General features: G+C 65.1%; 51 protein-coding genes and 1 riboswitch (1 of these 52 only partly in view). Of the genes, 11 read left to right on the forward strand and 40 right to left on the reverse strand.

Annotation, left to right across the window (positions count from 1 at the left end):
- The 21 genes from ACTJKX_RS27660 to ACTJKX_RS27760 form a co-directional block, all read right to left on the reverse strand.
- A partial coding sequence (locus ACTJKX_RS27660) for a caspase family protein (protein ID WP_440727205.1) occupies positions 1-2,415 on the reverse strand: 2,415 nt, incomplete at its 3' end.
- A gap of 296 nt (positions 2,416-2,711) precedes the next feature.
- A complete protein-coding gene (locus ACTJKX_RS27665) occupies positions 2,712-4,103 on the reverse strand; it encodes a hypothetical protein (protein ID WP_440727206.1) in 1,392 nt (463 codons plus the stop codon).
- A 69-nt stretch (positions 4,104-4,172) separates the two neighbouring features.
- A complete protein-coding gene (recD2, locus tag ACTJKX_RS27670) occupies positions 4,173-6,401 on the reverse strand; it encodes an SF1B family DNA helicase RecD2 (protein WP_367623808.1) in 2,229 nt (742 codons plus the stop codon).
- Between the two features lie 89 nt (positions 6,402-6,490).
- Entirely contained in the window at positions 6,491-7,720 is a 1,230-nt protein-coding gene (locus ACTJKX_RS27675) for an MFS transporter (protein WP_440727207.1), read from the reverse strand.
- A gap of 204 nt (positions 7,721-7,924) precedes the next feature.
- A complete protein-coding gene (locus ACTJKX_RS27680) occupies positions 7,925-8,578 on the reverse strand; it encodes an outer membrane protein (protein WP_367623810.1) in 654 nt (217 codons plus the stop codon).
- Between the two features lie 657 nt (positions 8,579-9,235).
- Positions 9,236-9,889 (reverse strand): outer membrane protein, encoded by a 654-nt coding sequence (locus ACTJKX_RS27685; protein WP_367623811.1) that lies wholly within the window; start codon positions 9,887-9,889, stop codon positions 9,236-9,238.
- A 503-nt stretch (positions 9,890-10,392) separates the two neighbouring features.
- The gene (thiD, locus tag ACTJKX_RS27690) at positions 10,393-11,175 is read right to left on the reverse strand and encodes a bifunctional hydroxymethylpyrimidine kinase/phosphomethylpyrimidine kinase (RefSeq protein WP_440727208.1); all 783 of its coding nucleotides are present in this window, start codon (positions 11,173-11,175) and stop codon (positions 10,393-10,395) included.
- Positions 11,172-11,807: a thiamine phosphate synthase gene (locus tag ACTJKX_RS27695; protein WP_440727209.1), complete on the reverse strand. Its 636-nt coding sequence runs from the start codon at positions 11,805-11,807 to the stop codon at positions 11,172-11,174. The genes thiD and ACTJKX_RS27695 overlap by 4 nt, the downstream gene beginning before the upstream one ends.
- Positions 11,804-12,601, reverse strand: a complete 798-nt coding sequence (locus tag ACTJKX_RS27700) for a thiazole synthase (protein ID WP_440727210.1) — start codon at positions 12,599-12,601, stop codon at positions 11,804-11,806. The genes ACTJKX_RS27695 and ACTJKX_RS27700 overlap by 4 nt, the downstream gene beginning before the upstream one ends.
- Positions 12,602-12,603: 2 nt before the next feature.
- A complete protein-coding gene (gene thiS / locus ACTJKX_RS27705) occupies positions 12,604-12,801 on the reverse strand; it encodes a sulfur carrier protein ThiS (RefSeq protein ID WP_149253287.1) in 198 nt (65 codons plus the stop codon).
- Positions 12,798-13,805 (reverse strand): glycine oxidase ThiO, encoded by a 1,008-nt coding sequence (thiO, locus tag ACTJKX_RS27710; protein WP_440727211.1) that lies wholly within the window; start codon positions 13,803-13,805, stop codon positions 12,798-12,800. Before thiO ends, thiS begins: the two co-directional genes overlap by 4 nt.
- Positions 13,789-15,630 (reverse strand): phosphomethylpyrimidine synthase ThiC, encoded by a 1,842-nt coding sequence (gene thiC / locus ACTJKX_RS27715; protein WP_440727212.1) that lies wholly within the window; start codon positions 15,628-15,630, stop codon positions 13,789-13,791. The genes thiO and thiC overlap by 17 nt, the downstream gene beginning before the upstream one ends.
- A gap of 101 nt (positions 15,631-15,731) precedes the next feature.
- A riboswitch (TPP riboswitch) is annotated at positions 15,732-15,839 on the reverse strand.
- 341 nt (positions 15,840-16,180) lie between these two features.
- A complete protein-coding gene (locus ACTJKX_RS27720; RefSeq protein WP_440727213.1) occupies positions 16,181-17,812 on the reverse strand; it encodes a GMC family oxidoreductase in 1,632 nt (543 codons plus the stop codon).
- On the reverse strand, positions 17,809-19,305 hold the full coding sequence (locus ACTJKX_RS27725) for an FGGY-family carbohydrate kinase (RefSeq protein ID WP_440727214.1): 1,497 nt from the start codon (positions 19,303-19,305) through the stop codon (positions 17,809-17,811). The genes ACTJKX_RS27720 and ACTJKX_RS27725 overlap by 4 nt, the downstream gene beginning before the upstream one ends.
- A complete protein-coding gene (locus tag ACTJKX_RS27730; RefSeq protein WP_440727215.1) occupies positions 19,302-20,147 on the reverse strand; it encodes a class I fructose-bisphosphate aldolase in 846 nt (281 codons plus the stop codon). Before ACTJKX_RS27730 ends, ACTJKX_RS27725 begins: the two co-directional genes overlap by 4 nt.
- Positions 20,148-20,262: 115 nt before the next feature.
- Positions 20,263-22,152 carry a glycerol-3-phosphate dehydrogenase/oxidase gene (locus tag ACTJKX_RS27735; protein ID WP_440727216.1) on the reverse strand — a complete coding sequence of 630 codons (1,890 nt, stop codon included), beginning with the start codon at positions 22,150-22,152 and terminating at the stop codon, positions 20,263-20,265.
- A gap of 18 nt (positions 22,153-22,170) precedes the next feature.
- Positions 22,171-23,166 (reverse strand): aldo/keto reductase, encoded by a 996-nt coding sequence (locus ACTJKX_RS27740; protein WP_440727217.1) that lies wholly within the window; start codon positions 23,164-23,166, stop codon positions 22,171-22,173.
- Positions 23,163-24,134, reverse strand: a complete 972-nt coding sequence (locus tag ACTJKX_RS27745) for a sugar-binding transcriptional regulator (protein ID WP_440727218.1) — start codon at positions 24,132-24,134, stop codon at positions 23,163-23,165. Before ACTJKX_RS27745 ends, ACTJKX_RS27740 begins: the two co-directional genes overlap by 4 nt.
- Before the next feature lie 10 nt (positions 24,135-24,144).
- Positions 24,145-25,086, reverse strand: a complete 942-nt coding sequence (locus ACTJKX_RS27750) for an ABC transporter permease (protein WP_440727280.1) — start codon at positions 25,084-25,086, stop codon at positions 24,145-24,147.
- A gap of 86 nt (positions 25,087-25,172) precedes the next feature.
- On the reverse strand, positions 25,173-26,693 hold the full coding sequence (locus ACTJKX_RS27755; RefSeq protein ID WP_440727219.1) for a sugar ABC transporter ATP-binding protein: 1,521 nt from the start codon (positions 26,691-26,693) through the stop codon (positions 25,173-25,175).
- Between the two features lie 246 nt (positions 26,694-26,939).
- Complete coding sequence (locus ACTJKX_RS27760; protein WP_394312734.1) at positions 26,940-27,851, reverse strand: substrate-binding domain-containing protein; 912 nt, start codon at positions 27,849-27,851, stop codon at positions 26,940-26,942.
- A 376-nt stretch (positions 27,852-28,227) separates the two neighbouring features.
- On the opposite strand from ACTJKX_RS27760, the gene ACTJKX_RS27765 reads away from it, so the two are divergent.
- Entirely contained in the window at positions 28,228-29,571 is a 1,344-nt protein-coding gene (locus ACTJKX_RS27765) for an acetyl-CoA hydrolase/transferase family protein (RefSeq protein ID WP_311937771.1), read from the forward strand.
- 167 nt (positions 29,572-29,738) lie between these two features.
- Positions 29,739-30,203, forward strand: a complete 465-nt coding sequence (locus ACTJKX_RS27770) for a YbaK/EbsC family protein (RefSeq protein ID WP_440727220.1) — start codon at positions 29,739-29,741, stop codon at positions 30,201-30,203.
- A gap of 224 nt (positions 30,204-30,427) precedes the next feature.
- Here the strand turns inward: ACTJKX_RS27770 and ACTJKX_RS27775 are convergent, their stop codons facing one another.
- The gene (locus tag ACTJKX_RS27775) at positions 30,428-30,835 is read right to left on the reverse strand and encodes a DUF2000 family protein (protein WP_415082539.1); all 408 of its coding nucleotides are present in this window, start codon (positions 30,833-30,835) and stop codon (positions 30,428-30,430) included.
- A gap of 53 nt (positions 30,836-30,888) precedes the next feature.
- Here ACTJKX_RS27775 and ACTJKX_RS27780 point away from each other — a divergent pair, with 53 nt between their 5' ends.
- Positions 30,889-31,764 carry a helix-turn-helix domain-containing protein gene (locus ACTJKX_RS27780; RefSeq protein WP_440727281.1) on the forward strand — a complete coding sequence of 292 codons (876 nt, stop codon included), beginning with the start codon at positions 30,889-30,891 and terminating at the stop codon, positions 31,762-31,764.
- Positions 31,765-31,792: 28 nt separating this feature from the next.
- Here the strand turns inward: ACTJKX_RS27780 and ACTJKX_RS27785 are convergent, their stop codons facing one another.
- The 9 genes from ACTJKX_RS27785 to ACTJKX_RS27825 form a co-directional block, all read right to left on the reverse strand.
- A complete protein-coding gene (locus tag ACTJKX_RS27785) occupies positions 31,793-33,301 on the reverse strand; it encodes an amidohydrolase family protein (RefSeq protein ID WP_440727221.1) in 1,509 nt (502 codons plus the stop codon).
- Complete coding sequence (locus ACTJKX_RS27790) at positions 33,298-33,726, reverse strand: VOC family protein (protein WP_440727222.1); 429 nt, start codon at positions 33,724-33,726, stop codon at positions 33,298-33,300. Before ACTJKX_RS27790 ends, ACTJKX_RS27785 begins: the two co-directional genes overlap by 4 nt.
- 1 nt (position 33,727) lies before the next feature.
- Positions 33,728-34,621 (reverse strand): ABC transporter permease, encoded by an 894-nt coding sequence (locus tag ACTJKX_RS27795; RefSeq protein WP_440727223.1) that lies wholly within the window; start codon positions 34,619-34,621, stop codon positions 33,728-33,730.
- A complete protein-coding gene (locus ACTJKX_RS27800; RefSeq protein ID WP_440727224.1) occupies positions 34,618-35,667 on the reverse strand; it encodes an ABC transporter permease in 1,050 nt (349 codons plus the stop codon). Before ACTJKX_RS27800 ends, ACTJKX_RS27795 begins: the two co-directional genes overlap by 4 nt.
- Positions 35,664-37,229 carry an ABC transporter ATP-binding protein gene (locus ACTJKX_RS27805; RefSeq protein WP_440727225.1) on the reverse strand — a complete coding sequence of 522 codons (1,566 nt, stop codon included), beginning with the start codon at positions 37,227-37,229 and terminating at the stop codon, positions 35,664-35,666. The genes ACTJKX_RS27800 and ACTJKX_RS27805 overlap by 4 nt, the downstream gene beginning before the upstream one ends.
- Positions 37,230-37,341: 112 nt before the next feature.
- A complete protein-coding gene (locus ACTJKX_RS27810; protein ID WP_440727226.1) occupies positions 37,342-38,394 on the reverse strand; it encodes a BMP family ABC transporter substrate-binding protein in 1,053 nt (350 codons plus the stop codon).
- 87 nt (positions 38,395-38,481) lie between these two features.
- Positions 38,482-38,811, reverse strand: coding sequence for an NIPSNAP family protein (locus ACTJKX_RS27815; RefSeq protein ID WP_440727227.1), 330 nt, complete (start codon positions 38,809-38,811; stop codon positions 38,482-38,484).
- Between the two features lie 16 nt (positions 38,812-38,827).
- Entirely contained in the window at positions 38,828-40,456 is a 1,629-nt protein-coding gene (locus ACTJKX_RS27820; RefSeq protein ID WP_440727228.1) for a GMC family oxidoreductase, read from the reverse strand.
- A 4-nt stretch (positions 40,457-40,460) separates the two neighbouring features.
- Positions 40,461-41,300 carry a uracil-DNA glycosylase gene (locus tag ACTJKX_RS27825; protein WP_394312606.1) on the reverse strand — a complete coding sequence of 280 codons (840 nt, stop codon included), beginning with the start codon at positions 41,298-41,300 and terminating at the stop codon, positions 40,461-40,463.
- A 161-nt stretch (positions 41,301-41,461) separates the two neighbouring features.
- Between ACTJKX_RS27825 and ACTJKX_RS27830 the strand changes: the two genes are divergently transcribed.
- Positions 41,462-42,127, forward strand: a complete 666-nt coding sequence (locus ACTJKX_RS27830; protein WP_311937794.1) for a TetR/AcrR family transcriptional regulator — start codon at positions 41,462-41,464, stop codon at positions 42,125-42,127.
- An 86-nt stretch (positions 42,128-42,213) separates the two neighbouring features.
- Here ACTJKX_RS27830 and ACTJKX_RS27835 read toward each other — a convergent pair whose 3' ends face one another.
- The gene (locus tag ACTJKX_RS27835) at positions 42,214-42,495 is read right to left on the reverse strand and encodes an HU family DNA-binding protein (protein ID WP_068297566.1); all 282 of its coding nucleotides are present in this window, start codon (positions 42,493-42,495) and stop codon (positions 42,214-42,216) included.
- 326 nt (positions 42,496-42,821) lie between these two features.
- On the opposite strand from ACTJKX_RS27835, the gene ACTJKX_RS27840 reads away from it, so the two are divergent.
- Positions 42,822-43,370, forward strand: a complete 549-nt coding sequence (locus ACTJKX_RS27840) for a methylated-DNA--[protein]-cysteine S-methyltransferase (RefSeq protein ID WP_394312603.1) — start codon at positions 42,822-42,824, stop codon at positions 43,368-43,370.
- 63 nt (positions 43,371-43,433) lie between these two features.
- On the opposite strand, the gene ACTJKX_RS27845 is transcribed toward ACTJKX_RS27840, so the two are convergent.
- A complete protein-coding gene (locus tag ACTJKX_RS27845) occupies positions 43,434-43,985 on the reverse strand; it encodes a TetR/AcrR family transcriptional regulator (protein WP_440727229.1) in 552 nt (183 codons plus the stop codon).
- A gap of 94 nt (positions 43,986-44,079) precedes the next feature.
- Between ACTJKX_RS27845 and ACTJKX_RS27850 the strand changes: the two genes are divergently transcribed.
- Positions 44,080-44,868, forward strand: a complete 789-nt coding sequence (locus tag ACTJKX_RS27850) for an SDR family NAD(P)-dependent oxidoreductase (protein WP_440727230.1) — start codon at positions 44,080-44,082, stop codon at positions 44,866-44,868.
- Between the two features lie 8 nt (positions 44,869-44,876).
- Here ACTJKX_RS27850 and ACTJKX_RS27855 read toward each other — a convergent pair whose 3' ends face one another.
- The 5 genes from ACTJKX_RS27855 to ACTJKX_RS27875 form a co-directional block, all read right to left on the reverse strand.
- Positions 44,877-46,097 (reverse strand): enolase C-terminal domain-like protein, encoded by a 1,221-nt coding sequence (locus ACTJKX_RS27855; RefSeq protein ID WP_367623834.1) that lies wholly within the window; start codon positions 46,095-46,097, stop codon positions 44,877-44,879.
- A gap of 43 nt (positions 46,098-46,140) precedes the next feature.
- Entirely contained in the window at positions 46,141-46,986 is an 846-nt protein-coding gene (locus ACTJKX_RS27860; protein WP_394312598.1) for a carbohydrate ABC transporter permease, read from the reverse strand.
- 2 nt (positions 46,987-46,988) lie between these two features.
- Complete coding sequence (locus tag ACTJKX_RS27865) at positions 46,989-47,867, reverse strand: carbohydrate ABC transporter permease (protein ID WP_394312596.1); 879 nt, start codon at positions 47,865-47,867, stop codon at positions 46,989-46,991.
- 263 nt (positions 47,868-48,130) lie between these two features.
- Positions 48,131-49,399 carry an ABC transporter substrate-binding protein gene (locus ACTJKX_RS27870; RefSeq protein WP_440727231.1) on the reverse strand — a complete coding sequence of 423 codons (1,269 nt, stop codon included), beginning with the start codon at positions 49,397-49,399 and terminating at the stop codon, positions 48,131-48,133.
- 78 nt (positions 49,400-49,477) lie between these two features.
- Positions 49,478-50,152, reverse strand: coding sequence for a GntR family transcriptional regulator (locus ACTJKX_RS27875; protein WP_440727232.1), 675 nt, complete (start codon positions 50,150-50,152; stop codon positions 49,478-49,480).
- A gap of 250 nt (positions 50,153-50,402) precedes the next feature.
- Between ACTJKX_RS27875 and ACTJKX_RS27880 the strand changes: the two genes are divergently transcribed.
- On the forward strand, positions 50,403-51,503 hold the full coding sequence (locus tag ACTJKX_RS27880) for a hypothetical protein (RefSeq protein WP_440727233.1): 1,101 nt from the start codon (positions 50,403-50,405) through the stop codon (positions 51,501-51,503).
- 148 nt (positions 51,504-51,651) lie between these two features.
- On the opposite strand, the gene ACTJKX_RS27885 is transcribed toward ACTJKX_RS27880, so the two are convergent.
- A complete protein-coding gene (locus tag ACTJKX_RS27885; protein ID WP_311937816.1) occupies positions 51,652-51,900 on the reverse strand; it encodes a GlsB/YeaQ/YmgE family stress response membrane protein in 249 nt (82 codons plus the stop codon).
- 231 nt (positions 51,901-52,131) lie between these two features.
- On the opposite strand from ACTJKX_RS27885, the gene ACTJKX_RS27890 reads away from it, so the two are divergent.
- Both ACTJKX_RS27890 and ahcY read left to right on the forward strand, forming a co-directional pair.
- Entirely contained in the window at positions 52,132-52,614 is a 483-nt protein-coding gene (locus tag ACTJKX_RS27890) for a YidB family protein (RefSeq protein WP_394312590.1), read from the forward strand.
- Between the two features lie 192 nt (positions 52,615-52,806).
- Positions 52,807-54,207, forward strand: a complete 1,401-nt coding sequence (gene ahcY / locus ACTJKX_RS27895) for an adenosylhomocysteinase (RefSeq protein WP_311937820.1) — start codon at positions 52,807-52,809, stop codon at positions 54,205-54,207.
- A gap of 87 nt (positions 54,208-54,294) precedes the next feature.
- Here ahcY and ACTJKX_RS27900 read toward each other — a convergent pair whose 3' ends face one another.
- On the reverse strand, positions 54,295-55,029 hold the full coding sequence (locus tag ACTJKX_RS27900) for a superoxide dismutase (RefSeq protein ID WP_440727282.1): 735 nt from the start codon (positions 55,027-55,029) through the stop codon (positions 54,295-54,297).
- A 228-nt stretch (positions 55,030-55,257) separates the two neighbouring features.
- On the opposite strand from ACTJKX_RS27900, the gene ACTJKX_RS27905 reads away from it, so the two are divergent.
- The gene (locus ACTJKX_RS27905; RefSeq protein WP_440727234.1) at positions 55,258-55,668 is read left to right on the forward strand and encodes an OsmC family protein; all 411 of its coding nucleotides are present in this window, start codon (positions 55,258-55,260) and stop codon (positions 55,666-55,668) included.
- A gap of 134 nt (positions 55,669-55,802) precedes the next feature.
- Positions 55,803-56,640: the 5' portion of a lysozyme inhibitor LprI family protein gene (locus ACTJKX_RS27910; RefSeq protein WP_440727235.1), read on the forward strand. It continues 311 nt past the right edge of the window; only the first 838 of its 1,149 coding nucleotides appear in the window; it begins with the start codon at positions 55,803-55,805; its stop codon lies beyond the right edge, outside the window.

A 56,640-nucleotide genomic window follows, 5' to 3' on the forward strand; every position in this document is an offset into this window, starting at 1 on the left:
GCTGAGGCCGCGCGAGACGGCGCGTGTTGCCGTCTTGCGGGTCATGTTGGCCAGGAAGGGATTGTTGCGGCAGGCATCGAGGATGACCAGGCGCATGCCCTTGGCGCCTTCGCTGGCGGCCATCACCCGGTCGAGCGGCACGGCCTCGAAGGTGACGTCGCGATCCGAGGCGAGCTTGGCATCGACCGGCACCAGATAATTGGTGTTGGTGATCTCGATGCCATGGCCGGCATAGTAGATCACCGCCCAGTCGGCCCCGTCGGCCTGGCTGGCGAAATCCTGCAGGGCGCGGTTGAGGCTGCGGAAATCGGTGTCTTCAGCCAGTGTCACCTCGGCAAAGCCGATCTTGCGCAGGGTGTCGGCAACCTTGGCGGCGTCGTTCTTCGGGTTCGGCAGGGCGGCGACATTGGCATAGTTGGAATTGCCGATCACCAGGGCCACCCGGCGACCAAGCTCGGCTTTGGCCGGAGGTTGCAGGGCGGCCAGTGCAGCCACCTGCGGTGAACCGGCCGTGGCTGGTGCATCGTTGCCCTGCGGGGTACCTGCGGTTGCCAGGAGTTTGGCAGCCATCGCCTGCCTGGCCTTTTCGAGGCCGACCATGGCGAGGGCGTTGCCGGGTGTAAGATTGAGTTGGGCCTGGTAATCTGCGATCGCCTGTTCGGGCTGGCCGGTCGTCAAATAGACATCACCGCGCTGGCGCTGGATGAACAAACGCTTGCGCCCCATGCTGATGGCCTGGGAGAAATCGGCGAGCGCCTTGGTGAAATCTTGCTTGGCGACATTGCCCAGTGCGCGCGCATGAAGGGCTTCGCTGGCCTTAGGGTCGATGGATAGATATTTGTCTGCATCGGCAATGGCTCCCTCGGCATTGCCAGTGAAGGCACGAACGAAGGCACGATAGACGAAATTGTAATTGTCAGTCTCGATCTTCGCGGTGGCGATGGCTTCTGCCTTGGCGAAATCGGGCCTGCCTTCTTCGGCGCGGCCAAGCTCGGCCAGCGCCTCTCCGCGATTCTTGTAGTCGCCGGCGCCGACCTTGTCGCCACCCCGCTCGATAGTGAAGTTCAGATCGGTCATGGCTTCTGCCGGCCGGCTCAGCCTCAGCAGCGCAGAGCCGCGAAGGGCGTGAGTGTCGATATCGTTCGGATCCAGGCGCAGCGATGCGTCATAGTCGGCGACGGCTTTCTGGTAATCCTCCAGGCCATAATAGCTGTTGCCGCGATTGGTATAGTCGGCCGCCGCCGGCGTTTTCTTGGCAAGGGCCTGGCTATAATCTGCCACCGCGGCGTCATATTTCGACTGGCCGTAGCGGACATGCCCGCGCTGCGTGTAATAACTCGCCTGGTCCGGATCGAGGGCGATGGCCTGGTCGAGATCGGCGAGAGCCAGATCGGCCTTGTTCTGCCTGTTGTATCCGACGGAGCGATTGTAGAGGACGGTCGGCCGGTTGGCCGCCAGCAGCGTGCTGGCCGACAGTGCCGCCGTGCAGGCGGTGACGATCTCGGCAGCGTCCTTCGCTTTGGCGCAGATGTCGAGTTGCCGGTTCAGCTCGGCAGTGGGCATCGCGATGGTGCCCTTCGGGTTCTGTCCCGCCGCTGCGGCGGTATAGGGATTGGCAACGGTCTTCGACCGGATCGAGAGGCCCATGACGATGGCGCTGTTGCGAAAATCCGGCCGTTTCTTGCGGTCCCAGCTGGCGATGAAGCCGACGATCGCATCATCCTTCTGTGCGATACTCGTATAGATGGTGAATTTGGCGTCGCCGCCGACGATCACGAAACGGGTAGGCTGTCCTTCGCCCTGATCATCGAGCATGACGGAATATTTGACCTTGCCGGCGGCCTTCTTCATGTCGGCGAACATCTGGTCGAGCCGTTCGCGCGATCCCGTCATATTGATCAATTGGACCAGCGCGTCGCCCGAGGGCGTCGTGTAGCGCGTCTCTCCTTTGACCGTCTGCTGTTTGGTCAGCACGCCGGCTGGATAGCTGATCTTCAGGACGCCATTTTCCAAGGTTTTGAGGTTGGCCGTTCGCCGGATCGAAGCAACGCGGCCGTCCAGTTCGCTGACCAGGGCCGCACTGGGCGCCCCCGTTTCAGGCAGGTTGTTGCTGCGTTGATATTGGCGGATGGCCTGGTAGGTGGCGTTGTAGAAAATCCCCGAAACCGGCGGAGAGTTCTCTTCCGAAAACATGCCGGCCCAGGCCAGGTCTTCCTGCAGATTGGCGATCTGCTGGGCGCTCAGCTGATTGGCCGCCGCCTGGGCGGAGGGGAAGGTGGCTTCCTGGCTTTGGGCAGCATGGGGCGCGGCCAAGGCAAGGACCACAGCCAGGCAGAGTTTCCTGCCGAGCCCCCCCGATGGGCCACGCCGGGAAACTCTTCCGAGGGAAGCGGCGATCGCTTTCAGTCGAAACATTTTAGGTTTTACCTCAGCCCGAACAGCAAGCCGGCCGTTTCCCTCGAGACCCTTGCCCGCCGAGATCCGCCTGCAGGGACCTTCGTCGACAGGTTTGGAGGCGAGGCCGAACTCTGGATCATTTGTTACAATGGATTGGCGTTTGGCAATAATGAAAAGTGCAAGTGACGATGCACCGGGACCTGTCGTAGCGAAGTGCCGAAATTTGCCAAGAAGGGCGGCGGTCTTTTCTTACCATCGGGGCGCGGAGGGCGAGATACGCAAGTAATGCACCGGCCTGTAGGCACCCCCTTGCTCTATGGCTTCGGCGTGCAGGTCAGCGTGACGGTGGCTTTGCTCGGGTCGCCGCCGCGCTCGGGAGGCGTGACACCGCTGGCGCGCAGGAAGGCGGTGACGAACAGGCCCTTCAAGGCTGTCGGATCGCCATTGGCGGCTGCAAGGCCTGCCAAGGCGCCATCCTTGTCGATCAAGGAGCCGGGGGCGCCCGTTGCGAGCGATACGCGGCGACTGTCGTCATTGCTGCCAACCAGTGCCGTGATGGTGGTGGCGACCGGGGCGGAGCCGGACAGCAGGGCGACAGCATCACCTTGCGCCAGCGCCGGCTGCCGCCAGGCGAGCGGTGCCGGGCCTGGAGGTGGGTTGGCCCGGACCAGCGCGACGTCATTGCCGAGATCGCCGGCGACCACCTTGGCCGGGGCGCCGCCCGGCAGCGTCACCGTTTCGCATCCCGCCACCAGGCCGGCATAGGTCAGGATATCGCCGTTCGGCGACACCAGCGTGCCCGGGCCGGTCTTGGCCGCCGTCGAGGCGCCGGATGGCAAGGGCACAGGCGGACCGATCGGCTTCGGCGGTTCGGGTGGGGGAGCCGGCTTGTCGGCGGGCTTGAAGATCGGCGGAGCCACTGCAGCCGGCTTGCCGCCATCGGCCAATTTCATCGAAGAGGCCATTGCAATGGAAACCCGATCGAAGCCGGGGGAAAGCGCCGGGTCCCAGCCGAGGGCGAAGCCGCGTGAATCGGTGTCGGTCTTGACGAAACGCAGATAGAAGCTCTTGCCGTCATTGCTGCCGGCGACCACCAGGAAATCCGGGCGCAGCAGCGAATAGGTCACCTTGCGCCCGGGCCGCTCCGTCTTGAGGCGGGTGAACAGGGCCTCGAAGCTCTCCTTCTCGGCCGGGATGGCGAGGATGTCGAGGGTGACGTCGTTCCCCTTGGTGTCGTTCTTGGGGGTGGCGAAATGCGGGCCGTTCTTGCCTTCCGTGCGCTCGGTGGTGAGCTTGGCCGGATAGCCCAGGGTGATGCCGCGTTCGGTGATTGTCGTAAAGCCATAGCGCGCCGTGAATTTGGCGGCGTGCTGGGCGAGGGTGATGCGCTGGGGCGGCGTGAATATGCCGGTTTCCTTGGCCTTGATGCGCTTCTGGAAGGCGCGGATCGCCTCATAGCTGCGCTTGCCCATCTCACCCGATGGCAGGGAGTTGAGATCGCCGGTCCAGATCAGGTCCTGCTGGATGGAGGCGAAATCTTCCGCTCCCATCGCTGCAGCCGCCGCCTTGGCAGCTTCGAAAGCGGCATCGAGGGGAGCGGCCGGTGCCGGCGCGGCGGGCGCCGGTTTCGTCTGGGCGGAAGCCGAACCGATCGGAACGGCCGAAGCCGCCAGCACCCAGGCGCCAATCATGGCTCGCCGCAACATTCCCGCCCCCATCTTTGCCGATCTCTGCAAGATGTTTGTATAGCGCCGTACCATGACGGCAAGGGTTCTTCAGGAAACATCCGGCGCGGGCGCAGCCAATTTTTCGCGGAGCCGGGTCCAGCGCCGACGCCCCATGGCATTTTCCGCCGCCAGCCTCAGGGCGCGTCTTTCGGCGACCACCACCACCAGCCGCTTGCCGCGGGTAATCGCCGTATAGAGGAGGTTGCGCGCCAGCATCGGATAATGGGCGTTGGAGATCACCACCACCACGGCCGGATATTCCGAGCCCTGGGCCTTGTGGATGGTGGTGGCATAGGCCGGCACCAGGCTGTCGAGCTGCGCGGTGGTGTAGTGGACGTCGCGTCCGTCGAAGGTGACGGTGAGCTGCCCCGCCTTCACATCCGTGCGGGTGACGAAGCCGATATCGCCGTTGAAGATTTCACGATCATAGTCATTGTCGATCTGCATGACCTTGTCATGCGGGGCGAAGGTACCGAATTCGCGCACGATCGCGCCTTCGCGGGCCGGATTGAGGACCTCGCGCAGCGCTTGCGTCAGCGTCTGCGAACCCAGTGGCCCCTTGTTCATCGGTGTCAGCACATGGATGTCCCTGACAGGATCGAGGCCAAAGCGGCGCGGCAGGCGGTTGGTGACGATGTCGATCACCTTGTTGGCGCCATCCTCGGCCGTCGCCATGTCGACGACGAAGAAATCGCCGTCATCGGGACTTTTGGCGCCTTCCGGCACCTCGCCGTGATTGACGGCATGGGCCGCGGCAATGATGCGGCTGGTTTCGGCCTGGCGGAACACTTCGGTGAGCCGCACCACGGGAATGACTTGGGAGGCGATGATATCGGCCAGAACCTGGCCGGGGCCGACCGAGGGCAACTGGTCGGCATCGCCCACCAGAACCAGCGCGGCACGCGGTGACAGGGCATCGAGCAAGGCGCGCATCAGCTCGATGTCGATCATGCTAGCCTCGTCCGCGATGACGAGGTCGGCATCGAGCGGATAGGCCCGCTGCCGGCGGAACGTGCCCGAGACCGGATCGATTTCCAGCAGGCGATGGATGGTCTTGGCCTCCTGGCCGGTGCTTTCGGCCATACGCTTGGCGGCGCGGCCGGTCGGCGCGCACAGGGCGATCGTCACATCCTTGCGCTCGAGCGCCTTGATGATGGTGTCGATGATGGTGGTCTTGCCGACGCCCGGGCCACCAGTGATCACCAACAGCTTGGAAGCGAGGGCCGTCTCCACCGCGAGCGCCTGGGCGGGGGCGAGACGCTTGCGGGTGCGAGCTTCGGTATCCAGCACCGCCTGGTGCAGGCCCTCCTGACGCCAGGGCGGGCTGCCGCCGGCCATCTGCTTCAGCCTGGTGGCAACGGCCTCCTCCGCGTTCCACAGCGCCGGCAGGAAGTAGGACGGGGCTCCCTCGATGGTGTCGCCGATGATCAAGCGGGTCTGCAGCAGGCGGGTGGCGGCATCGTTGAAGAGATAGTCGTCCACCTCCAGCACACGGCCGGCTCGTTCGAACAGGGCTTCGCGCGGTACGCCGCAATGGCCGTTGGTGGCGCCCTCGCCCAGCGCCCAGAGCAGGCCGGCGGTGAGGCGCGAGGGATCCTCGCGTTCATGCCCGAGACTGAGGGCAAACTGGTCGGCGGTGCGGAAGTCGAACCCCTTGACTTCGCGTGACAGCCGGTAGGGATCGGCCTTGATCAGTTCGACCGCATTGGTGCCGAGCGCCTTCTGCACGCTGGCGGCACGCGTCGCCCCGAGTCCGTGCTCGGTAAGAAAGACCAGGACGTCACGGAACTCCTGCTGGGCGCTCCAGCCTTCTCGGATCAGGCGGATGCGCTGGGGCGACAGGCCCGCCACCTCGCTCAGCCGGTCCGGTTCGCTGTCGAGGACCTTGAGCGTGTCCTTGCCGAAGGCTGCCACCAGCTTCTTGGCGGTTTCCTGGCCGATGCCGCGGACCAGGCCGGAGGCAAGGTAGCGCTCGATACCGGATGCGGAGCCGGGCGGCGTGGTGCGGATGGCATCGGCACGGAACTGCAGGCCTCGCTCGGGATCGACGCTCCAGCGCCCTTCCGCCTCGAGTTTTTCGCCGGGAGCGATGGCCGCGGTGCGGCCGATCACGGTGGCCAGGTCCTTGCGCCCCTTCACCTTGACGCGGAGCACGGCGAAGCCGTTTTCGGCATTGTGATAGGTCACCCGGTCGATAATGCCGGAGATCGTCAGATCCGTAGGCACTTCACCGGGAGGAGTCGGCTTCGAATCGCGTTTGAAGGAGGACGTGCGCATGCCAGCACCATGGGCAGGCCGGGGCGACTTGTCGAGGCATGTCGTGTGAGGTGCTTGCGCCGATCGTGGAGGAGGGGAGAGCCTCCCCTTCACGCGCTCCTGCTTGGGAAACGATCGGCATCGCGCAGCGACTTGAACAGGCGCGACCAGGCCAGGGCAACGAGGATCGTGCCCAGGCCGCCGAGCACCACGGCCTCTACCGGGCCGAACAGGGCAGCGGTAAGGCCCGATTCGAACTCTCCCAACTGGTTGGAGGTGCCGACGAACATGGCATTGACGGCACTGACCCGCCCCCGCATCGCGTCGGGCGTGCCGAGCTGGACCAGGGTTGAACGCACCACCACGCTGACGACGTCGGCGGCGCCCATCACCACCAGCGCCGGCAGCGAAAGTGCAAACCAGGACGACAGGCCGAAGACGATGGTGGCGAGGCCGAACACCGCGACGGCCCCGAACATCTTCAGGCCAACCCGCCGCTCCAGCGGCCAACGCGCCAGGATCAGGGACATGGACAGGGCGCCGAGGGCCGGGGATGCCCTGAGCACGCCGAGGCCGAAGGCATTGGTGTGGAGAATGTCGCGGGCATAGATCGGCAGCAGGGCCGTGGCGCCACCGAGCAGCACCGCCACCATGTCGAGCGAGATCGCTCCAAGGATGATCGGCCGGCTCCTGATGAAGGAGAAGCCCGAAAACACCGATTTGAGGGTCGCCGGTTCGCGTGCGGCGGGCGGCACGAGGATCCGGAGCCGTGAAACCAGGATCGAGGCCAGGCCGTAGAAGCACGCGACGAAAAGATAGGCTGGGCCGGGGCCGACGATGTAGAGCAGGCCTCCCAAAGCGGGACCGATGATGGTGGCGGTCTGAATGGCCGAGGCCGACAGGGCCAGCGCGCGCGGCAATTGGCGGGGGCTGACGATCATCGGGAGCAGGGCGGCCGTCGTCGGCATCTCGAAAGTGCGACAGGCGCCGATCACGACGGCGGCGGCGAAAATGATCGCTGGGCTGATCATGCCTTGCCAGGAAGCAAAAGCGAGTCCTGCCCCCGTCGATCCCGCCGCCATCTGGCAGCAACGCACGACGGTACGACGGTCGAAGCGGTCTGCGATATGACCGGCCGGAATGAACAGCACCAGCATTGGCAGGAATTGGCAGAGGCCGACGAGGCCGAGATGAAGGGCAGAACGGGTGAGGTCATAGATCTGCCAGCCGATCACCACGGAGATGATCTGGAAACAGCCGGTGGAAAACACGCGGGCTGTCCAGAACAGTCCGAAGTCGCTATGGCGAAGAAGGGAGGGCGTGTCCTGAACGGCGGACATGAAGGGCTTTCAATATGACTTGATGAGACGAAGAAAATAATGACTGCAGGACCATGCATCGAAGCGAGGTCGCCGCAGGAGATGTCCTTGCCAATATTCCCGCCAGCTGTACCCAGACATGTGGCGATATTCGGTTCATGGTCCGGAAAAGAAAAAGCCCGGCTTTCGCCGGGCTTTTCCTGCACATTGATCCAGATACGCGGATCAGAACTTGTAGCTCACGCCGAGATTCAGGTCGACGGCGTCGAACTTCACCTTCGTGCGGTCGCCGGCAATGGTGACGCTCTTGTCGCCGAGGTCGATATAGCGGGCTTCGCCACGAACGATCCAGTTCGGGTCGATGGCGTATTCGACGCCGGCGCCAGCGGTCCAACCCACGCGGGTGTCGGTCTTGGAACCCACGCCGGCAATGCTGGTCTTGACGTTGCCGTAAGCAACACCGCCCGTCACGTAGGGCAGGATGTTGTCGAAGGCATAGCCGAAGCGAGCGCGGGTCGAGCCCATCCACTCGTTCTTGAGGGTACCGCGGGCAACGACTTCGCCATCGGTGATCGACTTCGACTTCTTGAAGCTCGAATAGTCGATGTCGGTCTCGAGACCAACGACCCAGCCGCCGTCGAACTGGGCATTGTAGCCGGCATGCACGCCGCCGAGGAAGCCTGCACCGTCGAACTTGGCACGGTCAACCTTGCCCTGGCCGATCAGTGCACCGGCGTGGACACCAGCGTAGAAGCCGGTCCAGTTGTAGACGGGAGCGACGACCGGAGCGACCGGCTCGACAGCCTGGGGAGCCAGGTCGGCGGCGAAAGCCGAGGTCGAGGTGAGGAGGAGAGCCGCGAGGGCCAAACGCATTTTCATTACTAGGACTCCAGGGCCGGAAATTCAGTGTGGGAGCATATAAACAGAAACCGTCCTGGGAGTCTGTAGCATTCCGGTCACAGTGCTAGACAAACGAACGAAGCTGGAGTCGTGCTTGTTTCGAAAATCCAAAAACGGACTCATTGAGATAAGGTTAAAATTTTATTAGATTTATGAATGTAATAATTAAATTCGAAGAAATTTGAAATTAAATTCAGATGTACGACCGCGTTGCAATGGGGTGGCGCCGAGCTGGGACAATTGTGCCATCTTCAAGCTAAGTATAGTGTCGAGTTGTGCTTTACATCGGCCGTTGCGCGACAGGGGCCGGTCTTGCCGAAGGTTGGCTCGGCACCAGTACACCCCGGCGCAGGGGCGAGAGGGAACTGGAACGTCCCACGGTCGGAACGGAACGAATCGCCGGGAATCGCAAAATGTTCTGGTGAGCGGCGAGCGCAGCCGAAGGAATGGCTCGGTCAGAACGCATTTTGTCCTGGAGCTTGCTTCGAGCCGCCCTGGGAGCTGACCGTGGCGTGCGGCGCCGTGCCATAACGATAGCCAGCGTTTCGGCGTGGCCGTTTTGCAACCCGACACCGGCAAAAGAAAAAGCCCGGCTTCCGCCGGGCTCTTCCTTACGCAATGATCCAGATACGCGGATCAGAACTTGTAGCTCACGCCGAGGGTCAGGTCGGTGGAGTTGAACTTCACCTTGTGGCGAGTGCCGCCGAAGGTGCTGCTCTTGTCTCCGAGGTCGACATAGCGGGCTTCGCCGCGAACGATCCAGTTCTGGTCGATGGCGTATTCGACGCCAGCGCCAGCGGTCCAACCCACGCGGGTGTCGGTCTTGGAACCAACGCCGGCAATGCTGGTCTTGACGTTGCCGTAAGCAACACCGCCCGTCACGTAGGGCAGGATGTTGTCGAAGGCATAGCCGAAGCGAGCGCGGGTCGAGCCCTGCCACTCGTTCTTGAGGGTGGCGCGAGTGACGATGTCGCCATCGGTGACAGCCTTGGACTTCTTGACGCTCGAATAGTCGATGTCGGTCTCGAGACCAACGACCCAGCCGCCGTCGAACTGGGCATTGTAGCCGGCATGCACGCCGCCGAGGAAACCGGTGCCATTGAGCTTGGCGTGGTCAATCTTGCCCTGGCCGATGGCAGCGCCAGCATGGATACCAGCGTAGAAGCCGGTCCAGTTGTAGACGGGAGCGACGACCGGAGCGACCGGCTCGACAGCCTGGGGAGCCAGGTCGGCAGCGAAAGCCGAGGTCGAGGTGAGGAGGAGAGCCGCGAGGGCCAAACGCATTTTCATAGTTCGATACTCCAAAAACCGGAAAATCACAGTGGCTGGATATAAGCAGAAAGCGTTGACGGAGTCTGTAGCGTTTTCGCCACACCGGCCTTCGAACTGGTGACAGGCCCGCGCAGATTTCAAGGCAAAAATAAGACAGATGCGATGGCATCATACAGTTAAAATGCAATTAAATGACTTTCGCGGTCGCAAAAATTTTCCCAATAGAATTTGAGTTTCGGGGTAATTAATAAAAATTCTAAGAACTATACGTGTTGTTTGAATTGAACGTCAGCGAATTAGCCGTAGGGTATCACCGCTATCGGTGGCGATGAGGGGGGATCTATGCTTGCGAGACGCTTCATGCTGCTCTGCAGCACGGTCCGGACCAAGTCGAGCCGCTTGGCAATTGTGCAAAGAACATGCCCCATTTGCGCCACATTGTGGGGCGGAATGTGGCGCGGGATTGCTTTGCTGCAATGAGGGGCAGGACTGCATCTTTTGCATGGCTGCTCGATTTTCTCTCAAAAAGGCACGGCCGGGCCACAGCCACACCCGATTTGGAGCTTGATTCCGGCTTTCAGGCAATCCGCCAGCCATTCCTTGGCGCGTCCAACCGAGGCGGCGAGTGCGCGGCCGCCTGTGAGGTTGGCGGCAATGGCCGAAGAGAGCGCGCAGCCCGTCCCATGCAGGTTTGGGGTTCTGACCCAGGCTCCGGCAAAGCGCCGGGTATCATCGCGGGTAGCGAGAATGTCGACCGCCTCGCCGAGATGGCCATGCCCCCCCTTCAGCAGGACTGCCCGCGGACCGAACTCGAGAAGGGCCTGGGCTTGCTCGATCATTTGCGCTTCGGTCTCCGCCAATGCCTCGTTCAACAGGATTGCCGCTTCCGGCAGATTTGGCGTCAGGCAGGTGGCGAGCGGCAGGAGATCGGCCTTGAGGGCCGCCAGCGTCCCCGTCTCGCCCAGCAGTCGGCCGGTGCTCGCCGACATCACCGGATCGAGCACGATGGGCAATCCCAAGCCTGTCAGCCTTTCGGCGATGGCGCGCGCGTGCCCGGCGCTCGGCACCATGCCGATCTTGATGGCTCTGACCTCGAAATCGTTGAGCACGGCATCGAGCTGTGCAGCGAGCACGTCCGGCGGGACTGCATGGATGGCGCTGATGCCGCGGGTGTTCTGCGCCGTCACGGCGGTGATAACAGTGGTGCCGAACACGCCGAAGGCGCGAAAGGCGGCAAGGTCGGCCTGGATACCGGCTCCGCCGCCCGAATCGGAACCGGCAATGCTGAGCGCGATTGCCGTCATATCCTGACCGAAGCCGGCCGGGTCGCGGCCAACCAGGCTTGGGTACGAGCGTCCGGATCGGGATGCCTGACAACGTCGCTGACCATGGCGATGACGTCGGCCCCGGCTGCGAGGCAGGCCGGCGCCCGTTCGAGGGTGATGCCGCCGATGGCGACCAGCGGCAGGTCGCCGATCAGCTTTTTCCATTCGCCGATGCGCTCTAGCCCCTGCGGAGCGAAAGGCATCACCTTGAGCGTGGTGGGATAGATCGGCCCCAGCGCCACATAGTCAGGATCGCACGCAAGCGCGCGCGCGAGCTCGGCGTGGTCATGCGTCGAGATGCCGAGCTTCAGCCCTGCAGCGCGGATGGCGGCGAGGTCGGCGGTGTCGAGGTCGCCCTGGCCGAGATGGAGGAAATCGGCACCGGCCGTGATGGCCGCCCGCCAATAATCGTTGACCACCAGATCGGCGCCATAGGCGCGGCAGACCGTCAAGGCTGCGCGGATCTCGGGCATAACAGTCTCGTCGTCGCGATCCTTGATGCGCAGCTGCACCAGTTTCGTGCCCTGCTTTACCAGTCGCTCGACCCAGTCGACGCTGTCGACCACGGGATAGAAGGGATCGAGCCGCCAGATAGTGTCGATGATGCTCATGCCAGCACCGCCGAATCCAGATTTGCCCGGCCGAAGACCGGCGTCGAGGGGGCCGCCATGTCGCGTGGCGCCATGGGGTCGGCAAGGAAGGCGAGGCGCCCGGCCTCGATACACAGCGCAAAGGCTCGCGCCATGGCGGCAGGATCGCCCGCCTTGGCGACGGCGGTGTTGAGAAGCACCGCGTCATAGCCGAGCTCCATGGCATGCGCCGCATGCGACGGCGTGCCGATGCCGGCGTCGACTACCAGGGGAATGCCGGGGAAATGCGCCCGCATGCTGCGCAGGCCATAGACGTTGTTGAGGCCGCGCCCCGAGCCGATCGGTGCGCCCCAGGGCATCAGGACCCGGCAACCGGCATCGACCAGGCGCTCGGCCACCACCAGGTCCTCGGTGGTGTAGGGGAAGACCTCGAAGCCTTCGGAGACGAGGATGCGGGCCGCTTCCACCAGGCCGAAGACATCGGGCTGCAAGGTATCGGCCTCGCCGATCACCTCCAGCTTGATCCAGCTCGTGCCGAAGACTTCGCGTGCCATCTGCGCCGTCGTCACCGCTTCCTTCACGCTATGGCAGCCGGCGGTGTTGGGCAGCACCTTGACGCCGAGTTCGCGGATCAGGCCCCAGAAGCTCTGGCCGCTGCGCTCCCCGCCGGATTCCCGGCGCAACGAGACGGTGACGATGCCGGCCCCGGAGGCGCGCACGGCCTCGGCGAGAATGGCGGGCGAGGGATATTGCGCCGTGCCGAGCAGCAGGCGGGAGGCGAAGGAGGTGTCGTAGAAGGTGAGTGTGTCGGTCATGGTCATCCTCCCTGCCGGGGTGCGAGGATCTCGACAGCGTCGCCATCCTTGAGGGCGGTGCGGTCGCGATCGACGGCCCTCACGAAGCGTCCGTTGAGGGCGGTAGCCACCACGGCCTCGTTGAGCTCGAGCGCTTCGAGCAGGCAAGCGAGGGTAGCGGCATCGGTTTCCTGGCGTTCGCCGTTGACGGTCAAGGTCATGCGCTAACTCCTTGCTGGGCTGTCCGCACGGGCAGGATCCGGTCGGCGGCTTCCTGGGCCAGGGCCGGCGAGAGCAGGAAGCCGTGGCGGAACAGGCCGTTGAGCGAGATGACGCGCCCGACCACGGTGAGGCGCGGCAGATTGTCGGGAAAGGCGGGGCGCAGCCCGGCTTCGAGCTGGAGGATCTCGGCCTCGCCGAAGGCCGGATGCAGGCTGAAGGCCGCGGCGATCAGTTCCATGGTCGAGCGCAGGGTCGGTGGCCCGTCATGCTCGCTCTCGATCATGGTGGCGCCGATCATGAAGCGATGGTCGGTGCGCGGCACGATATAGAGGGGAAAGCGCGGGTGCAGGAAACGCACGGGCCGGGAGAGGGTGACGCCCGGCGCGTGGACCACGATGGCCTCGCCCCGGACACCGCGCAGATCGGGCAGTTCGGCGCGCGCGGCAAAGCCGCGGCAGTCGATCACGGCGTCCGCATCGACGGCGTGCGGCTCGGCCTCGGTTCCGAAACGGATGGTCACGCCGAGCTCGGCGAGGCGTCTGGCCAGTACCTGCAGCGCCTGTCTCGGGTCGAGATGGGCTTCGCGCGGAAAGAACAGGCCCTGGTGGAAGCGGCCGGCAAGATCCGGTTCGAGCGTGGCGATGCCTGATACGTCCACCGGGACATGCGCTGTCGTACGACGGGCGAAACGGGCGATCTCGCTGCCGTCGCGGGCAGGCGCGACCACTAACGTGCCGCGCTGCACTGTTTCCCGCACATGGCGCGGCCACCAGGCGAGCGCGAGTTCGCCGCGCCGCTCGACCTCGATCTCGGCGCTTTCTCGTTCGCACCAGGGCGCGAGCATACCGCCGGCCAGCCGGGAACAGGCCTGGGCACCCAGGACCTCGCTGCGCTCCAGGATCTCGACCTCGGCGCCTCGCGCCGCGCATTCCATCGCTGTGACGAGGCCGGCGACGCCGGCCCCCACCACGGTGACGCGCTTGACGTCATTCGGCCGGGACATAGAGGGCCCCGCCCTGTTCGAGGAATTCGCGCGATTTTTCCGCCATGCCCTGCCGCGCGGCTTCCTCCATCGCCCGCACCTCGTCGCGAAGATCCTGCGTGATCTTCATCGAGCAGAATTTTGGCCCGCACATCGAGCAGAAATGCGCGACCTTGTGCACATCCTTGGGCAAGGTCTCGTCGTGATAGGCGCGCGCCGTATCCGGATCGAGGGAGAGGTTGAACTGGTCCTCCCAGCGGAAGTCGAAGCGGGCCTGCGACAGGGCGTCGTCGCGGACCTTGGCGGCGGGATGGCCCTTGGCGAGATCGGCGGCATGGGCGGCGATGCGATATGTGATCACGCCGGTCTTGACGTCGTCGCGGTTGGGCAGGCCGAGATGCTCCTTGGGCGTGACGTAGCAGAGCATCGCCGTGCCGAACCAGCCGATCATCGCCGCGCCGATGCCGGAGGTGATGTGGTCATAGCCCGGCGCGATGTCGGTCGTCAGCGGCCCGAGCGTGTAGAACGGGGCTTCGCCGCAGGCGGCAAGCTGCTTGTCCATGTTCTGCTTGATCTTGTGCATGGGCACATGGCCCGGTCCCTCGATCATCACCTGGCAGCCCCTGTCCCAGGCGATCTTGGTCAGTTCACCCAGCGTCTCCAGTTCGGCGAACTGGGCTGCGTCGTTGGCATCGGCGATCGAGCCGGGACGCAAGCCGTCGCCGAGCGAGAAGGAGACGTCATAGCGGCGCATGATGTCGCAGATGTCGCCGAAATGCTCATAGAGGAAGCTCTCGCGATGACCGGCCAGGCACCAGCGCGCCATGATCGAGCCGCCGCGCGAGACGATGCCGGTGACGCGGCTGGCGGTGAGCGGCACATGGGCGAGGCGAACGCCGGCATGGATGGTGAAGTAGTCGACGCCCTGCTCGGCCTGCTCGATCAGCGTATCCTTGAAGACTTCCCAGTCGAGCTTGAGGGGATCGCCGTCGACCTTCTCCAGCGCCTGGTAGATCGGCACCGTGCCGATCGGCACCGGCGAGTTGCGCAGGATCCAGGAGCGGATGTTGTGGATGTTGCGTCCGGTGGAGAGGTCCATCACCGTATCGGCGCCCCAGCGCGTCGCCCAGACCAACTTCTCCACTTCCTCGGCGGCGCCGGAGGTGACGGCCGAGTTGCCGATATTGGCGTTGACCTTCACCAGGAAGTTGCGGCCGATCACCATCGGCTCGAGTTCGAGATGGTTGATGTTGGCGGGCAGGATGGCCCGGCCCAGGGCGATTTCGTCGCGCACGAATTCCGGCGTGACGAATTGCGGAATGGCCGCGCCGAAATCCTCGCCATCGGCCCGGCGCCCGGCCGCGCCTTCGAGGGCTTTCTCGCGGGCGAGGTTCTCGCGGAAGGCGGCGTAGACCATTTCTTCGGTGACGATGCCGGCCTTGGCGAATTCATATTGGGTGACGCGCTGGCCATCGGCACCCCGGCGCAGCTTGCGTTCGGCCGGGCAGGGGGCCACCAGCCGGTCGGCGGAGACATTGCCATTGTCTTCCGGCTTGACGGCCCGGCCCTCGATCGCGCCGAAGCCGCGCGCCGCGATCCAGTCCTCGCGCAGGGTCGGCAGGCCCTGCTTCAGGTCGATGCTGGCGCCGTCCTCGGTGTAGGGGCCGGAGGGATCGTAGACGCGGATGGGAGCGAGCGACGCGTCGCTCAGCGCGATCTCGCGGAAGGGCACCCGCATTTCAGGATGCGAAGCGGGGGCCGCATAGACCTTGCGGGAGCCGGCAATGGGGCCGGTGGTCACGCTTTGGGGCGCGGCGATCTTGGTCTTGGGATTTTGGATGTTCATGGATCTCCTCCTCGTTGCGAGTCATGGAGATCCGGGGCGACGATTGTCTGGGCAGAACCGGCATCTCAGCCAATTCCGGGACCTGGAGCCAATTTCTAGCGCCAAAGCCCTGTTCCCGTCCCTTCGCCGGCATGACCCGGATCAGGTTCGAAGGGTTCGGCTCTAGGCCATCTCAGCCCCGCTTGCGCAGGACACCCCTCGGAACGATTCCAAGGTTAGACCCGGAATCGGCCTGCGTCCAGAGCGAAGGATTGTCGCATTATTTTGGAAGAAGAGGGGTGGCACCGCCCAGGGCAATCGGGTGAACGATCAAACCGGGTCATTCCGGGCGCATTGCGGCATGCAATGCCGCTATGCAGACCCGGAACCGTGATGAAAATACCGTTCTATCGTCTTGCGATCCCGCATCTGCATCGCATCACTTCGTGCTGCAATGCGCGCGGGATGACAAATCACCTTCACCCGATTGCCCTGTGGCGCCGCCCTTTTTGGACTCGGACCTCAACACTTTGAAAGAGCCGGTTCCGAAAACCCGCCCCTAAGGACGACCTCACCCCCGCCAGGCCGCCGCGATCATGTCGGAGGCCTTCTCGGCGATCATCACCACGGGTGCGTGGGTGTTGCCGGAGACGATGGTCGGCATGACAGAGGCATCGGCGATGCGCAGGCCGGACATACCGCGCAGGCGCAGCTCGGGATCGACCACGGCCGCCGCATCGCTGCCCATCCGGGCCGTGCCGACCGGATGGAAGATGGTGGTGGCGATGTCGCCGGCGGCCTTGGCGAGATCCTCGGCCGATTGGATCGCCGGCCCGGGCTTCAGTTCTTCCGGCCGGAAGGCCTGCATCCGCTTCGTCGCCATCAGGCGGCGGGCTGCGCGGATCGAATCGGCCGCAACCGCGCGGTCGCCCTCGGTCGAGAGGTAGTTCGGGGCGATTTCGGGATGGGTCCGGGCATCCGGCGAGATGATGCGGACATGGCCGCGTGCCTCCGGCCGGAGATTGCAGACCGAGACGGTGATGGCCGGAAAAGGATGCAGCGGCGAACCGAAGGCGTCGAGTGACAGGGGCTGCACGTGAAACTCGATATTGGCGCTGGCAAAGCGCGGATCCGACTTCATGAAGATGCCGAGCTGGCTCGGTGCCATCGCCATCGGCCCCGAACGCTTGAGGGCATAGGTGAGGGCGATCTCGGCCTTTCCCAGCAGCGAGGCCTGCCATTCGTTCAAGGTGCGTGCGCCGCTGATCCTGAACACGGTGCGGATCTGCAGATGGTCCTGCAGGTTCTCGCCGACCCCGGGCGCCTCCAGCACGAGCGGGATGCCGTGCCTGGCCAGCAGCGCCGCCGGGCCGACGCCGGACAGCTGCAGGAGCTGCGGCGTGCCGATGGCGCCGGCCGCCAGTACCAGCTCGCGCTTGATGGAGACGTTAGCCGGCTTGCCACCCAGCTTCAGTTCGAGGCCTTCGGCACGTCCGTTCGCGAAGCGGATGCGCTCGGCCATCGTCCCGGTGAGGATGGTGAGGTTCTTGCGATGCCTGACGGGGTTGATGAAGGCCCTGACGGCGTTGAAGCGGAAACCGGCCTTCTGGTTGACCTCGAAATAGGCCGAGCCGCTGTTGTCGCCGGCATTGAAGTCGTCGATCTGGGGCACGCCGAGTTCCTCGGCCGCCTCGCGCACCGAGTCCAGGATCGGCCAGGACAGGCGCTGGCGCTCGACGCGCAGCTCGCCCTGCGAACCATGAAAGGGCGCGCTCCCGGCATGGTGGTTCTCCGAGCGCCGGAACAGCGGCAGCACGTCGTCCCAGCCCCAGCCGGCATTGCCGAGCTGCTGCCATTGGTCATAATCGGCAGCCTGGCCTCGCATGTAGATCATGCCGTTGATCGAGGAGCAGCCGCCCATCACCCGGCCGCGCGGATAGGCGAGGCTGCGCCCGTTCAGGCCCGGCTCGGCGACGGTCCTGTAGCCCCAGTCGGTGCGCGGATTGCCCATGCAATAGAGATAGCCGACCGGGATGTGGATCCAGTGATAGCGGTCCGAGCCGCCGGCTTCGAGCAGCAGCACCCGGACCTTGGGATCGGCGGAGAGCCGGTTGGCCAGCACGCAGCCGCCGGATCCGGCGCCGACGACGACATAGTCGTAAGCGCCGAGATCGATGCGTTCGCTATCGCGACATTTGTTCATGCGCCCTCGCGATAGCGTTTCCAGTGTTCGGGCATGGTCTCCGCGAGGCCACAATAGAGGCGGTAGCGCGCCTCCACCAGCGCCCTGTCCGCGGTGCGGGGCTGGTACTGAGCGGCCTGGCGCACCATGGTGGCGATGCCGTCGTCGAGCGTTGCAAAGGTTCCGGCTGCGACGCCCGCCGCGATGGCCGCGCCCAGCGCGCCGGTTTCCTGGCATTCGGCCACGGTGACCGGCAGGTCGAGGATGTCGGCGAACATCTGGCACCAGACCGGGCTGCGCGAGCCGCCGCCGGACAGGGAAGCGCGGGTGATCTCGGTGCCGGCACGGCGCAGGCGCTCGATATGGCGGCGATGTTCGAACACCACGCCCTCATAGAGCGCATGCAGCATCTCCGCCTTGCCGTGCCAGCCTGCGAGGCCGATGAAGGCGCCGCGTGCATCGGGATGGGTGGACGCGCCGAACAGGAAGGGCAGGAACAGCGGCAGCTCCGGATGCGGGGCAACCGATGCCACCAGCCCATTGCAGGCCTCGAATGCGGCCGGGCCGTGCCCGCCGCCGAACTCGCGCACGAACCATTCGAGATTGACGGCCGAGGTGGCGCTGGATTCGACCGCGACATAGCGGTCCGGGCGCCAGGTCGAGGCGTGGAAGATGGTGTTGTCGATCAGCGGCGTCTCGCGCACCACCTGGTTGATGCTCCAGGTGCCGGCCACGATCGCCGCCTCGCCGGGCGTGTTGACGCCGGCCCCGATCATCGAGGCGATGATGTCGAAGAAGCCGGCGGCGACCGGCGTTCCCTCGGCGAGCCCGGTGGCCGCCGCGGCGCTGGCGGTGACGCCGCCGGCCGAGGCTTCGGATTCGACAAGCTCCGGCAGCAGTCCGGCGGCATCGCCGAGGCCATAGGCGGCGAGCAGGGCTTCGTCATAGCGCCGCTCGGGCAGGCGCAGCAGGCCGGCACCGCTCATATCCGAAAAATCGGAGACGCGGTTGCCGGTGAGCAGCAGAGTCAGCGCATCCTTGCACAGGAAGGCGGTGCCGGCCCGGGCATAGAGATCGGGGCGGTTCTGCTTCAGCCAGAGCAACAGTGTCGCCGTCTGCGCCGGCCAGGGCCGCTGCAGGCAGAGCGGATAGAGGGCGTCGGCAGCCGGCGAGGCGCGCAGTTCGGCCGCGAGGCCGGCGGCTCGGTTGTCGATCGACTGGATGCCGATGAGGGGCTGATCGTCCCGGTCGATGAGATAGAGACCGTTGCCGTGGCCGGCCGTGCCGATGCCGATGACGTCCTTGCCCTCGACGCCGGCCTCCATGAGGCAGCGCCGGATCACCGTGGCGGCATTGGCCCAGAGTTCGGCGATGTCGCGCTCGACATAGCCGGGCTGGGGCTGTCGCGACTGGCCGTCCAGCGCTCCCCGCGCCAGGACCCGTCCTTCGAGGTCGAACAGGACGCCCTTGACCACGGTATTGCCTGCATCGATGCCGAGGAGATGGCGCGTCACGCTGCGGCCTCGTAGATGGCCCAGGCCTCGCCATCGTCGGCGCCCTGATGGATCATCGCCATCAGGGCCTTGACCACGCGGGCCGGATTGTCGTGCTGGTAGATGTTGCGGCCATAGACCATGCCATGCGCGCCCTGGCGCATCAAAGCGTGGGAATTGGCGAAGACCTGGCGCAGATCCGCCTTGCCGCCGCCGCGCACCAGCACGGGGCAGCGGGCGGCCTCGACCACGCGATGGAAATCGGCGGGATCGCTGGTCGGGTCGGCCTTGACGATATCGGCGCCGAGTTCGCGGGCAAGGCGCACCAATGTCACGATCTTTTCGGCGTCGCCATCGACGAGATAGCCGCCGCGTTCGCTGGCAGGCTGCATGACCAAAGGCTCGATCATCAGCGGCATGCCGTATTTCTCGCAATCCTGGGCCACGCGCGAAATATTCTCGATGCATTGCCGGAACAGGCCGGGCTCGTCCGGCAGCATGAAGAGATTGACCACCACGCAGGCCGCATCCATGCGCAGCGCCGGGGCGATCGGATCCTGCGCGTTCTGCAGGAGGGCCCACATCTCGCGATGGCGCTGGCGGTTATAGGGATTGCCCATGTCGATGCGCATCACCAAAGCAGGCTTGTGCTTGCCCGGCATCTCCTGCAGCAAGTCGGCCTGGCCGTAATTCATCTGGATGGCATCGGGGCCGGCATCGGCCAGCATGCGCACGACCTTGTCCATGTCCTCCAGCCCGTCGAGGAAGGAAGGCTCGTTGCACACGCCGTGGTCGATGGCGACGTCAAGACATTTGCCGGCGCCGAACAGGCGGTTCATCCGGACTTTCTTGGTGAGATACATGGGCCTTCCCTGTGGTTTTCTTTACCCTCCCCTGGAGGGGGAGGGTCGGCCCATAGGGCCGGGGTGGGGTGGAATCGGCAAAGGGGCAGGGAGGAGAAACTTCCTCGCCAAGAAATCACCCCACCCCGACGCTTCGCGTCGACCCTCCCCCTACAGGGGAGGGTAAAAGAGGGGCCGGAAGTGAAGAGTTGCGGGCCACGAGCGTCGTCGCCGCGAGGCCGTGATGGTGATCGAGATGGGTGAGCAGCCGGTCGATCTCGGCTTGGGTCTGCGCCTGGCTCCAGCCCAGAGGGGAAGCCGCCAGCGCGGCCAATTCGTGGATGGTGTCGAGCGACAGCTCGCCGCTGAAGGCGATGGTCATGCGCCGCAGCACCAGGTCGGCCAGGGTGGCGACCTGACCGGTGGCGAGGATCCAACGGACCTCGTCGCGGCTGTAGCTTGGTAGCGAGGCGAGGAGGGCATCGTCGGCGCCGGGCATGAAATCGAGCATGCGCGTGCCGTAGCGCTCGAACAAGGCGGCGCAGCGCTCTTCCGAAGTCCCTGTCGAGATGGCAACCTGGCGCAGCCAGTCCCGGCGTTCGGCCTCGCCTTGCGGGAAGCCCTTGCCGCCGCCGATCGCCAGGGCTTCGCTCGAACGCGTGCGGTCTGTCCCGAGGCGGGCCAGCACCGTATCCGCGGCCTGGGCACCGAAGGCACGGAAGGTCGTCCACTTGCCGCCGACGAGGTTGAGGACGGGAACCGGCCCGGGAGGCGTCGACCATTCGCAGCTATGATCGCGCGAGATCTCGGCATTCACATTCGCATCGGCCCGCGGCAAAGGACGCACGCCGGCGAAGCGGAACAGGATGTCGACTTCCGACAAAGCGATGCCGGGGAAGACCTCGCGGATCGACTCCAGGATATAGGCGGCTTCGCTGGCCTCGCAGCGCACGCCATCGGGCGTGTCGACGCGGATGTCGGTCGAGCCGGCGAGGATATGGCCGAAATGGGCGAACAGGATGCACACGCGCCCTTCGCGATTGGCGAAATAGACCATGCGCTCGCCGATGGCCTTGAGGAGGGCGGGGCTGTCGAGGACGAGATGGGAGCCCTTGGTGCCGCCTATTAGCACGGTCTGCCGGCCTGAGATCAGGGCGTTGGTCTGGTCGATCCAGGCCCCGCTGGCATTGACGATCACCTCGGCGGTGAGGGTGATGCGCTCGCCGGTCAGGCTGTCGGTGAGTTCGGCGATGGTGCCGTCCAGCCTGGCGAGGCCGAGATGGTTGAGCGCCAGCGCCTGGGGGCAGGCCGACTCGGCATCGGCGATCAGTTCGAGGCCGAGCTGCTCCGGCCGGCTGATCTTGGCATCGTGATAAAGGGCGGCATAGTTGATGTCGGGATGGAAGTCGGGCCAGTTAAAGCGGGTGGCGCGGCGGCCGAAGAAACGGCTCTTCGGCAATTGGCGTTCGCGGCGGGCATAGAAATCGTAGAGGGCGAGCCCCAGCCGCACGATCAGGGCGCCGCGCGGTCCCGGCTTCGGCCGCCCGCCGAGAAAGCGGCGCGCCGCCGACAGCGTGCCGGAGAAACGATCGGCCAGCGGGATCAGGGTCGGCAGCGCGCTGACGTAATGGGGCGCGTTGCGCAGGAGGCGGTTGCGCTCCAGCAGGGACTCCTTCACCAGTCCGAACTCGCCATTCTCCAGGTAGCGCAGCCCGCCATGGATCATGCGGGATGGCGCTGCGCTGGCCCCGCTCATGAAATCCCCGCGCTCGACGAGCACGACGTCGATCCCCTGCAAAGCGAGTTCGCGAAAGGTGCTGATGCCGTTGATGCCGCCGCCGACGACGAGGACCGCTATGCGGGTCTTCGCGCGCAGCCTGTCGAGCCGTTCCGCCCGGCTCGTACCGACCCTGGGGGGCGGGTCTTCAGACCCGCCTGCGAGCGTGGTGTTTGCAGCCGGGTCTGAAGACCCGCCCCCCGAAGAGCCTCGCCAGCTGGCGTCGCCATGGCCTGGTTTAGGCGTCATGCCTGCAACTCCACCCTGTCAGGCCGTGACGGCGGCAAGATGGGCCGCGATGGCGCGGTCGATGGCGGCGAGGTCGTCGGCCGATAGAATGAGGCGCCCGGCGGCGGCATTCTCGCTGGCCTGCTTGTCGTCGCGTGCGCCGCACAGGGCATAGGTGATGCCTGGCTGGGCGATGGTCCAGGCGATCACGAGCTGGGCGATCGTCGCGCCGTGGGTGGAGGCGATCGGGGCCACCGCGGCGGCGAAATCGGCGACGCGGGCGCGGTTGTCGCGCGAGAAGCGCGGATTGTCCTTGCGCAGGTCGTCTCCGGCGAAGTCGCGCTCCGGCCCGATCTTGCCGGTAAGCAGGCCCAGCGCGAGCGAGGAATAGCTGAGCGTGGAGACGCCGTTGGCGGCGCAGATCGGCAGGAGGCTGGTTTCGATCTCGCGGTCGAGCATGGAGTAGCGCTCCTGGATGGCGTCGACAGGGCCGGCGGCGAGATAGGCCGTGAGGTCGTCGGCGCTGACGTTGCTGACGCCGATGGCGCGGATCTTGCCGGCGCGCTTCAGCTCGAGCAGCGCGTCCATGGTCTCGGCCACCGGGGTGGTCGGGTCCTGCCAATGGGTGATGTAGAGGTCGATATAGTCGGTCTGGAGGCGCGTCAGGCTCTGCTCGATTTCGTGCAGGATGCCGTCGCGGCCGAGATAGCGATGCACCTTGTGGTCCATCTCGTCGAAGAAGTAATTGCCCTTGCCGTGATGCCAGTTGAGCCCGCATTTGGTGGCGATGACGACCTCGTGGCGGCGGCCTTTGACGGCCTCCCCGACCAGCGCCTCGGCCCGGCCGAGCCCATAGGCCGGGGCGGTGTCGATCAGCGTGACGCCCCTGTCGAGGGAGGCACGGATCGCGGCGATCGAGGCTTCGTCGTCATGGCCGCCCCACATCCAGCCGCCCATGGCCCAGGTGCCGAGCGCGATGGCGCTGGCGGCGATGTCGGAATGGCCCAGTGTGCGCAGGGGAATCGGAGGGATCATGTCGGCCTCTTGAGAATGTCGAGAACGTGGGTGCCGGTGGCCTCGTCGGTGGCGAGGATGTCGAGATAGCCGCCGCGCAGGATGCCGGCGATCGGCTCGGCCTTGTGGGCGCCGGTGGCGATGCCGATGGTCATCGGGATGGCCTTGAGTTCCTCGGGGCTGAGCGCGACCACGCGTTCGTTCAGCGGGTAGTCGCAGAGGCGGCCGTCGGCATCGATGAGATGGGCGATCAGTTCCCCGGCCGCCCGGCTCTGCCTGAGGCCGTCGAGCCCGCCGGCGCCCGGCGCGTGCAGGCTGAAATAGGTGGATGTTTCCGAGAGCACCGAGCCGATGCCGACCAAAGCGATGCGGGCGCCGCGCGCCCGGTCGAGCACCTCGCCGACCGATTGCAGCGACATCAGCACGTCCCGCTCAGTGCGGGAGGCGGCGAAGATCGGCGCGTGGATCTGGAAGGCGCGCCCCTGCAGCTTGGAGGCGAGCTGGGCGGCGAGGTGATTGACGTCGACGAAATGCTTGCCCTGCACGCCGCCGGTAGCCGGCACCACGGTGACGTCATAGGCGCGGGTGGGGGCCAGGGCCTGGATGACCGCGCTGACGCCGACCCCGCCGGAGACGCAGATGGTATCGCCGTCCCGGAGCACGGTGAGGATGTGGTCGGCCACCGAACGCCCGGCGGCCTGCAGGTTGACGCCGTCCTGGTCGGAGGCGGAGGGCACCACGATCGCCTCGCTGAGACCGCTCGCCTCGGCCAGCGCCTGTTCGAGCTCGAACAGGTCCTGGCGCGGCGACTTCACCTCGATCCGGACATAGCCGCGCTCATGCCCCTCCTTGACGAGACGGTTGACCATCGGATGGGACAGGCCGGTGCGTTTGGCGATCTCGGCCTGCGAAAGGCCTTCGATGTAATGCATGACCAATACCCGATGGATGCGGCGGAGCCGCTGGTCGCCTTCGTTGTCTTTTGCCACGATGCCTGTCCTATGCCTTCCGAGTCAGAGCCTGCTTGCGCTTATGTAGCAGGTGATCGAAGGCGACGGCGGCAAACAGGATCAGGCCGCGTATGGTGTCCTGCCAGTAGGGCGAGACGTCGAGAAGGATCAGCGAGCTCGACACCACCGACAACAGCGCCATGCCGAGGATGGCACCGAGGATGGTGCCCGAGCCGCCATTGAGGCTGGCCCCGCCGATCACGGCGGCGGCGATGATGTTGAGCTCCATGCCGACGCCGAAGGTCGGCGTCGCCGCGCCGAAGCGGGCCATATAGATGACGCCGGCGACACCGGCCAGGGTCGAGCACAGCACGATGCAGAAGAACTTCACCCGGGCGGTGCGGATGCCCGAATAGGCGGCGGCCCGTTCGTTGGAGCCGGTGTAGAAGACGCGGCGGAACAGGGTCGCCTTGCGCAGGAGCAGGTCGAAGGTGACGACCACGATGAGGAAGATCAGGATCACCACGGGCACACCGTAGACGGAGCCCTGGCCGACGAACTTGAAGCTCGGCGGCAGGGAGAACAGCGACAGCGGCGTGCCGCCGGTGATCGCAAGGCACAGGCCCCGCACGATCACCATGAAGGCGAGCGAGACGATGAAGGAATGCAGGCCGATGCGCGTCACGGCCAGCGCCATGGCGGCGCCGATGGCGGAGCAGGCGAGGATGGCCATGGCGCTGGCAAGCCAGGGGTCGACACCCGCCAGGAAGAGCCAGCCGCCGATCACCATGGCGAAGCAGACGACGGAGCCGACCGAGAGGTCGATGGCGCCGACGATCAGGAGCACGGTCATGCCGACCACCACGATGCCCTCGACGGCGAAGGACATCGTCATGGCGCGCAGATTGGTCCAGGTCAGGAAATAGGGCGAGGCGAAGGACATCACCACGCACAGGGCCAGGATGATCAGCACGAGGCCGAGCTCGCGCATGTTGCCGAGGCCGTGCAGCCAGTTCGAACGGGCCGGCGACGGCGCTTCGGGGTGCTTCTGGTTCACTGAGGTTTCACCCATCACGGTCATGCCGCCCTCCCGGTGTTTTTGTTCAGTCCCGATGCGAGGCGGATCAGTTTGTCTTCGGTCATGTCGGGTCCCATGACCTCGCCGACGATCCCGCCCTCGTGGATGACGAGGATGCGGTCGGCGAGGCCGATCAATTCGGGCAGTTCGGACGAGATCACCAGGATGCCGGTGCCCTGGTCGGCGAGGTCGCGCAGGATGCGATGGATCTCCGCCTTGGCGCCGACATCGACGCCGCGGGTCGGCTCGTCGAGCAGGATGACCTTGGGGGACACCGACAGCATCTTGGCGATGGCGACCTTCTGCTGGTTGCCGCCCGACAGCGTGCTGACCGCATCGTTCAGCGAGCCCCGGCGCAGGCGCAGGAGATCGCCGAGGCGCCGCGCCTGCTCCAGTTCGGCCGCGCGGTCGACGAAGCCGATGGCGGTGGAGACGCGGCCGAGATCAAGCGCCGAGACATTCGCGGCGATCGGCAGGTCGAGGAAAACGCCCGATCCCTTGCGGTCCTCCGAGAGATAGACGATGCCGCTGGCGATGCTGTCCGCATAGGTCGCGGGCGTCACCTCACGTCCCTCGAGCCGGATCCTGCCGGCGCTGCGGCGCATCAGCCCGCAAATGCCGAGCGCCATCTCGGTACGGCCGGCGCCGATCAGCCCGGCGACGCCCAGCACCTCGCCACGCCGGAGCTCGAAGGAGATGTCCTTGAAATGCGTGCCGTCGGAGAGGCCCTGCACCGTCATCAAGGCGGACGCTTTGGCGCTGTCGGGGTTTTTCGGCGGATAGAGCGTGCCCAGCGCCCGCCCGACCATCTTGCCGACCACGCTTTCGGGCGTCATCTGCGCGATGTCGTCGGTGGAAACGTGCTGGCCGTCGCGCAGCACCGTGATGCGGTCGCAATGGGCGAAGATCTCCGCCATGCGGTGGCTGATATAGATGATGGAGATGCCGCGCGCCTTGAGGCCGGCCATGATGGCGAAGAGCTTGCCGGCTTCGCGCTCGGTCAGCGCGGCGGTCGGCTCGTCGAGGATGAGGATGGAGCAGTCGAGGGTGAGCGCCTTGGCGATCTCGACGATCTGCTGCTCGGATATGGTGAGCTCGCCGACCAGGCTGTCGGGATCGATGCTGCCGAGTTCGGCCAGGATGGCGCGGGCCTTTTCGCGCAATTCGCCATAATTCATGAAGAAGGCCTGGCGGCGGTTGGTCGCGGCCATGAAGATGTTCTCGGCCACCGAGATGCCGCTGCACAAGGCGATCTCCTGGTGCACCAGGCCGATGCCGAGCGCCTGTGCCCGCGCCGGCGAACCGATCTCGACCTTTTCACCGCGGATGCGGATCTCACCGGCATCGGGCCTGACGATACCGTCGATGATGTTCATCAGCGTGGACTTGCCCGCGCCGTTCTCCCCGGCGAGGGCGTGGATCTCGCCCTTGCGGACGCTGAGGCTGACATTGCGCAGGGCCTGGATCGCGCCGTAGGCCTTGCTGACGCCTGTCACTTCAAGGGCAAGATCATAGGTCATGACCGGTCTTCGTCCTGAGTGGGTGTGAAGTCCGGATAGGGCGGTGCGACCCCTCATCCGGCGCTTCGCGCCACCTTCTCCCGCAGGGGGAGAAGGCGATTGGTTGGCGTTGCGCTTGCCAGAATGATTCCCTTCTCCCCTTGCGGGAGAAGGTGCCGGCAGGCGGATGAGGGGTTGCGTTGCCCTATCCGGAATTCAAAGCCGCCTGGGAACACTGCGCTTGCAGGCAGGTCCGACGAGCCCCGATTATTCCTCGATGCCCTTGGTGCCGCGGCGCTTGAGATAGGCGTCCCAGTAGAAGTCGTCGGCATTGTCCTTGGAGACGACGGCAAAGCCGTTGTCGACGAAGGGTACGCCCATCGGGTTGTAGCCGGCGCGCTTCCAGTCGTTCATCGGGTCGATCAGGTCGGGATGCTTGGCCATGAACAGCAGCATGAAGCCCATATAGCCCTGGATGCCCTGGTTGGGATTGACCGAGCCGAAGACCTGCCCGGCCTTGATCATGTCGAGGATCTTGGCGTTCACGTCGGCGGTCATCACCTTGATCTTGCCGCCGAGCTCCTGGGAAGCCTGGGCTGCCCCCAGTGCCGAATTGGCCTCGGGCATGAACAGGGCCGCAAGATTGGGATTGGCCTGGGCGAGGGACTGCACCGCCTGATAGGCCTTGGTCGGGTCCTGGTTGGTGGCGACGCGGCCGACCAGCTTCATGCCGGGATATTTCTCGCCCATGCGGGCGATGAAGGCGGCGACGCGCTTGTCGTGGTTGTCCTGCCCCGGGTTCTCCAGCACGGCATAGTCGCCCTTGCCGTCCAGCGCCTTGGCGACCATGTCGGCGGCCGCGATACCCTCCCGATTGTTGTCGGAGGTGACATAAGAGGCGCGCTTGGAATTGGGCGAGTCGGCGGCGAAGGTCACCACGGAAACGCCGGAGTCCACGGCGCGGTTGATCGGCTCGATGAAGGGATCCGAATTCATCGGATGCACCAGGATGCCGGCCGGGTTCTTGGCCAGGGCCTGGTCGAAGCTCGCGATCTGCTTGGTGACGTCATATTCCGGCGTGCCGGTATAGGCCGTCTTGCAGCCCATCGACTGGGCGGCCTGCTTGAAGGCCTCATAGACCGGGAACCAATATTCCACGCCCGAGACCATGACGTTCATCACATAGGTCTCGCCTTCCTTGCAGCGGAACTTGCTGTCTGCCTGCGCGCTCGCGCTGGAGACGAAAGCCGCGCTCGCGGCCAGTCCGATGAGCCATTTCCTGATGGGCATCCTCACCTCCCGATGGTGTTCGCCGGGCTGTTTCCCGGTGTTGTCGTTTGATGTTGAAATAAATTTCACTATGTGATATTCATTTCAAAAGGGATATAGAGGAGATCGCGGGCGGACGCAATGGTCATTTGTCGGGAGGCGTGTGTGGCGTGCTCCGGCTTCCGGAAAGCCATGTCCGTCCCTCCCCTTCGGTTGACAGCGCTGTGGTCGTCAGGGAAGCTGCCGCAAAGGGCGCAAAGCGCCGTCACGATTGGGAGGAAGCGCCATGACCATTGGCCTTCGGGGCAAGCAGGCGACGAAGATCACGGCGGCCGAGGCGGCGGCACGGGTCAAGCCCGGCATGTGGCTCGACTACGGATTCGGACTGACCCAGCCCGATGCCTTCGAGGTGGCCCTCGCCGCCCGGCGCGACGAACTCCATGACGTCAAGATCCGCCACTGCCTCACGATGCGGGCGCGCGCCACCCAGGAATGCGACCCCAATGGCGAGCATTTCGGCTGGTTCAACTGGCACTTCTCCGGTTATGACCGCAAGCAGCACGATGCCGGGCGCTGCAACTACATCCCGTTCAATTTCGGCGAGGCGCCGGACTTCTATCGCCGCTTCATCGATCCCGTGGACATCGTCGTGATCAAGACGGCGCCGATGGATGCGGAGGGTTATTTCAACTTCGGCGGCGGCGCCACCTATGTCGAGGCCATCCTCGAGCGGGCCCGCCTGATCATCGTCGAGGTCAACGAGGACACCCCTGCGGTCTATGGCGAGGGCAACCGCGTTCATGTCAGCGCGGTCGACCACATCATCGAGGGCGATGGCCAGAAGGCGCCTGAGATCGGCAATCCCGAGCCGAGCGAGATCGACCGGGCGGTCGCGGCCCGTATCGTCGAGGAAATAGAGGACGGGGCCTGCCTGCAGATCGGCATAGGCGGCATGCCCAACGCCGTCTGCACCATCCTCAAGGATAGCGGCATCCATGATCTCGGCATCCATACCGAGATGATGACCGACGGTATCGTCTCGCTCTATGACGCCGGCCTGGTGACTGGTGCGCGCAAGATCATCGACCGCGGCTGCTCGGCCTTCACCTTCGCGGCCGGTTCGCGCCGCCAATATGAAGCGATCAACCGCAACCCCGATTTCAGATCCTATCCGGTCGACTACACCAATCTGCCGCACAACATCGCCAAGAACGACAATGTGGTGTCGATCAACAACACCACGCAGATGGATCTGCAGGGCCAGGCGGCCTCCGAGAGCGACGGCCATCGCCATATCTCGGGCACCGGCGGTCAGCTCCAGTTCGTGCGCGGCGCCTATGCCTCCAAGGGAGGCAAGTCCTTCCTGTGCATGTCCTCGACCTTCGACAAGCGCGGCGACCGCCGCAGCCGTATCGTGCTCAATCTGACGCCGGGCAATGTGGTCACCACGCCGCGCACCGACGTGATGTATGTCGTCACCGAATACGGCATGGTCAATCTCAAGGGGCGTTCGGTGGCCGAGCGCGCCAAGGCCCTGATCGGCCTCGCCCATCCCGATTTCCGGGAGGGCCTGGAACGCGAGGCCCGCGAGAACGGTCTGATCCCGCGCTTCTGCTACGGCATGGCGTGAGGAGAGGTTCCCGGGACCGCAGGCGTCTCGCCTGCCTCTATCTTTCCTGCAAGCTCGGTGCTTCCAAGANGAGCAGGCGAGACGCCTGCGGTCCCGGGAAACACGACTCGCTTGGCACCCTCGCCTGCCTGCCCTAACTTGACAGGCTTTCGGATGAGGACGATTTCATGACGCAAGCCATTGACCGGGTCCGGCAGGCCCTGCTGCAGGCCGGGCATCCCGACACCATCGCGATGTTCGCCGAGGGCACCCATACCGCCGCCGAGGCCGCCGCTTCCGTGGGCTGCAGTGTTGCCCAGATCGCCAAGTCGATCATCTTCCGCTCGGGCGAGATGCCGATCCTGGTGGTCGCCTCCGGCATCAACCGCATCGATCGCGCCAAGGTCGGCGCCGCCCTCGGCCGCAAGGTCGAGCGGGCAGATCCCGCCTGGGTCGAAGCCACCACCGGCTTTGCGGTCGGCGGCGTGGCGCCGGTCGGGCATCTGGCGCCGGCCCTCATCCTGATCGACGAAGACCTGCTCGTCCTCGATCCCGTCTGGGCCGCAGCGGGGTCGCCGACCCATGCCTTCCGCACCACGCCGGCCGACCTCGTCAGGGTGACCGGCGGTTCGGTGGCAAATGTGAAGGCCTGAGCGTTCCGGGTCCCGGCAGGCCCGGCGCGTCCCATCCCGTTTGCCGGTCTCAAGGGGCAATGCAGTTCACTTAAGCGTTTCGGGGGCTCGACCTTTGTCATTGCCGGGCTTGACCCGGCAATCCAGCTACCCGGCGGTTCGTCCGTGCGGCTTCTGGGTAGCCGGGTCAAGCCCGGCTATGACAAATTCGGGGGGGTTCCTGCTTAAGTGAACCGTATTAGGTCTCAGGGGTGCATTTTCGCGCCCTTGACGATCTTGTCGACGAGCTTCTTGTCGGCCCGCAGCGCAATGCCGACCACCTTGGCGTCGTCGACGGTGAAATCGGCAAAGACGGCGCGATTGGCGGCATCGTGGCCGGTCTTGAACATCTCCTCGATATAGAGCGAGGTCCGGACGCCCCGGTCGAGCGAGCGGCGATGGATCGCGCTCATCGTTTCCGCATCCGCGGCCAGCACGATGGCGGGCTGCACCGACAGAGCGTTGTAGAAACGCCCGGCGCGATCACGATAGGCTTCGCCGATCATGTCGGGTGCCTGGGCGACAATACCGCTGGTGAGGAAGGCGGTGACGTTGAGCGCCTGCCAGGCGGCAAGATCGTCTCGCAACACGATGGCAAACTTGGTATCGAACATGAATGACGACTTTCGAGTCAGAATCTTTGGATGCCGAGCCCCAGGCCGGTCTCTTGCCGCCATCCCTAGGGCGGCAGGTCTTCCAGGGTCTTGAACGTTCGTGCGACGACGGCATCCGTACCGCGCCCCCGCTGCCCGGCATCGAGCGCATGGAAGCCTGGTTTCACGGCAATGCCTTCGAACTCCACCGCCACGACACCTATGCCGTCGGCGTCACCCTCGACGGTGTCCAGAGCTTCCGTTACCGCGGCGCCTCGCGCGCCAGCCTGCCGGGGCAGATCCTGGTGCTGCATCCGGACGAGCTGCATGATGGCGGCGCCGGCACCGAAGAGGGGCTGCATTACCGCATCCTCTATCTGGAGCCCTCGCTCCTGATGCGGGGGCTCGGCGACGGCGCGGTGTCGTTGCCTTTCCTGCGCCAGCCGGTATTCAGCGATCCGGCACTGCGCGAGGACATTCTCGGCTTGCTCGGTCCGCTCGACCGCGGGTTGGAACAGCTTGCCGCCGACGATCTCCTTGCCCGCCTGGCGCAGGGTCTGGCGCGCCACGCCGGCCAGCCGCTCAAGCCTCTTGGCAGCCTGGCTTGGCGGCAGGTCGACCGGGTCCGCGACTATCTCGAGGCCCATGCCCTCGAGGCGGTACGTTCGGAGGAACTGGAGGAGATCGCAGGGCTCGATCGCTACGCCCTGTCCCGACATTTCCGCGCCGCCTTCGCCACCAGCCCGCACCGTTTCCTGCTGATGCGGCGCCTGGGGCAGGCCCGCGCTTTGATCGCGGCGGGCGAACCGCTCGCCGAGGTCGCGGTCGCCACTGGCTTTGCCGACCAGAGCCACCTCACCCGCCATTTCAAGAAGGCCTATGGGCTGACGCCGGGGCGCTGGGCCGGCCTGGTCGAGACCGGACGGCGGTCAGGTCAGGTTGCCGCGTGAGGGGCGAGCCCAGGCATGCGCGGCGCACTCACCCGCGTGATGCGATGTATCGGTCCATGCCGATCTCCTCGGCCGTGGCGCGGCGATGGATCTCATTGAAATAGGGATGGAAGATGGCGTTGCGGGCTTCGATCTCGGCATGACCAGCCAGGAAAGCCGGCATGGCCTCGCGGATCTCGGCCAGGACGGCCTCCTCGTCGATGCGGGTCAACAGGCCCTGTTCCACCACGATCTCGCCCTCGACCATCACGCGTTCGATCGAAGCGCCGTTCTCGGCATGGACGAGCTGCCTGACGATGTCGTTGAGCGGCGTGAAGGCGAGGCTGTCGAGCCGAAGCATGATCAGGTCGGCGCGCTTGCCGACCTCCAACGAACCGGTGATCTCGCCCAGCAGGGCGCTACGCGCGCCGCCCAGCGTGGCAGCGTTGAGGATTTCCCGGGCGGAGACCCAGCGCTCATGATCGGGGCCGGTGGCGCTTTGCACCAAAGCGGCCGTGCGCATCACGTCGAAGATGCGCGCGCTGTCGTTCGAGCACACACCATCGGTGCCGAGGCCGATGATGACCCCCGCATCGATGAGGCGGCGGAGCGGCGCGATGCCGGCACCGAGCTTCAGGTTGGAGACGGCATTGTGGGCCACTGAGCAGCCCGCCGCGCCCATCAGGGCGATATCGTCCTCATCGACCCAGACCGAATGGGCGATGGTGATGCCGGGGTGAAGCAAGTCGAGATCGTGCAGGTAGCGGATCAGGCTCTTGCCGTGCAGGAGTTCACCGGTCACCGCCTGGGTCTTGGTTTCCAGGATGTGGGTGTGGAAGGGCACGCGCCATTGCCGGGCCAGTTCGTCGCAGGCCAGCATCAGTTCGGGCGTGCAGCGCTGGGGCGCGGAGGGCGCGATCATGAAGCGCAGGCGCCCGGCCTTGTCCTGGAAGGTAGCCAAGGCGGAGCGGCAATAGTCGACATAGGCGGCCGCGGTGATCGGCGGCCCGAAATCGAGCTTGGCCTGCAACTCGGTCGGCATGGTCTGCCGGCCATAGGCGATGGCGTCCAGCGGGTGGATGTTCATCACCGCGCTGGAGACATTGGCGCGGATGCCGGCATCCTCATAGGCGCGGAACACGGTGCCGAGCCTGTCGAGATCGTGCCGGGGCGGGTCGAAGAAATCGTCGCAGAGCAGGGTGACGCCGCCCTTCAGCGATTCCATCGCGAGCAGCAGCGTGCGCAGATAGAGCAGGCGCGGCGGCAGCAGCGGGCCCATCAGCAGCGGATAGGCATAGAGCAGCCATAATTCCAACGGCAGGCGCTCATAGCGCCCCCGGAAGAAGGTTTCGCCAGAATGGGTGTGGGCGTTGACGAGGCCCGGCATCACCAGCCGGCCGCGCCCATCGATCAGCCTCGCGCCGGGATGGTCGCCGAGATCGGGGCCGATGGCGGCGATGCGGTTGCCCTCGATGAGAAGGTCGCCGCTGAAGGGTGTGCTGCCCTGCTCGCCGCCCATAGCGAGGAGGGTGGCGTTGCGGATCAGGGTGGTGTTCATGCCAGTTTCCCCGGGGCGCCGCCATCGAGCCAGGCATAGAGCTCCCAAACCTCCCCATCCGGGCCGGCGAAATAGCAGCAGCGTGCGTTCCAGGCGTAATCGGCGGGCGGTCGTTCGAAGGCCACGCCCTTGGCGGCGAGCTCGGCATGGCAGGCGTCCAGCTCGGCCGGCGAGGCCATCAGCACGGCGATCAACACATTGTGGTGGCCCGAGCCGCGCTCGGCCGACAGGCCGGCATGCCGGCTGATATGGCCGATCTCCCACAGCGCCAGGGTCAGCCCGGCGCCGTTGAAATCGGCGAAGCCGGGCGCGCGGTGCTTCAGGGTGAAGCCGAGCTTGTCGACATAGAAGGCGATCGAGCGCTCGATGTCCGCGGTGAGGATGCAGACGTCGCTGATCGCGTGGCGTTGGGCAAAGGCCGTCATGTCAGTAATCCCGTAATTCGCCGCCCGTTGCGGCCGCCTTGATCCCGCCGCGCAGCTGCCCGCTGATCCACACGCCCAGCACCGTGGCGAGATAGGGCAGCGCGAGCAGGAGATCGCGGGGCACCTTGTCGCCGAAGGCGAGCTGGGCCCGGATGCCGAGCGCATCGACGACGGAGAAGAACAGCGCCGCCAGGGCCGAACCGATTGGATGGCCGCCGCCGAAGATCACCGAGGCAAAGCCCATGAAGCCGCGGCCGGCCGTCATGTTGATGCTGAAGAGCTGGAGCGTGCCGAGCGCCAGTTCGGCGCCGCCGAGGGCGCAGAGCACGCCGCCGCCCATCAGGGCGATGAGGCGCATGCGGGCCGGCGCCACGCCGACGCTGCGGGCCGCGAAGGGATGCTCGCCACAGGCCGTCAATTGCAGGCCGAAACGGGTGCGCCGCACGATCACCCAGAGCGCCAGCACCACGAAGGGCATTGATATCACCAGCACGGAGAGCACCCCGAAGGGGCCGAAGGCCTCGCCGAGCCGGGGCAGCCCCCGCCCGGCCATCACCGAGGCCTGGCTGCCATAGATGGCCTGGACGGCGAGATCCGTGCCGCCGAGACCGAGGCCGGTGAGGCCGAGGCCGGCGATGATCGGATGGGCGCGCAGCTTCTCGACCACGAACCACAGCAGCATAGAGCCGAGCACGCAGACCACGATGGCAAGGCCGAGGCCGAAGGCGACGGAGCCGGATTTGGCGGTGCCGACGGCGGCGGCACAGGCGCCCGCGATCATCAGCCCTTCCAGACCGAGATTCCAGATGCCGGCGCGCTGGGCCAGCATGCCGGCCATGGCTACATAGATCAGCGGCGTGCCCGAGCGCAGGATGGCTATGAGGATGTCGCTCATGGCTGGGTCCTCCGCGCCGGCAGGCGCCGCTTGATGAAGTCGGGCAGCAGCCAGGTGCGCGCCGTGATGAACAGGGCGATGGCGGCGTTGATCACGTCGATGGCAGCGGCCGGCAGGCCGGCGATCACCGGCAGATAGAGGCTGGCGGCGGCAAGGCCGCCGAAGAACAGCGAGACGATGGCCGCGCCGGCCACGGACAGGCCCGCGACCAGGGCGATCAGGATCGCGGTAAAGCCATGGCCGGGCAGAAAGCCGCTGACGAGGCGACCATTGGGACCGAGCAGCTCGATCGAGCCTGCGAGACCCGCCAGGGCGCCAGAAATCAGGAAGGCCGACAGCCCGAGGCGGGAGAGCCGGGCGCCCTGCCAGGCGATCATCACCGCGTTGCGGCCGGCCAGACTGGAGAGCACGCCATAGGCGGTGCGGTTTACCAGGAGCCAGACCAGAACCAGCACCAGCACGGACAGGGCGATCGTGGTGGGCGACACGCCGACCGAGGTGGCGATGCGGTAGGCGGAGGCAACGGGGCGGCTGGCCGTGACCTGTCCGGTGCCGGAGGGATCCTTCAGCGGGCCGGAAGTGACATAGACCAGCAGCAGGCCGGCCATGAAATTGCCCATCAGCGTGGTGATCACCTCGTCGGTGCCATAGCGCAGCCTGAGGAAACCGGGCCAGGCCGCCCACAGGGCGCCCGCCAGCATGCCGGCCAGCATGGCCACGGGCACCACGACCAATGTGGGTGCGCCGTTCAACAGTTGGACGGCCGTCGCCGCGCCGATGGCACCGAGATAGAACTGGCCCTGTGCCCCGACATTGAAATAGCCGCAGCGAAAGCAGACCAGCACGCCGGCGGCGGTGATCACCAGCGGCAGAGCCCAGCGCAGGCTCTTCATCAGCGCATTGGGCGAGGTGAAGGCGCCGTCGGCGATGCTGCGGAACATCTCCGGGGCCGAATAGCCGGCAAACTCGAACACGATGCCGCACAGGCCGAGGGCCAGGGCGACGAAGCTGACGGCGCGCAAAATGGGGAGGAGGCGGGCGGTCATGCGGCTTCATCCAGGCCGACATCGCCGACCATGGCTTGGCCCACCGCCGCCATGTCGAAGGGAGCGGTGAACTCGGCGACGATGCGGCCGGAGAACATCACCACCACGCGGTCGGCGATGTCGAAGAGTTCGTCGAGGTCCGAGGAGATCAGCAGCACGCCGCAGCCCTGGTCTCGGCAGGCTCTGAGCGCGCGCCAGACGAAGGCGGTGGCGCCGATGTCGAGGCCGCGGGTGGGCTGGGCCGCGATGACCAGCCGCGCCGTCTCGTCGATCTCGCGGGCGAGAATGACCTTCTGGGCATTGCCGCCCGAGAGCGAGCCGGCCGGCTGGGTGGTGGTGGCGAAGCGGACGTCCCACCCATGCAGGCTGGCCTGGCAGGCCTTCCTCAGCCGCGCGGGAGCGACGAAGGAAAGGATGCGCCCCAGCAGCAGGTTGCGGGCGGCCCAGTTCTCCCAGAGCGAGCTGGTCAGGCTCAGCCCCTCGCTGTTGCGGTCGAAAGGAATGATGCGCAGGCCGGCGGCGCGGCGCTCGATCACGGGGCGCCTGGTGACATCCAGCCCATCGAGCGCGATGGTGCCGCGTTCCAGGCCGACGAGCCCGGCGAGGGCACGGACCAGCGTCTGCTGGCCATTGCCTTCGACACCGGCGATGCCGACGATTTCGCCGCCGCGGATGGCGAGGTCGGCCCGGTCGAGCGGGCGCCCTTCGCCGTCCGGGCGGGTGGTGACGGCCTTCATGTCGAGGATGGGGGCGGCCGCGGATGGCATCGCGGCGTGGGTGGAAGGTGCGCTGACGCCCTCGCCGACCAGAGCGGCCTTATCCGCCTTGTCGAGGCCGGTGGCGGTGCCGATGATCGCATTGGCGAGGCGGGTGGCGTCGATGGTGCCCACGGGCACACAGGCCTCGATCAGGCGTCCGCCGCGCAGGACGCTGACGGTCTCGGCGATGCCGAGCACCTCGCGGATCTTGTGCAGGATCAGAATGATGGTGACGCCGCGCTCGCGCAGGCCGCGCAGGCGCTCGAACAGGGTCTCGATACCCGAAGGCGACAGCACGGCGGTCGGCTCGTCCAGGATGAGGATGCGGGCATCGGTCACCAGGGCACGGGCGATCTCGACCGCCTGGCGGGTTTCCACCGGCAAATCGCGGATGCGGGCGCGTGGATCGACCTTCACGCCGAGGCCTTCGAGATGGGTGGCCCAGCGGGCCCGCAGGGTCTTGGCGGAGAACAGCGCCCCGCGGCCCTGCGCACCGAATTCCATGGCTTCGGCGACGGTGAAGGAGGGCGGCAGGGCGAAGCTCTGATGTATGAGTTCGACGCCGGCGGCGCGAGCGGCATTGACCTTACCGAGCGGCACGGGTTGTCCCCCGATCAGCAATTGTCCGGAGGAAGGCCTGACGATGCCGGCGCAGACGCGGGCAAAGGTGGTCTTGCCGGCGCCGTTCTGTCCCACGACGGCATGGATGCGGCCGGCCTCGAAGCCCAGGCTCACCTGCCTGAGCGCCGCAACCTCGCCGAAGAGGACACTGACATCGCCGCATTCGAGGGCGTGCTGGGGCATGGTGGTCTTCCCGGATGCGCGGGCCCTGGGGCCGCAACCTGTCGGATGGAGCACTGCGCCTCGCCACGGCCGCAGGCAAGACGGCGCGTGTCGAGGCGGCGGGGAGGGGGCTCTAGAGCGCGGTGTTGAGCGGCACCTTGAGCGTTCCGGCGATGATCTCCTTCTTTGCCTTCTCGATGTCGGGCCAGATCTCCTTGGCCTTGGCCACGAGATCGGCCGGACCTTCCTTGAGGAAGGTGTCCGAGAGCTCGAAGTCGATCACGCCGGTGTCGATGCCGGTGGCGACGTGATGTCCCTTCCAGCCTTCGGCCAGCGCCTTGCTGACTTCCTGATAGAGCGACAGGCCGAAGTCGAGCTTGACGATGGCGGCGACCGCCTTGGGGCCGAGCTTGTACTGCTCCCTGGAAATGGCGCTGACCAGGCGGCCGGGCGCTTCGGTCGCGGCTTGGATTATGCCTGTATCCGTCGCGGCCGAGTCGGTCTGGATGTAATCGACGCCGGACTGGAACAGCTGGTTGGCGATCTCGTGGCCCTTGGCGGGGTCCTGGAACGAGCCGGCGAAAGCGCCGGTGAACTTGATGTTGGGGCCGATCACCGCGGCTGCCGCCTTGAGGGCATTGAGATCGGCGATCTGGCCGGGAATGCTGGCGCCGCCGATATAGCCGATAGCGCCGGTCTTGGAGATGCGGCTGCCGAACAGGCCCGAGAGATAGCAGCCCAGATAATAGTCATAGGCCACTGTCACCTCATTCGGGATCGCCGGCTCGAACGGGTCGGCGTAGAGCTGCACGAATTTGGTGTTGGGATATTCGGGCGCCACGGCCTTGAAGGGCTCGGCGACCTCGTTGAAGGTCGAGACGACCACGCTGGCGCCGGCATCGCCGAGGCTGCGGAAGATCGATTCATAGGTCGCGGCGTCCTGCGCATAGATGATGCGGGTGGCAAAGCCTTTTTCGCCGGCCAGCCTCTTCAGCGACGCGATCATGCCGTCGACCGGGCCGTTGTCGCCAGCCGCCTGGGTATGCACCAGCGCCACCAGGCCATCGGCGGCCCGGGCCTGGCTCGACAGCAGGCCGAGCGCTGCGACGCCTGCTGTGCCGATGAGGAATTGGCGGCGTGAGGACGAATGCCGGAACAGGCCTGAAACGGAGGGAGTCTTCGTCATCTGTCAGTTCCCTTCTCTTGATCTGGATGGTGTTGGTTTCTTGTTGTTTTCCGCGACGCTTCGGCGCCCCGGTTCGTCACTTCGCCGTCAGGCCGCCGGCAAGGGCGGGCAGATCGAGGCCGGCTTGAGCATCTTGACCTCCTGAGAGATCATGGCGTCCAAAGCCCAGACTTCGCCGATGAACTTGGTCCAGGCCGGGTCCGCAGCCATGGCGGCGCGCCGTGTCTCGCGGTCGCCCAGGCCCTGATAGGCCCACATCATCACGATCTGGTGCAGCGGGCCGATCTCGCTGACCCAGAGGCCCATGAAGGTGCCCAGATGCTTCTTCTGGATCGGCAGGCCTTCGGTCTCATATTTCTTGAGCCAGCGGTCGAGCTGGCCCGGCTTGAAGCTGTAGGTGCGCTGTTCGATGATCATGGCTGCCGCTTCCGTGTCATAGCTTGGTGTTGAGGATGAAATCGGCAGCCCGCTCACCGATCATGATGGTCGGCGCATTGGTGTTGCCGCTCGAAATGATCGGCATGATCGAGGCGTCCGCGACCCTCAGCCCCTCGATGCCGCGGACCCTGAGCTCGGCATCGACGACGGCCTCGGTATCGTTGCCCATCTTGCAGGTGCCGACCGGATGGAGCGTGGTCAGGGCCGAGGCCCGCAGCCATTCCAGCAGTTCACCGTCGTTGAGCACGCCAGGCCCCGGTGCCAGTTCCTTGCCGCGATAGGGATCGAAGGCCGGTTGAGCGATGACCTCGCGCATCATGCGGATGGCTGAAATCATCGTCTTGCGATCGAATTCGGTGGCGAGGTAGTTGGCTTGGATACGGGGCGGCGCCGCCGGATCGGCGGAGCGCAGCGTGATGGTGCCCCGGCTCTCCGGATTGACCGGGCCGACCCGGATGGTGAAGCCATGATTGGCCTCCACCGCCTGTTTGCGGAAGGGATTGGGCCAATGCAGATTGGCGGTCTTCTCCAGCGCCGGCATGAAATGAGCCTGGATGTCGGGCGCCACCAGGTCAGGCCGCGACTTCATGAAGGCGCCGGCCTCATAGGGGAAGGTGGTGGTGATGCCGGTGCCCAGCACCATGCCCTGCGCGACCGAAGCGATCAGCTTGTCGGCGCGAAGATCGCCATAGAGCGTCACCGGCTGCTTGCATTCGTAGCTGAGGCAACAATCGACATGGTCCTGCAGGTTGCGGCCCACGCCCGGCAGGTCGTGCCGTACCTCAATGTCATGTTTAGCCAGCTCATCAGCCGGCCCGATGCCGGAAAGCATCAACAATTGCGGTGAGTTGACGGCTCCTCCGCACAGGATGACCTCCCGTCCGGCCCGCACGGTGCGTGCCCGCCCGCCCTGCGTGAACAGGACGCCGGTAGCACGTCCGTTCTCCACCAGAATACGTTGGCTGAGCGCGTTCACCTCTACCGTCAGGTTGGGCCGGTCGAGCACCGGTCGCAGGAAGGCGTGGGAGGTCGACCAGCGCTTGCCCTTGCGGATGGTGAAATCATAGCGCCCGAAGCCTTCCTGTTCGGCTCCGTTGAAATCGTCGTTGCGGGGATAGCCCGCCTGCACGCCGGCTTCGATAAAGACATCGAATAGCCCGTTGCGGCCGCGGGCGCGGCAGACGGTGAGGGCGCCCTCGGTGCCGTGGAAGGCACCGTTGCGCTCGACATGGGTCTCGGAACGGCGGAAGGCGGGCAGCACCTCGTCATAGGACCAGCCCGGCAGGCCCATCTGGGCCCAGCGATCGTAATCCTGGGCGTTGCCGCGCACATAGATCATGCCGTTGATGGTCGAGGTGCCGCCGAGCGCCTTGCCGCGCGGCCAATAGAGCGTGCGGTTGTTGAGATGCGGCTCGGGCTCGGTGCGGTAATTCCAATTGTAGAGGCCGGAATTGAAGAGCTTGCCCATCAGCATGGGCAGGCGGAACAGGGGGTTGCGGTCGCGTCCGCCCGCTTCGAGCAGCAATACGCGATTGCCCGGATCCGCGGACAGACGGTTGGCGACGACGCAGCCTGCCGAGCCGGCGCCGATGATCACATAGTCATATTCGGCATCGCTGCGCATGGCCTCACCAGTCTATCGGGGCGGCGCCGAGAGCCTTGAGCCGCTCATTGCCGAGAATGAAGGGATTGGGCAGGCCGAGCACCGCATCGCCCCGGGCCGGATGCTCGCGCAGGATGCAGTCGTCGCCCTCCATGATGCCGGCCGCCCGGAGGGTCTGCGCCGCTGCCTCGCCAAAGCCGAGGAAGACCACTTTCTGCCCGGAACCGGCGAGATGGCGCAGCACCGCCACGATCAGCGGCCGCCACAGCGGCAGGTGGCCCCGGCTTTGATGCGGATCGATGGAGACCTGGAAGCGGCTGAGGGTCAGCGAGGCGTTGAGCAGCAGGGCACCGCTGGCCACCCAGCGATCGGCGACGGCATTGGCGGGTTCGAGCGCGACGGTACCGGCCTCGATGGCGGTGCGCAGGCGTGGCCAGTCGGTGGTGCTGCCGGCCCAGCCGGCCTCGCCGGTGCGGGCGGCGACGATCATCTGCATCACCGTGCGGATGCTGACCGAGAACATCTTCTCGAGTTCGCGCCATTCGGCGACATTGCCGGCCTCGAAGGCGCGGCCGGTCGAAAAGTCAGGGCTGGGATAAGGATCCTGGCCCAGCACCACGCAGCGCACCTGCTGGGGCTCGAGGCCGTCGAAGGCACGCAGCATATGCGCCCCTCTGGGCTGGCCGGGAAAGAGCCGCCCCTTGCGCACGGGAAAGACCGGTTCCCACGGCTCCAGCGCCAGTTCGCCATCCATGTCGGCAAAGCCCAGCTCGACCGGGCCGAGGATATCGCGCCAGGCAGGCGGCAGATCGTCATGCCAGCCATCCAGCACGTCCCGCATGACGTCACGCAATGATGTCGGCATCGCTGCTGCATCCCCCTCGTTGCAAGGAGGATAGGCAAAACCTGACCAAAACGTCAAGTTATGAGTTGAAAAAATCTGACGCTTCGGTCAGGTTTTGACATCGGGTTCCGATACCGGCATTTCCGGGACACGGACGCATCTCGAGAATGCGGGAGGACAAGGTGGCGACGACCAGCGCAAAGAAGGCGCGCAAGGATGGTTCGGACAACGAGGAACGCATCCGGGCCCGCAACGAGGCGGCAATCCTGGCCGCTGCGATCGACCTGTTCGCCCGCAAGGGTTTCGATGGGACGCGGATCGCAGAGGTTGCCGAACATTCGGGGCTACCCAAGGCGAACGTCTATTATTACTTCCCGGCCAAGGAGGATATCTATCGCGCTTTGATCGACCGGCTGATCGCCAGCTGGGATACGGCGCTCGAAGAGTTGCAGCCCGAGCGCGACCCGGCCGAAGCCATCATGGCCTATATCCGGGCCAAGCTCGACTATTCACGCCGGTTCGCCGCCCAGTCCAAGCTGTTCGCCAACGAGATCCTCAGCGGCGCGAAGTTTCTCGACAAGGCCGGCCGCAGCCACGTCAAGCAGGCGACGAGCGCCAAGGCGGCCGTGGTCGAAGGCTGGATCGCTGCCGGCAGGATGGCACCGATCGCCATTCCGCATTTCTTCATCATGCTGTGGAGCACGACGCAGTTCTACGCCGATTTCGAGGTGCTGGCCTGCGATGCCATGGAAGTCAGCCGGCTGACCAAGAAGGATTTCGAGGCGGCCGCGCTTGCTATCGGCGATATCGTTCTGCGCGGCTGCGGCCTCGCGATGCCGCCTGCCTGAGACCGAAAGCGTAGGCGCAAAATAAAACGGGACGGTGTCTCGCCGACACCGTCCCGTTTTTGAAATGGGGCTTGCGGCCCGCGAAATCAGCCGTTCACGGCATCCTTGAGCGCCTTGGCAGGCTGGAAGACCACCTTCTTGGAAGCGGCGATCTTGATGGTGGCGCCAGTGGAAGGGTTGCGGCCTTCGCGTGCGGGCTTGGCCTGCACCTTGAACTTGCCGAAGCCGTTCAGGGAGACTTCCTCACCCTTGACAGCCGCTTCGGTGATCCCTTTCAGAACGTCCTCGACAGCTGCCTTAGCGGCAGTCTTAGTCAGGCCATGAGCGGCGGCAATACGGTCGGCAAGATCGCTGGTGCTGACAGGCATGATGTTATCCTTTCGATGATTCGTCCGATGGCGTTATCGCATGACCGGTTCGATATCGCCATCGCATGTACACCGGAAACGCACGGAAATCCTGCTTTTTTAACGGATATGAACGGATTTTCTCGCGCTCAACCCTTGTTTGGAACGGTTTGAATTTGCAAACGCCGCGTGGTGATGCCGTTTGGTAAAGTGAAGGCCTTGCTGGTGAAGCTTCGGCGGATGTCAGGGGACTGGCGAACTATACTTGCCGACCATAGATATCGGGTGGAAGCGCGGGGCTTTTTGCGGTGATATCGCGGCAAGTTCAACCACAGGGAGACGAAGCGATGACTTCCCCCCATTTTGCCTTGTTCGACACCGAAATCGGCACCTGTGCCCTGGCCTGGGGCGATAGAGGCCTCGTCAGCGTGCAGCTGCCATCCCATAGCCCGGCGGGCCTGAGGGCGCGCATGCTGCGCTCCCTGCCGGGTGCGGTGGAGGCCGAGCCGCCGGCGCCGGTTCGCCAGGCCATCGCGGCCATCCAGGCCCTGCTGGCGGGGGAGGCCGCCGACCTTTCCTTCATCGAGCTCGACATGGCCGCTGTGCCGGAGTTCAATCGCCGGGTCTATGCAGTGGCGCGAGCCATCCCCCCCGGCTCCACCATGACCTATGGCGAGATCGCCAAGCAATTGGGCGATCCCCTGCTGGCGCGTGATGTCGGCCAGGCCATGGGACAGAACCCTTTCACCATCGTGATGCCCTGTCATCGGGTGATGGCGGCCGGCGGCAAGTTCGGTGGCTTCTCGGCCTATGGTGGTGTGACGACCAAGCGTCGCTTGCTCGAGATCGAAGGCGCGCTACCAAAACCCGAACCTACCTTGTTCGGCTGGGCATGAGGCACGACAGATCGGGCCGCAAGGGCGAAAGCCGGCGGCCCGGCGAGGAAAAATCGGGCGTGGTTACGAGCCGGCCACCTGCCGGAGCGTCGCCGACAGAATCTCGTCGGAAAGGGCAGGATCGTCGGCGATGCGGGCCAGGATGACGGCGCCGACCATGGCGGCCCAGCCGGCGATCGCGGCACTCCGCCGTTCCTGCGGCGTTTCGCCGGGAGCGGACGCGCTGAAATCCTCGATCTGTTCGCGCAGGGAACGGGTTAGCACGGCACGGATATCCTGTGACCCGCGTACGGCTTCGGTGCCGAGTGCGGCAAAGGGGCAACCCTCGGCACGGGCGTCACGATGCCTGCGGCTGAGATAGGCCGTGGCATAGTCGGCCATCGTCCGGCCCGGAGGGTTGGTGCCTTCGGACTGGGACAGCACATGGGCGAGCGCCTGGGCGATCAGGTCCTCCTTCGACTTGAAATGACCGTAGAAGCCGCCATGGGTGAGTCCGGCGGCCGCCATGATCTGCGCGACGCTCACCCCTTCTAGCCCCTTCTCCCGATAGAGGCGCGCGGCCGCATCCAGGATGCGGTGGCGATGCTCGGCAACCTGCTCGCGGCTGACTTTCATGAAGTGCCCTCCTGTCTCGCTTGACTTTATACATGATGTCCATCATGAATGCATTATATATGATGACTATCATGAATAAGTTTGGAGAAATGCCATGACCAAATCCCTTCCCGCCGTTCTCATCACCGGTGCCTCGACCGGCATTGGCGCCGTATATGCCGAACGCTTCGCCCGGCGCGGCCATGACCTCGTGCTGGTGGCACGGGACGAGGCGCGCCTGAACGCGCTCGCCGGCCGCCTTCGTCAGGAAAACGGCGTCGCCGTCGATGTCCTGAAGGCGGATCTGACGGCCTCCGAGGATCTCGCCCGTATCGAGGCGCGCCTGCGCGAGGATGCCAAGATCGGCATCCTGGTCAACAATGCCGGTGCCGCCGCCCATGGCGGCTTTGCCGACCAGGACCCGGAAGCGCTGGACAAGCTCATTCGCCTCAACGTGACGGCGCTGACGCGACTGGCCGGTGCAGTGACGCCTCGCTTCCTTGCCGCGGGCACCGGTGCCATCGTCAATATCGCCTCGGTGGTGGCGCTGGCGCCGGAGTTTTCCCTGGGCGTCTATGCGGCGACCAAGGCCTTCGTGCTGACCCTGTCGCAGACCTTGCAGGTGGAACTCGGCCCGCGCGGCCTCTATATCCAGGCCGTGCTGCCGGCGGCAACCCGCACCGAAATCTGGGAACGCTCCGGCCGCGACGTGAACGCACTGGAGGGCGTGATGGACGTCGGCGAACTGGTCGACGCCGCGCTGGTCGGCTTCGACAGGCGCGAAGCCGTCACCATTCCGCCGCTGCCGGATGCGAGCCAGTGGGAAGCCTTCGATGCCGCCCGCCGCGCTATGCTGCCGAACTTCCGGCAGGAACACGCGGCCGAGCGCTATCGGGCGGCCTGAAAAGCCCCTTATTTTCGGGGATCGGCGAAGCGCTGCTCGGGCAGGATCGAATACCAGCCCGGGCGGCCGGGATCGCGGTCATAGGTGTAGCCGCCGACCTCGCGGTAATGCTCGGCATAGCGGGCGAGCTTGTCGCGATCGAGCTCGACGCCAAGGCCCGGTCCTTGCGGCAGGGCGATGGCACCGCCGACATAGCGCAAGGGACCACCGACGATGATGTCGTCGGTGAGGTGATGGTAATGCGCGTCGGCGGCGAAGGAGAGGTTCGGCAGCGCGGCGCCCAGATGCAGCATCGAGGCGAGCTGGATGCCGAGCTCGCCCGAGGAATGCACGGCGGCGCCGTATTGGAAGGTCTCCAGCACGGTGCCGGCCTTGTGGGCCTGGCGCAGGCCGCCCCAGAAGGTGGTGTCGAGCAGCACGACGTCCACGGCCTCCAGCCGTAGGTTGGTGGCGAGTTGCTCGAAATTCACCACCACCGTGTTGGTCGCCGTGGGAATACGCACCAGGTTCCGCAGCCGGCGCATCCCCTCGAGGCCCCAGGTCGGGTCCTCGAAATAGTCGTTGTTGAGATGCTCGATCGCCCGCCCAACCCGGACGGCTTCCTCCACCGACCAGGCGGCATTGGGGTCGAGGCGCAGCCGGTCCCCGGGAAAGGCCGCGCCCAGGGCGCGGACGGTTTCGATGTCATGATCCGGCGGGAAGAGGCCGCCCTTCAGCTTGTGGCTGGTGAAACCATGCTGGGCCTTGAGCGCACGGGCATGGGCGACGATCTCGTCGGGGCTGGTCTCGCCGCCTTGACCGCTTGCCTCATGGGGGTAGCGGTAGAAAAGATAGCTGGCAAAGGGGATCGTCTCGCGGATGGCGCCGCCGATCAGGTCGCAGGCCCTTATGCCCAGTTTCTTGCCGGCGGCATCCATACAGGCCATTTCGATGGCGGCATGGAGCTGCATGCGGTTGTTGTAGAGCGAGGCGGTGGGATTCATGATCTTCCAGCGCAACTGCTCGAGCTGTAGCGGATCGTGCCCCTCGAGATAAGGCAGCAGGGCGCGCACCGCCGCCTCGGCCGACTCGCCGCCGCCGCCCATCTCGCCGAGCCCGATAATGCCCTCGTCGGTGATGACTTCCACGATGGTGCGGATGAAGCGCCCCCAATGCGCGCCGGCGGCATGGCGCAGCGGCGCTTCGAGCGGCACGGCGACGGTGGTGGCCTTGAGGTCGACGATCTTCATCGCACTATCCGATTGCAGGAAGAGAAGAGGGAGAAAGGACGCATCAATTCGCGGTCCCCAAAGCGAGGCCGCGGACGAAATGTTTCTGCAGCATGAGGAACAGAATGAGGGTCGGCAACGAGACGATCAGGGTCGCAGTGATGATGGTCGGCGCGTCGGCCTGGCCATAGAGGCTCTGCATGCCGAGCAGGGCGACCTGGACCGGGCGGGCATCGGGCGAGCGCACCAGGATCATGCCGAAGAGGAGGTCGTTCCATACCCAGGTGAACTGCACCAGGGTGAGCATCAGGAAGGGCGCCTTGGCGAGCGGCATCATGATCTTCCAAAACACTTCCCAGCTCGAGGCGCCATCCATCTCGGCCGCCTCCTGGATATCCCAGGGCACTGTGAGGAAGAAGCCGCGCATCACGAAGGTGGCGAAGGGGATGCAGATCGCGGTGTAGAAGGCGAACAGCCCGAGCTTGGTGTCATAGAGGCCGAGGGCGATGTAGCTCTTGAACAAAGGGATCAGATACATCTGCAGCGGAAAGATCGTGCCCGAATAGATGAACAGGAACCAGCCGAGGCCCCGCGGCAGCTTCAGCCGAACGATGCCATAGGCGGCGAAAGCGGCGAGCAGCACCGCCGTGAGGGAACTCGCCGCGCCATAGAGCAGCGAGTTGATGAAGCCGCTCTGGATACCCTGCGCCCAGGCATTGGCGATATTGTGGAAGAGATTGAAGCTGGTCGGCAGCTTGAGCGGGCCTCGGGTATAGTCGGTGGCTGTCTTGAGCGTGTTCATCAAGAGGAAGGCCATCGGCGAAAGCCAGACCAGCGTCACCGCCAGCATGGCGCCCGAGAGGATGGTTTTCCTGCGATCGCCCGATTGCGTCCCGCTTGCACGTTCCATGACTAGACCTGGCTTTCGCGCGCGAGCATGTTGCGCAGATAGAGATAGGAAAACACCAGGGAGAGGGCGGAAATCACCACGGCGACGGCCGAGGCGTAGCCCATCTTGAAATTGGCGAACCCCTCCTTGTACATGGTCACCGCCAGGGTTTCGGACATGCGGGCCGGGCCGCCGCCGGTCATCACCCAGATGGTGTCGAACACCTTGAAGGAGTTGATCACCGCCAGCAGCGAGGCGATTACCACATAGGGCATCAGCATGGGGATGATGATTCTGGTGGCGAGCACGAAGCCGCCTGCGCCGTCGAGCGTGGCCGCTTCCACCGGCTCCTTCGGCAGGTTCTGCAGGCCCACCAGGAAGATCATCACATTGATCCCGGTTGCCTGCCAGGTATAGGCGCCGATCATCGCATAGGTGTTGTAGGGCTGGACATAGAGCCAGTTCACCCTGAGGGCTCCGAGGCCGATGGCATCCAGCAGGATGTTGAGGGCGCCCTGGTCGCGCAGCACGAAGCCGAAGACGATGCCGGCGGCGGAGGCCGAGATGGTGGCGGGAATGTAGATGCAGACCTGCATCAGCTTCGCCCCCTTCAGCCCCGAAATGGCGTAGGCGAAGAAAAAGCCGAGCCCGACCGGCAGCACCACGCCCAGCACCATCCATTTCAGCGTGTTGACGAAGGGGCGGGTGAAATTGGTGTCCGTCACCAGCTTGAAGAAGTTGGCGAGGCCGATGAAGGCCGGCGCAGTCATGCCGTTCCAGTCGGTGAAGGCGAGCAGGGTGGTGTAGAGCATCGGCAGGATCAGGAAGACGCCGACCATCAACGCCGCCGGGGCGACATAGAGATAGGCTTCACGCTGCTTGGGGTCGGACAGGGGAGGCATGATCGCTGCGTCGGGCTCCGGAAGTGCTTCAGAAAGCCTTCTCCAAGCAGTGGGGAAGGTGTCATTTCGAAGAAATGACGGATGGGGGGTGGTGGGCAGCTCGAAACCCCGGAAGGCTGGCAGGATGGTTGTGCAATCGGGTTGCGATCGGCGCATTGCCCGCTGCACCCCATCCGACCCGGCTTCGCCGGGCCACCTTCCCCGCTTCGCGGAGAAGGCAAGTTGTGCTTCGTCTTACTGTTGAGCAGATGCTGCGAGTGACCTCACGGCTTGGGATGGGCAGCCCAGTAGTCGTCCGCAATCTTCTGCAGGTTCTGCATCACCTCCGGCGCGGAATTCGGGTCGAGCACGAATTTGGAGATCTCGTCGACGGCCGCCTCGGCGATCGGAGAAGGCGTGGTTTCCCAGTAGCGGCCGAGCAGCTTGTAGTGGTCCTTGGCCACCACATCGTTGAGCTTGGCGACTTCCTTGTCGGCCGGCAGCTTCGCATCGCTATTGGCGACGAGGAAGCCGGTGAGGTCGGCCCAGCGCTGCTCGCCTTCCTTGCTCATCCAATAGGTAGCGGCCTTCACCGCGGTGTCATGCGTGTCGGAGTTCTTCGACACCAACAGCGGTCCAGCCTCGAAGATCACGCTCGGCGGCAGGCTGGCATTCTTGTTGGGCAGCACGAACAGGCCCCAGTCGCGCCCCTCGATGGTGCCGGCCTTGGTAACCGTGTCGGCGAACCAGGTGCCGACCAGCATGTGGACGACCTTTCCCTGGGCGAAGGAGTTGTTCATGCTGTCGCCGGTGGTGAAGCCGAAGGGCGAAGTGCCGTCGTCCATCCAGCCCTTGGCCATCCAGTCCTTCCAGGTGGCGAAGGCCGCCGCGACCTGCGGATCGGTATATTTGGCCTTGCCGGCCATCAGCTTCACGTAGAAATCCGGATCGGACCGCACCAGGAATTCGGAGAACCAGATGAAGGCCGGCCAGCGTCCCTCGATGGTCTGGCCGATCGGCACCTTGCCGGCAGCCTTGATCTTGGCGAGGTTGCCTTCCAGCTCTGCCCAGGTCTTGGGGACTTCGAGGCCGAGCTCCTTGTAGACGTTCTTGTTGTAGAACATCGCCCAATAGGCGACGTTGTTGGGCACGGCATAGATCTTGCCGTCGAAGGAGAAGGCATCGGCGACTTCCTGCTTGACCTTGCCGTCGGCCAGCAGGGGCTTCCAGATCGCGGTGAGATCTTCCAGCTGGCCTGCCTCCACCAGGTCCTTCATGCGGTAGCCGGACCACCAGGTGAACATGCCGGGCGCCGAGGAGGTCGGCAGGGCCGCCCTGACCGCCGCCTGATAGTTGGTGGTGTCGCCGAAGGGCGTGACCTGCCAGCTCGCGGTGGGGTCATCCTTGCCATAGGCCTCGAAATTGGCCTGCCAGCCGGCCTTGTCGTGCGACACCGTCAGTTGCGGCTTGTCGGCGGCGTGGCTCACCGGGGCCGACAAACCCGCGGCAAGCAGGCCGGCAACGGCCGCTGCACGTAACTTCGTCAAGATCATGGGGTTCCCTCCTGCCTGCGGTCGTTGCCGCAGCCTTGGTTTGGTCGTTGTGAAGGCCGCCTTTGCGGCGGCTCTGGTTCACGGCGTGCGTGTGACGAAATTGTCGAGCGCCTGCAGAATCGTGCGCAGATGGTTGCGCATGGCGATGGCGGTGGCGTCCTCGTCACCAGCGGCGAGGCCGGCAAGGATGTCGCGATGTTCGGCGATGATGGCTTCCGAGCGGTTCGGCCAGTTCACGGTGACGAAGCGCAGGCGATTGAGGTGGGCCTTCATGTCCTCCAGCTCGTCCGCGGCGGCCAGGCAGTCGACCGTTGCGAAAATACGGCGATGGAAGGCTTCGTCCAATTCGTAGAAGCGGCGCACATCCTTGCGGCCCGCCGCGAATTCCTGTTCGTCGACGATGCCCGCCAGCGCGTCGAGATCGGCCTGGTTCACCACCTGGCACGCCCTGCGGCTGATTTCCACCTCCACGACCTCGCGGATCAGCTGGGCGGCCTTGACTTTCTCCACCCGGATCGGTGCAACCACCGTGCCGCTCTGCGGGAAGATCTCGACCAGGCCGAGATTGGCGAGGCGCAGCAAGGCTTCGCGCACCGGCGTGCGCGACACGGAGAGGCTGGCGGCGATATCGGCCTCGCGGATCGGCTGCTGTGGCCTGAGCACGCCGAGCACGATGTCGCTACGCAACATCTCATAGACATTGGTCGCCGTGGAGCGCGGCCTCACATTCGCATGTCGCAGCGTGTCCAGCATGGCGGGTGGCTCCGATAATCGCGTCCTGTGCGGTGTCGATTAATATATTAGTGCATTTATATTGTTGCAAGCACCTTCTTCGCTTGGCTCGAGGTCCGTCGGCGAAGAAGACGAGGTGGCCGGAGCGGCTGCTTGCGGTGCTCGCCGCCCTGTTGCGTCCGCCCGCTTTTGGATCATACTGGAGCCGCAGGAAGCCTATCCTATTGTTTTGACACGAATAAAATTAGACGATTCAGGGGAGATGCAGTCGATGGCCGCCGATGGGGAGTTTGTCACGATCGAGGCGCACGGCATCCGCGCGACTCTGGATCTTGCGGTCGGGCATATCCGGGAACTCATGGTGGAGCGGGACGGCCGCCAGGTCGCGCCGCTGCATAGTGCCCCCTGGCTGGAGGAGGCGCATACCGCCGACACGCCGGCCCATCTGCAGCGCCTGTCGGGTGATTTCCTCTGCGCTCCTTTCGGCCTGAGCGATGTCGATGGCTCACCGGCCCATGGCTGGCCGGCCAATTCGGCCTGGAGGCACCTGGAGACCCGCACGGTCGATGGCGGGCGCCAGGCCCGTTTCGAACTGGAAAAGCGGGTGATGGGCGCGCGCGTCGTCAAGGAACTCACCCTGCGTGACGACCATCCCTTCCTCTATCAGCGCCATCTGTTCCAGGGGGGCGAGGGAGCGGTATCCGTGGGCCTGCACATGATGGTGTCGCTGCCACAGGGCGGCCATCTGAGCTTTTCGCCCAAGCGTTTCATCGAGACGTCGACCGATCCGCTGGAGGCCGATCCGCTCAAGGGGCGCTCGGCACTGGCCTATCCCGCGCGCTTCAATGATCTCAAGAAGGCCCCACTAGCCGATGGCGGCACGGCCAATCTCAGCTGCTACCCCTTCGACCGCAACCACGAGGATTGCGTGATGATGCCCGAGGCGCCTGGCCGGGAACTCGCCTGGGGCGCCGCGCTACGGCATCGCGAGGCGGATCTGGTGCTCAGCCTGAAGCGACCGGAAGACTTCCCCTCCACCCTGTTGTGGATGAGCAATGGCGGCCGCTATTACAGCCCCTGGAACAGCCGCCATCGGGGTGTGCTCGGCATGGAGGAAGTGCGGACCTATCTGCTGGCGGGCCACACGGCATCGATCGAGCCCAACGACTATAGCGAACAGGGCATCCCGACCTCGATCAGCCTGACGCCGTCGGGTGAGATCGACTTGCGGCAGGCCATCGGCATCATGCCGGTGCCGGCGGGATGGGACCGGGTGACGGAGGTGGAGGCCTGCGGAAACCGGCTGGCAGTGCTGTCCGATGTCGGCGAATTCAGCGTGCCCTACGATCCGGACTTCGTGCTGCATCGCTGAAACATTTTGCGACTGGGTGGGATCGCCTCCGAATGGGAGAATGCGCCTAGGCAAGGCACTGAAGCGGGCCTCGCCGGAACGTCCTTGGTTCCAAAGAAAAAGGCCGGTTACGCAGCCGGCCTCTCAGCGCATCGTGATCTCGGCAGGGTCAGCGCCGGGCCAGGGCGTTGTAACCCACCAGCACGATGATCGAGCCGGCAATGGCAATGAGGATGCTGCCGATATTGATGCCATCGACGGTGCCGATGCCCATTGCCTTGGCGATGAAGCCGCCGACGAGCGCGCCGATGATGCCGATCACGATATCCATCAGCAAACCGGAACCCGATTTGTTGACGACCTTGCTGCCGACAAAGCCCGCGATCAAGCCCAGAATAATCCAAGACAAGATACCCATGGAGTCGCCTTTCCCTCGTGGCGGATGACAGATACGAATCTTACCATTAAATGATCGTAGGGGGACAAATTCTTTTGGCAAGGGGCAACCTGCCGTAAGGCAAAGTCAATTTCGGAAAAAATTTTGCCGCATTCACTGTTGTAAAATGCTTGTCGTTAGAGACAGGATACACAACATTGGAGGCGACCGCGGTTATCGCGGCACCCCATTCCTTCACGAGGAGACGCTGACATGGGCCTTTTCGACACTGCCGTGAACGATGCCGTGCCACAGAACAATTTCACCAAGCCGCTGATCATCGCCGCCGGTGCGCTTCTGCTCGCGAAATGGCTGAAGGGGGGTAGCGACGATGCCCAGCCGGAGACGCAAGCCTCCACCCCTGCGCCGGCACCGGCTCCCGCGCCGTCCGCGCCGCAGGCGGACGCCTCCAACGATGGCGGCCTGCTCGGCGGCCTCGGCGGCCTCCTGGAGAAATTCCAGCAGTCGGGCCAGGGCGACGTGATCAATTCCTGGATCGGCGGCGGGCAGAACCAACCGATCCAGCCGGGCCAACTCGGCCAGGTCCTCGGCCAGGATACGCTGAACAACCTTGCCCAGAAGGCGGGAGTCAATCCCAACGACCTGCTCGGCCAGCTCGCCCAGCATTTGCCTGAGATCATCAACAAGCTGACGCCGAACGGGCGCATTCCCACGCGGGACGAACTCGGCCAGTAAGGCCGCTATTCGCCGAGCCTCGGCGTCGGATCGAAACAGAAGGGCGGGCGGATTGGCCCGCCCTTTTGGCGTCGTGCCGGGCTGGGAACGAGGCGCCGGCACCTTCGTCACATAAAGAAATCCTTATATCCTTATTGCCGGCAAAGGCCGACTGTGCTAGACGCCCGCCATGTCAAATGCGGGAAGCATCGAATGAGCACGCAAGATTATATCGTCAAGGATATGGGTCTGGCCGCCTGGGGCCGTAAGGAAATCGAGATCGCCGAGAGCGAAATGCCGGGCCTGATGGCCACGCGCGCCGAATATGGCCCGCGCCAGGTGCTCAAGGGCGCCCGCATCGCCGGCTCGCTGCACATGACCATCCAGACGGCCGTGCTGATCGAGACCCTGCAGGCTCTCGGCGCCGATGTGCGCTGGGCTTCCTGCAACATCTACTCGACCCAGGACCATGCTGCCGCAGCCATCGCCGCCGCCGGCACCCCGGTCTTCGCCATCAAGGGCGAGAGCCTGGAAGACTATTGGGAATACACCCACAAGATCTTCGAATGGGCCGATGGCGGCACGCCGAACCTGATCCTCGACGATGGCGGCGACGCCACCATGCTGATGCATCTGGGTCTGCGCGCCGAGAAGGGCGACACCGCCTTCCTCGACGGCGCCACCAATGAGGAAGAAGAAGTCCTTTTCGCCGCGATCAAGAAGCGCCTCACCACGCATCCGGGCTGGTACACCAAGAATGCGCTCGCCATCGGCGGCGTGACCGAGGAGACCACCACGGGCGTGCATCGCCTCTACGAGATGGCCAAGAAGGGCACGCTGCTCTTCCCCGCCATCAACGTGAACGATTCGGTGACCAAGTCGAAGTTCGACAACCTCTATGGCTGCCGCGAATCGCTGGTGGACGGCATCCGCCGCGGCACCGACGTGATGATGGCCGGCAAGATCGCCATGGTCGCCGGCTTCGGCGACGTCGGCAAGGGCTCGGCGGCCTCGCTGCGCAATGCCGGCTGCCGCGTGCTGGTTTCGGAAGTCGACCCGATCTGCGCCCTGCAGGCCGCGATGGAAGGCTATGAAGTCGTCACCATGGAGCAGGCTGCTCCCCGCGCCGACATCTTCGTCACCGCCACCGGCAATGTCGACGTCATCACCCTCGACCATATGCGCGCCATGAAGGACCGCGCCATCGTCTGCAACATCGGTCACTTCGACTCGGAGATCCAGGTCGCCGGCCTGCGCAACCTGAAGTGGACCAATGTGAAGCCGCAGGTCGACGAGATCCAGTTCGCCGACGGCCACCGCATCATCCTCCTGTCGGAAGGCCGCCTGGTCAATCTGGGCAATGCCACCGGCCATCCCTCCTTCGTGATGTCGGCCTCCTTCACCAACCAGACGCTGGCGCAGATCGAGCTGTGGACCAACCCCGGCCAGTACGGCAAGCAGGTCTACACGCTGCCCAAGCACCTGGACGAGAAGGTCGCCTCGCTCCATCTCGCCAAGGTCGGCGCCACCCTGACCAAGCTTTCGGAAAAGCAGTCGGCCTATATCGGCGTGGACCAGAACGGCCCGTTCAAGCCGGAACTCTACCGCTACTGAGTTCGCGCAACGCGTTCGCGTTTCAGCCCTTCCCGCCGGTGCGGGGAGGGCTTTTTGTTGCCGGCCGTCTCGTGCCCGCCGCGGACGTCAGATCACCAGCTTGCCCTGCTTGGCGAGCGCATAGCGTTCGCCGATCTTGCGCCAGTCGACCACCTTCCACCACGCCTTGAGATAATCGGGCCGGCGGTTGCGGTAGGTCAGGTAATAGGCATGCTCCCAGACATCGTTGCCGAACAGCACGCGCTTGCCGTCCATCAGCGGCGTATCCTGGTTGGGTTTGCTGTCGAGGGCGAGCTTGCCCTCGCTCGTCACTGTGACGAACACCCAGCCCGAACCGAAGACCTTGGCCCCGGCGGCACCGAAGGCCTCCTGCAGCTTGGCGACACCACCGAAATCACGCTCGATGGCGGCGAGGACTTCGCCTGCGGGCTCGCCACCCTTGGCGCCCATGATCTGCCAGAACATGGTGTGGTTGACATGGCCGCCGAGATTGTTGCGCACCGCCTGGCGGACGCTCTGCGGCACCTTGTCCAGGCCGGCCAGGATATCGGGATAGGACAGGTCCGCCAGCGAGGGTTCCTGTTTCAGGGCCGCGTTGAAATTGCTGACATAGGCCTGGTGGTGCTTGTCGTGATGCAGCGTCATGGTCTCGGCATCGATCGTCGGTGCCAGCGCTGCGGCCTCATAGGGAAGCGGCGGCAATTCGGCAGGCCCCTTCGGATCTGCCGAGGCAGCGGCGAGGGCAGGGGTCAGTTTGGCGCCGGCGGCCAAGGCGGCGCCGGTCGCGGTGGCGAGAAGAGTGCGGCGGGTCAGTACGGTCATGGTCATTGAAAACGTCTCCGGCCTGTTGGATGAAGAACACGAGCAATAAGGCGGGTGCCCGCAGCGAAGTGCTGCGGACGATGCCCAAGCTAGAGTGGTAATTTGGTAGCACCATGACCGCGGGGCAGGACCGCCTGCCGGCGCCATGGAAAAGGAGCGGGCCAAAGCTGGTTCGTGCACCCCGACCGAAATCGGGGATTGGCCTGCTTGGCCGCGAGGGAGAACGGCATGTCGATTGCGAAAGTGAAGCCGAGGCAGACGGGGGCGACGGCCGTGCTGTCCCGCCTGGGACAGCCGGTGGTGACGTCGGCCACGGGCGGGGAAATCGGCGTGGTCACCCGCCCCTCGGAAGCCGGCTTCAATCCGCTCGACCTGCTCTATGCCTCGCTTTCGGCCTGCCTCGTGCTGAGTGCCCGCATTGCTGCCAGCAATCTCGGCGTGCTCGACCGGCTCGGCGAGGTGCGGGCCGAGGTCAAGGGCGAGAAGGCGGCGGACGAACCCTCGCGCATCGAACGTTTTCATGTCGCGATCGAGGTCAGCGGCGATTTCGACGAGGCGACAAAGGCGGCGATCATTGCCGACGCGGAACGGATCTGCACCGTCAGCAACACCCTCAAGGGCCGTCCGATCCTGGGCTGAGCTTCGGCCTCGAGTCATCCGTACATTTCGGCATGGATCCGCCGGTTTTGTGCCGATAACGCCGGTCAAAGGCGATGGCCGGAAAGGCCCGGCCTCCTATAGCCTCTCGCTATTCCCCTTTGAGAGGGTGCGCGATGCGCTATTTTGGTTTTCTGATCCTTTCGATCCTGCTTGTGGCCGCGCAGCCGGCCTTGGGGCAGGACAATTCCTGCGCCAAACCAGGGGAATCCGGTATAGAGGGCCTCGAAAATCTGCTGCGGGAGCAGAAGAGCTGCAAGGCGGCGACGGCGCTGTTGCGCGAATGCCGGTGGGGCTCCAGCGCCGATACCAGCTTCAGCGCCATCGTCGTCTCCATCTGCGAAAAGGAGTTTTACCCGCAACTCTCCAAGGCGGATCAGATCGACTATGGCGATCGCATGCAGCTCTGCGCCTACCGCTATGCCGGCCAGCAGGGTACGCTCTATATGTCGATGGCCGCGACCTGCCAGAGCGAGGTCGCGGCGCGCTTTGCCGATCCGAACACCGCCCGCGAGCCGCTCGGCCGCGCCAGCTTCAACTGCGGCGAGGCGGACACGGCGCTGGAGAAGGCGATTTGTTCCGACCGGAAATTGGGGCAAGCCGATCTCGTCCTGGCCCAGAGCTATGGCGAGGCAGTCGCGAGCCTGAAGGCAGACCGGCAGACCCGCGGCGCCCTCATTGCCGACCAGCGTCGCTGGCTCGATCGCGTCGCCCGAAAATGCAATCTTGTTGATGGCAACAGGCCGTTTTCCGCCAAGAGCCTTGTTACCGCCAAGAGCCTTGCCTGTGCCCGTGGCGCCTTCGAGAAGCGCTTTGCCCTGCTCGACGGTTGCGGTGAGGCAGGCATCAGCATCGACTGCCTTGCCGAGACGGCCGACGGCGCGGCCGATGCGGCCGATCCGGGCCTGCGGGCGAGTTTCGATTGTGACAAACCCTCCACGCCGCTGGAAATCG

The sequence above is a fragment of the Labrys sp. 22185 genome (assembly GCF_052045555.1).
Taxonomy (GTDB): Bacteria; Pseudomonadota; Alphaproteobacteria; order Rhizobiales; family Labraceae; genus Labrys; species Labrys neptuniae.

Bases quoted from the DNA above. Each gene is read 5' to 3' on its own strand.
- recD2 (WP_367623808.1), bottom strand. From the start codon at position 6,401: ATGCGCACGTCCTCCTTCAAACGCGATTCGAAGCCGACTCCTCCCGGT.
- ACTJKX_RS27765 (WP_311937771.1), top strand. From the start codon at position 28,228: ATGACCATTGGCCTTCGGGGCAAGCAGGCGACGAAGATCACGGCGGCC.
- ACTJKX_RS27865 (WP_394312596.1), bottom strand. From the start codon at position 47,867: ATGCCTCCCCTGTCCGACCCCAAGCAGCGTGAAGCCTATCTCTATGTC.
- ACTJKX_RS27775 (WP_415082539.1), bottom strand. From the start codon at position 30,835: ATGTTCGATACCAAGTTTGCCATCGTGTTGCGAGACGATCTTGCCGCC.
- ACTJKX_RS27735 (WP_440727216.1), bottom strand. From the start codon at position 22,152: ATGACGCCTAAACCAGGCCATGGCGACGCCAGCTGGCGAGGCTCTTCG.
- ACTJKX_RS27905 (WP_440727234.1), top strand. From the start codon at position 55,258: ATGTCGATTGCGAAAGTGAAGCCGAGGCAGACGGGGGCGACGGCCGTG.
- ACTJKX_RS27795 (WP_440727223.1), bottom strand. From the start codon at position 34,621: ATGAGCGACATCCTCATAGCCATCCTGCGCTCGGGCACGCCGCTGATC.
- ACTJKX_RS27890 (WP_394312590.1), top strand. From the start codon at position 52,132: ATGGGCCTTTTCGACACTGCCGTGAACGATGCCGTGCCACAGAACAAT.
- ACTJKX_RS27880 (WP_440727233.1), top strand. From the start codon at position 50,403: ATGGCCGCCGATGGGGAGTTTGTCACGATCGAGGCGCACGGCATCCGC.
- ACTJKX_RS27675 (WP_440727207.1), bottom strand. From the start codon at position 7,720: ATGTCCGCCGTTCAGGACACGCCCTCCCTTCTTCGCCATAGCGACTTC.
- ACTJKX_RS27860 (WP_394312598.1), bottom strand. From the start codon at position 46,986: ATGGAACGTGCAAGCGGGACGCAATCGGGCGATCGCAGGAAAACCATC.
- ACTJKX_RS27790 (WP_440727222.1), bottom strand. From the start codon at position 33,726: ATGACGGCCTTTGCCCAACGCCACGCGATCAGCGACGTCTGCATCCTC.
- ACTJKX_RS27665 (WP_440727206.1), bottom strand. From the start codon at position 4,103: ATGTTGCGGCGAGCCATGATTGGCGCCTGGGTGCTGGCGGCTTCGGCC.
- ACTJKX_RS27900 (WP_440727282.1), bottom strand. From the start codon at position 55,029: ATGACCGTACTGACCCGCCGCACTCTTCTCGCCACCGCGACCGGCGCC.
- ACTJKX_RS27850 (WP_440727230.1), top strand. From the start codon at position 44,080: ATGACCAAATCCCTTCCCGCCGTTCTCATCACCGGTGCCTCGACCGGC.
- ahcY (WP_311937820.1), top strand. From the start codon at position 52,807: ATGAGCACGCAAGATTATATCGTCAAGGATATGGGTCTGGCCGCCTGG.
- ACTJKX_RS27700 (WP_440727210.1), bottom strand. From the start codon at position 12,601: ATGACCGACACACTCACCTTCTACGACACCTCCTTCGCCTCCCGCCTG.
- ACTJKX_RS27760 (WP_394312734.1), bottom strand. From the start codon at position 27,851: ATGAACGTCATGGTCTCGGGCGTGGAATATTGGTTCCCGGTCTATGAG.
- ACTJKX_RS27870 (WP_440727231.1), bottom strand. From the start codon at position 49,399: ATGATCTTGACGAAGTTACGTGCAGCGGCCGTTGCCGGCCTGCTTGCC.
- ACTJKX_RS27730 (WP_440727215.1), bottom strand. From the start codon at position 20,147: ATGTATCTCACCAAGAAAGTCCGGATGAACCGCCTGTTCGGCGCCGGC.
- ACTJKX_RS27750 (WP_440727280.1), bottom strand. From the start codon at position 25,086: ATGCGCGAGCTCGGCCTCGTGCTGATCATCCTGGCCCTGTGCGTGGTG.
- ACTJKX_RS27785 (WP_440727221.1), bottom strand. From the start codon at position 33,301: ATGAACACCACCCTGATCCGCAACGCCACCCTCCTCGCTATGGGCGGC.
- ACTJKX_RS27825 (WP_394312606.1), bottom strand. From the start codon at position 41,300: ATGCCGACATCATTGCGTGACGTCATGCGGGACGTGCTGGATGGCTGG.
- ACTJKX_RS27885 (WP_311937816.1), bottom strand. From the start codon at position 51,900: ATGGGTATCTTGTCTTGGATTATTCTGGGCTTGATCGCGGGCTTTGTC.
- ACTJKX_RS27720 (WP_440727213.1), bottom strand. From the start codon at position 17,812: ATGAACAAATGTCGCGATAGCGAACGCATCGATCTCGGCGCTTACGAC.
- thiO (WP_440727211.1), bottom strand. From the start codon at position 13,805: ATGTCCCGGCCGAATGACGTCAAGCGCGTCACCGTGGTGGGGGCCGGC.
- thiC (WP_440727212.1), bottom strand. From the start codon at position 15,630: ATGAACATCCAAAATCCCAAGACCAAGATCGCCGCGCCCCAAAGCGTG.
- ACTJKX_RS27875 (WP_440727232.1), bottom strand. From the start codon at position 50,152: ATGCTGGACACGCTGCGACATGCGAATGTGAGGCCGCGCTCCACGGCG.
- ACTJKX_RS27770 (WP_440727220.1), top strand. From the start codon at position 29,739: ATGACGCAAGCCATTGACCGGGTCCGGCAGGCCCTGCTGCAGGCCGGG.
- ACTJKX_RS27800 (WP_440727224.1), bottom strand. From the start codon at position 35,667: ATGACCGCCCGCCTCCTCCCCATTTTGCGCGCCGTCAGCTTCGTCGCC.
- ACTJKX_RS27755 (WP_440727219.1), bottom strand. From the start codon at position 26,693: ATGACCTATGATCTTGCCCTTGAAGTGACAGGCGTCAGCAAGGCCTAC.
- ACTJKX_RS27810 (WP_440727226.1), bottom strand. From the start codon at position 38,394: ATGACGAAGACTCCCTCCGTTTCAGGCCTGTTCCGGCATTCGTCCTCA.
- ACTJKX_RS27740 (WP_440727217.1), bottom strand. From the start codon at position 23,166: ATGATCCCTCCGATTCCCCTGCGCACACTGGGCCATTCCGACATCGCC.
- ACTJKX_RS27680 (WP_367623810.1), bottom strand. From the start codon at position 8,578: ATGAAAATGCGTTTGGCCCTCGCGGCTCTCCTCCTCACCTCGACCTCG.
- ACTJKX_RS27840 (WP_394312603.1), top strand. From the start codon at position 42,822: ATGACTTCCCCCCATTTTGCCTTGTTCGACACCGAAATCGGCACCTGT.
- ACTJKX_RS27805 (WP_440727225.1), bottom strand. From the start codon at position 37,229: ATGCCCCAGCACGCCCTCGAATGCGGCGATGTCAGTGTCCTCTTCGGC.
- ACTJKX_RS27845 (WP_440727229.1), bottom strand. From the start codon at position 43,985: ATGAAAGTCAGCCGCGAGCAGGTTGCCGAGCATCGCCACCGCATCCTG.
- ACTJKX_RS27855 (WP_367623834.1), bottom strand. From the start codon at position 46,097: ATGAAGATCGTCGACCTCAAGGCCACCACCGTCGCCGTGCCGCTCGAA.
- ACTJKX_RS27815 (WP_440727227.1), bottom strand. From the start codon at position 38,811: ATGATCATCGAACAGCGCACCTACAGCTTCAAGCCGGGCCAGCTCGAC.
- ACTJKX_RS27820 (WP_440727228.1), bottom strand. From the start codon at position 40,456: ATGCGCAGCGATGCCGAATATGACTATGTGATCATCGGCGCCGGCTCG.
- thiS (WP_149253287.1), bottom strand. From the start codon at position 12,801: ATGACCTTGACCGTCAACGGCGAACGCCAGGAAACCGATGCCGCTACC.
- ACTJKX_RS27685 (WP_367623811.1), bottom strand. From the start codon at position 9,889: ATGAAAATGCGTTTGGCCCTCGCGGCTCTCCTCCTCACCTCGACCTCG.
- ACTJKX_RS27695 (WP_440727209.1), bottom strand. From the start codon at position 11,807: ATGAGCATCATCGACACTATCTGGCGGCTCGATCCCTTCTATCCCGTG.
- ACTJKX_RS27835 (WP_068297566.1), bottom strand. From the start codon at position 42,495: ATGCCTGTCAGCACCAGCGATCTTGCCGACCGTATTGCCGCCGCTCAT.
- thiD (WP_440727208.1), bottom strand. From the start codon at position 11,175: ATGACGGCAATCGCGCTCAGCATTGCCGGTTCCGATTCGGGCGGCGGA.